The sequence below is a fragment of the Mycobacterium sp. 1274756.6 genome (assembly GCF_001668625.1).
Classification (GTDB): Bacteria; Actinomycetota; Actinomycetes; order Mycobacteriales; family Mycobacteriaceae; genus Mycobacterium.
The window spans coordinates 1-57,671 of the sequence record NZ_LZLJ01000048.1; the positions used below are offsets into that span (position 1 = coordinate 1).

General features: G+C 70.5%; 44 protein-coding genes, 2 tRNA genes, 2 pseudogenes and 1 riboswitch (1 of these 49 running past the window's edge). Of the genes and pseudogenes, 15 read left to right on the forward strand and 33 right to left on the reverse strand.

Annotation, left to right across the window (positions count from 1 at the left end; genetic code table 11):
* A pseudogene (locus A5643_RS18060) lies at positions 1 to 84 on the forward strand (TetR/AcrR family transcriptional regulator); the annotation flags it as partial.
* A gap of 444 nt (positions 85 to 528) precedes the next feature.
* Here A5643_RS18060 and A5643_RS18640 read toward each other — a convergent pair.
* A pseudogene (locus tag A5643_RS18640) lies at positions 529 to 702 on the reverse strand (TetR/AcrR family transcriptional regulator); the annotation flags it as partial.
* On the opposite strand from A5643_RS18640, the gene A5643_RS05915 reads away from it, so the two are divergent.
* Positions 632 to 994, forward strand: a complete 363-nt coding sequence (locus A5643_RS05915; protein WP_231995471.1) for an MmpS family transport accessory protein — start codon at positions 632 to 634, stop codon at positions 992 to 994. The pseudogene A5643_RS18640 and the gene A5643_RS05915 overlap by 71 nt on opposite strands.
* Here the strand turns inward: A5643_RS05915 and A5643_RS05920 are convergent.
* Positions 969 to 2,327, reverse strand: a complete 1,359-nt coding sequence (locus A5643_RS05920; protein ID WP_502686210.1) for an MFS transporter — start codon at positions 2,325 to 2,327, stop codon at positions 969 to 971. The genes A5643_RS05915 and A5643_RS05920 overlap by 26 nt on opposite strands.
* 34 nt (positions 2,328 to 2,361) lie before the next feature.
* On the opposite strand from A5643_RS05920, the gene cmrA reads away from it, so the two are divergent.
* Positions 2,362 to 3,168, forward strand: a complete 807-nt coding sequence (gene cmrA, locus A5643_RS05925) for a mycolate reductase (protein ID WP_066852937.1) — start codon at positions 2,362 to 2,364, stop codon at positions 3,166 to 3,168.
* Between the two features lies 1 nt (position 3,169).
* Here the strand turns inward: cmrA and A5643_RS05930 are convergent, their stop codons facing one another.
* A complete protein-coding gene (locus tag A5643_RS05930; protein ID WP_066852939.1) occupies positions 3,170 to 4,720 on the reverse strand; it encodes a helicase HerA-like domain-containing protein in 1,551 nt (516 codons plus the stop codon).
* A gap of 150 nt (positions 4,721 to 4,870) precedes the next feature.
* Between A5643_RS05930 and orn the strand changes: the two genes are divergently transcribed.
* From orn to A5643_RS05950, 4 genes are all read left to right on the forward strand, one after another.
* A complete protein-coding gene (gene orn / locus A5643_RS05935; protein ID WP_066852941.1) occupies positions 4,871 to 5,506 on the forward strand; it encodes an oligoribonuclease in 636 nt (211 codons plus the stop codon).
* A gap of 36 nt (positions 5,507 to 5,542) precedes the next feature.
* Positions 5,543 to 5,618: transfer RNA gene (locus A5643_RS05940), tRNA-His, on the forward strand.
* A gap of 280 nt (positions 5,619 to 5,898) precedes the next feature.
* Positions 5,899 to 6,663, forward strand: a complete 765-nt coding sequence (locus A5643_RS05945) for a hypothetical protein (RefSeq protein WP_156628569.1) — start codon at positions 5,899 to 5,901, stop codon at positions 6,661 to 6,663.
* Between the two features lie 36 nt (positions 6,664 to 6,699).
* Positions 6,700 to 7,617, forward strand: coding sequence for a coiled-coil domain-containing protein (locus A5643_RS05950; RefSeq protein ID WP_197497663.1), 918 nt, complete (start codon positions 6,700 to 6,702; stop codon positions 7,615 to 7,617).
* A 103-nt stretch (positions 7,618 to 7,720) separates the two neighbouring features.
* Here the strand turns inward: A5643_RS05950 and A5643_RS05955 are convergent, their stop codons facing one another.
* Positions 7,721 to 8,941 carry a L,D-transpeptidase gene (locus A5643_RS05955; protein WP_066852947.1) on the reverse strand — a complete coding sequence of 407 codons (1,221 nt, stop codon included), beginning with the start codon at positions 8,939 to 8,941 and terminating at the stop codon, positions 7,721 to 7,723.
* Positions 8,942 to 9,109: 168 nt separating this feature from the next.
* On the opposite strand from A5643_RS05955, the gene A5643_RS05960 reads away from it, so the two are divergent.
* Positions 9,110 to 9,182: transfer RNA gene (locus A5643_RS05960), tRNA-Lys, on the forward strand.
* 99 nt (positions 9,183 to 9,281) lie between these two features.
* Here the strand turns inward: A5643_RS05960 and A5643_RS05965 are convergent.
* Together A5643_RS05965 and A5643_RS05970 are read right to left on the reverse strand one after the other, a co-directional pair.
* Entirely contained in the window at positions 9,282 to 10,133 is an 852-nt protein-coding gene (locus tag A5643_RS05965; RefSeq protein WP_197497664.1) for a glycoside hydrolase family 16 protein, read from the reverse strand.
* A gap of 82 nt (positions 10,134 to 10,215) precedes the next feature.
* Positions 10,216 to 10,443 (reverse strand): DUF3618 domain-containing protein, encoded by a 228-nt coding sequence (locus A5643_RS05970; RefSeq protein WP_066853020.1) that lies wholly within the window; start codon positions 10,441 to 10,443, stop codon positions 10,216 to 10,218.
* A 105-nt stretch (positions 10,444 to 10,548) separates the two neighbouring features.
* Between A5643_RS05970 and bcp the strand changes: the two genes are divergently transcribed.
* Positions 10,549 to 11,022: a thioredoxin-dependent thiol peroxidase gene (bcp, locus tag A5643_RS05975; protein WP_066852949.1), complete on the forward strand. Its 474-nt coding sequence runs from the start codon at positions 10,549 to 10,551 to the stop codon at positions 11,020 to 11,022.
* Here bcp and A5643_RS05980 read toward each other — a convergent pair whose 3' ends face one another.
* From A5643_RS05980 to A5643_RS06000, 5 genes are all read right to left on the reverse strand, one after another.
* Positions 11,023 to 12,354 (reverse strand): dipeptidase, encoded by a 1,332-nt coding sequence (locus A5643_RS05980; protein WP_066852951.1) that lies wholly within the window; start codon positions 12,352 to 12,354, stop codon positions 11,023 to 11,025. It lies immediately after the preceding gene.
* 33 nt (positions 12,355 to 12,387) lie between these two features.
* Entirely contained in the window at positions 12,388 to 12,780 is a 393-nt protein-coding gene (gene acpS, locus A5643_RS05985) for a holo-ACP synthase AcpS (protein ID WP_066852952.1), read from the reverse strand.
* Between the two features lie 52 nt (positions 12,781 to 12,832).
* Entirely contained in the window at positions 12,833 to 22,063 is a 9,231-nt protein-coding gene (locus A5643_RS05990; RefSeq protein ID WP_066852954.1) for a type I polyketide synthase, read from the reverse strand.
* Between the two features lie 402 nt (positions 22,064 to 22,465).
* Positions 22,466 to 24,517: a hypothetical protein gene (locus A5643_RS05995; RefSeq protein WP_231995472.1), complete on the reverse strand. Its 2,052-nt coding sequence runs from the start codon at positions 24,515 to 24,517 to the stop codon at positions 22,466 to 22,468.
* 3 nt (positions 24,518 to 24,520) lie between these two features.
* Positions 24,521 to 25,561, reverse strand: a complete 1,041-nt coding sequence (locus tag A5643_RS06000; RefSeq protein ID WP_231995474.1) for an ATP-grasp domain-containing protein — start codon at positions 25,559 to 25,561, stop codon at positions 24,521 to 24,523.
* A gap of 386 nt (positions 25,562 to 25,947) precedes the next feature.
* Here A5643_RS06000 and A5643_RS06005 point away from each other — a divergent pair, with 386 nt between their 5' ends.
* Entirely contained in the window at positions 25,948 to 27,216 is a 1,269-nt protein-coding gene (locus A5643_RS06005) for an MFS transporter (protein WP_066852958.1), read from the forward strand.
* Between the two features lie 32 nt (positions 27,217 to 27,248).
* A complete protein-coding gene (locus tag A5643_RS06010; RefSeq protein ID WP_066852960.1) occupies positions 27,249 to 28,121 on the forward strand; it encodes a metal-dependent hydrolase in 873 nt (290 codons plus the stop codon).
* Between the two features lie 25 nt (positions 28,122 to 28,146).
* Here the strand turns inward: A5643_RS06010 and A5643_RS06015 are convergent, their stop codons facing one another.
* From A5643_RS06015 to fabG, 4 genes are read right to left on the reverse strand one after another with little or no spacing between them, the layout of a single operon-like run.
* Positions 28,147 to 28,830 (reverse strand): GntR family transcriptional regulator, encoded by a 684-nt coding sequence (locus tag A5643_RS06015; protein WP_066852962.1) that lies wholly within the window; start codon positions 28,828 to 28,830, stop codon positions 28,147 to 28,149.
* 2 nt (positions 28,831 to 28,832) lie between these two features.
* Positions 28,833 to 30,026, reverse strand: a complete 1,194-nt coding sequence (locus A5643_RS06020) for an acyl-CoA dehydrogenase family protein (RefSeq protein WP_066852964.1) — start codon at positions 30,024 to 30,026, stop codon at positions 28,833 to 28,835.
* Positions 30,027 to 30,061: 35 nt separating this feature from the next.
* Positions 30,062 to 31,288 carry an acetyl-CoA C-acetyltransferase gene (locus A5643_RS06025; RefSeq protein ID WP_066852966.1) on the reverse strand — a complete coding sequence of 409 codons (1,227 nt, stop codon included), beginning with the start codon at positions 31,286 to 31,288 and terminating at the stop codon, positions 30,062 to 30,064.
* On the reverse strand, positions 31,285 to 32,022 hold the full coding sequence (gene fabG, locus A5643_RS06030) for a 3-oxoacyl-ACP reductase FabG (RefSeq protein ID WP_066852968.1): 738 nt from the start codon (positions 32,020 to 32,022) through the stop codon (positions 31,285 to 31,287). Before fabG ends, A5643_RS06025 begins: the two co-directional genes overlap by 4 nt.
* Before the next feature lie 135 nt (positions 32,023 to 32,157).
* On the opposite strand from fabG, the gene A5643_RS06035 reads away from it, so the two are divergent.
* Complete coding sequence (locus tag A5643_RS06035) at positions 32,158 to 33,333, forward strand: acyl-CoA dehydrogenase family protein (RefSeq protein WP_066852970.1); 1,176 nt, start codon at positions 32,158 to 32,160, stop codon at positions 33,331 to 33,333.
* A 12-nt stretch (positions 33,334 to 33,345) separates the two neighbouring features.
* Here the strand turns inward: A5643_RS06035 and A5643_RS06040 are convergent, their stop codons facing one another.
* A complete protein-coding gene (locus A5643_RS06040) occupies positions 33,346 to 33,918 on the reverse strand; it encodes a class I SAM-dependent methyltransferase (RefSeq protein ID WP_066852972.1) in 573 nt (190 codons plus the stop codon).
* A gap of 54 nt (positions 33,919 to 33,972) precedes the next feature.
* On the opposite strand from A5643_RS06040, the gene A5643_RS06045 reads away from it, so the two are divergent.
* From A5643_RS06045 to A5643_RS06055, 3 genes are all read left to right on the forward strand, one after another.
* The gene (locus A5643_RS06045; protein WP_066852974.1) at positions 33,973 to 34,713 is read left to right on the forward strand and encodes an AraC family transcriptional regulator; all 741 of its coding nucleotides are present in this window, start codon (positions 33,973 to 33,975) and stop codon (positions 34,711 to 34,713) included.
* Positions 34,713 to 35,111 (forward strand): lipocalin-like domain-containing protein, encoded by a 399-nt coding sequence (locus A5643_RS06050; protein WP_066852976.1) that lies wholly within the window; start codon positions 34,713 to 34,715, stop codon positions 35,109 to 35,111. The genes A5643_RS06045 and A5643_RS06050 overlap by 1 nt, the downstream gene beginning before the upstream one ends.
* A 99-nt stretch (positions 35,112 to 35,210) precedes the next feature.
* Entirely contained in the window at positions 35,211 to 36,884 is a 1,674-nt protein-coding gene (locus A5643_RS06055; protein ID WP_066852978.1) for an acyl-CoA synthetase, read from the forward strand.
* A 25-nt stretch (positions 36,885 to 36,909) separates the two neighbouring features.
* On the opposite strand, the gene A5643_RS06060 is transcribed toward A5643_RS06055, so the two are convergent.
* From A5643_RS06060 to A5643_RS06140, 17 genes are all read right to left on the reverse strand, one after another.
* A complete protein-coding gene (locus tag A5643_RS06060; RefSeq protein ID WP_066852980.1) occupies positions 36,910 to 37,194 on the reverse strand; it encodes a WXG100 family type VII secretion target in 285 nt (94 codons plus the stop codon).
* 31 nt (positions 37,195 to 37,225) lie between these two features.
* The gene (locus tag A5643_RS06065; protein ID WP_066852983.1) at positions 37,226 to 37,522 is read right to left on the reverse strand and encodes a WXG100 family type VII secretion target; all 297 of its coding nucleotides are present in this window, start codon (positions 37,520 to 37,522) and stop codon (positions 37,226 to 37,228) included.
* A 33-nt stretch (positions 37,523 to 37,555) separates the two neighbouring features.
* The gene (locus tag A5643_RS06070) at positions 37,556 to 38,761 is read right to left on the reverse strand and encodes a PPE family protein (protein ID WP_066852985.1); all 1,206 of its coding nucleotides are present in this window, start codon (positions 38,759 to 38,761) and stop codon (positions 37,556 to 37,558) included.
* Between the two features lie 17 nt (positions 38,762 to 38,778).
* Positions 38,779 to 39,078 carry a PE family protein gene (locus A5643_RS06075; protein WP_066853026.1) on the reverse strand — a complete coding sequence of 100 codons (300 nt, stop codon included), beginning with the start codon at positions 39,076 to 39,078 and terminating at the stop codon, positions 38,779 to 38,781.
* Positions 39,079 to 39,373: 295 nt separating this feature from the next.
* Positions 39,374 to 39,544: riboswitch (M-box (ykoK) riboswitch) on the reverse strand.
* Between the two features lie 130 nt (positions 39,545 to 39,674).
* Positions 39,675 to 41,501: a type VII secretion AAA-ATPase EccA gene (eccA, locus tag A5643_RS06080; protein WP_066852987.1), complete on the reverse strand. Its 1,827-nt coding sequence runs from the start codon at positions 41,499 to 41,501 to the stop codon at positions 39,675 to 39,677.
* Positions 41,498 to 42,754, reverse strand: a complete 1,257-nt coding sequence (gene eccE, locus A5643_RS06085) for a type VII secretion protein EccE (RefSeq protein WP_156628570.1) — start codon at positions 42,752 to 42,754, stop codon at positions 41,498 to 41,500. Before eccE ends, eccA begins: the two co-directional genes overlap by 4 nt.
* Entirely contained in the window at positions 42,751 to 44,526 is a 1,776-nt protein-coding gene (locus A5643_RS06090; RefSeq protein WP_066852991.1) for a S8 family serine peptidase, read from the reverse strand. Before A5643_RS06090 ends, eccE begins: the two co-directional genes overlap by 4 nt.
* Positions 44,504 to 46,018, reverse strand: a complete 1,515-nt coding sequence (gene eccD / locus A5643_RS06095) for a type VII secretion integral membrane protein EccD (RefSeq protein WP_066852993.1) — start codon at positions 46,016 to 46,018, stop codon at positions 44,504 to 44,506. Before eccD ends, A5643_RS06090 begins: the two co-directional genes overlap by 23 nt.
* 99 nt (positions 46,019 to 46,117) lie before the next feature.
* Positions 46,118 to 47,080: an ESX secretion-associated protein EspG gene (locus tag A5643_RS06100; protein WP_066852995.1), complete on the reverse strand. Its 963-nt coding sequence runs from the start codon at positions 47,078 to 47,080 to the stop codon at positions 46,118 to 46,120.
* An 80-nt stretch (positions 47,081 to 47,160) separates the two neighbouring features.
* Entirely contained in the window at positions 47,161 to 47,445 is a 285-nt protein-coding gene (locus A5643_RS06105) for a WXG100 family type VII secretion target (protein ID WP_066852980.1), read from the reverse strand.
* A gap of 31 nt (positions 47,446 to 47,476) precedes the next feature.
* A complete protein-coding gene (locus A5643_RS06110) occupies positions 47,477 to 47,773 on the reverse strand; it encodes a WXG100 family type VII secretion target (RefSeq protein ID WP_082948763.1) in 297 nt (98 codons plus the stop codon).
* 104 nt (positions 47,774 to 47,877) lie between these two features.
* Positions 47,878 to 49,059 (reverse strand): PPE family protein, encoded by a 1,182-nt coding sequence (locus tag A5643_RS06115; protein WP_066852999.1) that lies wholly within the window; start codon positions 49,057 to 49,059, stop codon positions 47,878 to 47,880.
* Positions 49,060 to 49,077: 18 nt separating this feature from the next.
* Complete coding sequence (locus tag A5643_RS06120) at positions 49,078 to 49,377, reverse strand: PE family protein (RefSeq protein ID WP_066853001.1); 300 nt, start codon at positions 49,375 to 49,377, stop codon at positions 49,078 to 49,080.
* 491 nt (positions 49,378 to 49,868) lie between these two features.
* A complete protein-coding gene (locus A5643_RS06125) occupies positions 49,869 to 51,035 on the reverse strand; it encodes a PPE family protein (protein ID WP_082948764.1) in 1,167 nt (388 codons plus the stop codon).
* A gap of 413 nt (positions 51,036 to 51,448) precedes the next feature.
* A complete protein-coding gene (eccCa, locus tag A5643_RS06130) occupies positions 51,449 to 55,648 on the reverse strand; it encodes a type VII secretion protein EccCa (RefSeq protein WP_066853004.1) in 4,200 nt (1,399 codons plus the stop codon).
* Positions 55,645 to 57,162 (reverse strand): type VII secretion protein EccB, encoded by a 1,518-nt coding sequence (gene eccB, locus A5643_RS06135; protein WP_066853005.1) that lies wholly within the window; start codon positions 57,160 to 57,162, stop codon positions 55,645 to 55,647. Before eccB ends, eccCa begins: the two co-directional genes overlap by 4 nt.
* A gap of 133 nt (positions 57,163 to 57,295) precedes the next feature.
* Positions 57,296 to 57,671: the 3' end of an MFS transporter gene (locus A5643_RS06140; protein ID WP_066853007.1), read on the reverse strand. The gene runs 854 nt beyond the window's last position; the window shows 376 of its 1,230 coding nt (coding positions 855-1,230); its start codon lies beyond the right edge, outside the window — the gene reads right to left on this strand; its stop codon occupies positions 57,296 to 57,298.

The window sequence follows — 57,671 nt, forward strand, 5'->3', positions numbered from 1 at the left end:
ATCTACCGGCATTTCCCGAACAAGGAAGCGCTGCTGGTGGAGTTGCTGGTCGGGATCAGCACCCGGCTGCTCGACGGCGTGCGGGGCCGCTGGGGCGGCGGGGGCGCGGGCAGGCGCGGCGACGGGGTCAGTGTCGGGGCGGCCGTCGGCGGTCCCGACCGGTCGGAGCGGGAGTCGTTGCTGATCAGCACCGCGATCACCAACGCCACCACCAGCAGGATCGCGGCCCCGGCCAGCAGCCACAGGCCGCGGGAGGACCGAGGCGGCTCGGGCGGCGGCGGCCCGGACGAAGCCGGCTGTTCGGGCTCGTGGCGGGGCAGCTGGCGGGTCGGGTCGGGCCCCGGCGGCGGATACCCGCCGCCGTAGGGGTAGTGCTGGCCGGCGTACGCCGGGTCCGGGTAGAGCGGGTAGTCGGCGGGGGTCGGTTCGGACCCGTACGGCGAGCGCCGGGCCCAGGCGTCGTCGTCGCCCCAACGTGGATCGGTCATGCCCACCTCATGGGGGGCAGAGTACCCGCGCGGTCGGGGATCAGCCTCGGAGAGCGTCGGTGCTGCGCAGCGCGGCCAGAGTCATCGCCCGCATCAGCGACCGGGCGGACTGGTCGCCGCAGGCCCGGCCGCCGGGGGCCTTCATGCTATGCGGCGTGGAGTTGAGCAACCCGAACGCGGCGTGGGCCATCAACCGGGCCTCGGCCTCACCGACCGCCCCGCCGACCACCGCTCCGGGAGCCACCTCGACCGTGGGCTACCAGGTCAGCGGTGAGGGCCGGGCGATCAGCATCGCCTACGTCGGCGCCGGCGGAGTGCTGCGCACCGAGTTCAGCGTGACGCTGCCGTGGAGCACCGAGGTCGACCTCGACTCCGCGACCGCCGAGACCGCCATGGTGACCATCATCACCGCGGGCAACGAGGCGACCTGCACCCTCACCGTCGACGGCGCCCAGGTGCAGCAGCGCAGCGGAGCGTTCGTCACGATCTGCGCGAACACCGGCTGATCCGACCCGACGGGGCCCGCACCCCGACGAGCCCGGCCAGGCCCGCCCCGAGCACCAGACACAACCCGGCCAGGCCGGCGCGATCGGCGTGGAAGACGTCGACGAACACCGAGAACAGCCACGGCGCCAGGAAGGTCACGGCCCGCCCGGTCATCGTGTAGAGGCCGAACGCGACGCCCTCCATGCCGTCGGGCGCCATGCGCAACAGCAGTGTGCGCGAGGCTGATTGGGCCGGCCCGATGAACAGGCACAGCACCAGCCCGCACGCCCAGAACGCCACCGGACCGGAGAGTGCCAGCAGCGCGATCCCCACCGCGATCAGCACCGCCAGCGACCCGACGATGATGGGTTTGGAGCCCAGCCGGTCGTCGAGCAGACCGCCGAGCACCGCGCCGATGGCCGCCACCACCGCCGCAGCCCCGCCGAAGAGCAGGACGTCGGCCGAGGACAGGCCGTAGACGTTGACGCCGAGCACCGCGCCGAAGGCGAACACCCCGACCAGCCCGTCCCGGTAGATCGCGCTGGCCACCAGGAAATAGACCAGGTTGCGGTCGCGTCGCCACTCCCCGCGCAGATCCGACCACAGTTTGCGGTAGCCGCCCAACAGCCCGTAGCGGCGGGTCGGCACCGCTGGGCCATCCGACCAGTGCCGGCCCGCCAGCAACGGCAGCGCGAACACCACCAGCCAGCCGGCCGCCAACAGCATCGCCAACCGCACGTTGTGCCCGTCGTGCGGCGACAGCCGGAGTAGCCCGCGGGTGTCCCCGCTACCGGCGAAGAACCCCAGGTAGACCACCAGCATCAGCACCACCGCACCGGCGTAGCCGGCGGCCCACCCGAACCCGGAGACCCGGCCGGCGGTACGCGGTGTGGAGACCTGCCGCAGCATCGCGTTGTAGGGCACCCCGGCCAGGTCCACGCACGCCGCGGTCATGGCCAGCAGCGCCAGCCCCGGCACCAGATACCCCGGATCGTCGCGGATCAGGCTCATCGCGCAGGTCAGCGCGGCGGCCAGGCCGGTGAGCACCGCCAGCGCGGGCCGGCGCCGTTGCGGGGCCTCGACCCACACCCCGATCAGTGGCGCCAGCAGCGCGACCGACACCCCGCCGATGGCCATGGCGCGGCCCAGCCAACTGGCCGACGCGGTGGATCCGGGGCTGACCGCCCCCACGGTGCCGGTCAGGTACACGGAGAAGACGAAGGTGACCACGATCGCGTTGAGCCCGGCGGCACCGCAGTCCCAGACCATCCAGGCCAGTACCCGCGAGCGCAGCACGCCGCCCAACGTCCGAGACCCGCCCGGGCGGTCTGGCCGTGATCCCGGGCTGCCCACGCTGGGGACTTTAAACGCTGTCTACGATTGGCGCATGCCCGTTCCCGTTCCCAGCCCCGACGCCCGCGCCGTGGTCACCGGCGCCTCCCAAGGCATCGGCGAAGCGCTGGCCACCGAATTGGCCGCCCGCGGTCACCATCTGATCGTCACCGCCCGGCGCGGTGAGGTGCTGGCCGCGCTGGCCGCCCGCCTGACCGAACGATACGGCGTGCAGGTCGAGGTGCGCCCGGTCGATCTGGCCGACCCCGCCGCCCGCGCGCCCTTCGTCGAGGAACTCGCCGGCCGCAACATCTCGATCCTGTGCGCCAATGCCGGCACCGCGACCTTCGGTCCGGTGGCCAAGCAGGATCCGGTCGAGGAGCGCGACCAGGTCCAGCTCAACGCGGTCGCGGTGCACGACCTGGTGCTGGCGGTGCTGCCCGGGATGATCGAGCGCAGCGCCGGTGGGATCCTGATCTCCGGTTCGGCGGCGGGCAACTCGCCGATCCCCAACAACGCCACCTACGCGGCGACCAAGGCGTTCGCCAACACGTTCAGCGAATCGCTGCGCGGTGAGCTGCGCCGATCCGGGGTGCACGTCACCTTGCTGGCGCCCGGCCCGGTGCGCGCCGAGGCCCCGGACCCCACCGAGGCGTCCCTGGTGGACAAGCTGGTCCCGGACTTCCTGTGGATCTCGGTGGAGCACACCGCGAAACTGTCCCTGGATGCCTTGGAGCGCAACAAGATGCGCGTCGTACCCGGGGTGACGTCCAAGGCGATGTCGGTGGCCAGCCAGTACGCCCCGCGCGCGATCGTCGCGCCGATCGTGGGCAGCTTCTATAAGAAGTTGGGCGGCGACTGAGCTAACGCCTGCGCTTGCCGGTGCCCATCATGCCGCGGGTGATCTCCCGTCCGGCCGCGGTGCCGGCCGAGCGGGCGAAACTCTTCGCGGCGGGGCTGCTGAGCAGCTCTTTCCACCACTGCAGGAAGCGTTTCCACCAGCCGAGCTTCTTCGGTTCCCCGGGCGTCCGCTCGTCGCCGACCGACTCGTCTTGGCCCAGTTTGCCTTTCAAGATCTCGTAGGCCGATTCCCGGTCGATGCTCTCACCGTATTTGGCGTACAGGGAGCTGCCCCGGGCGGCGGTGCGGATCGCTTCGGCGCCGATGGCGTCCATCAGCGAGCGCGGGGCCCGCAGCCGCGTCCAGGCCACCGGGGTGGGCGCGCCGCGCTCGGAGAGCACCGTGATCACCGCCTCGCCGATACCCAGTGAGGTCAGCGCCGATTCCAGGTCGTAGACCTTGGTCTTCGGGTAGGTGCGCACCGTTTTGGTGAGCGCCTTCTGGTCGTCGGGGGTGAAGGCGCGCAGCGCGTGCTGCACCCGCGCGCCGAGCTGGGACAGCACCGCATTGGGCACATCGGTGGGCAGCTGAGTGCAGAAGAACACGCCCACTCCCTTGGAGCGGATCAGTTTGACGGTCTGCTCCACCTGGTCGAGGAAGGCCTTGGAGGCGTCGCTGAACAACAGGTGCGCTTCGTCGAAGAAGAAGACCAGCTTGGGCTTGTCGATGTCGCCGACCTCGGGCAGCAAGGTGAATAGGTCGGCGAGCACCCACATCAGGAAGGTGGAGAACAGCACCGGGCGGGCGGCCTGGTCGCCGAGTTCGAGCAGGGTGATCACCCCGCGGCCCTGTTCGTCGACGCGCAGCAGGTCTTCGGGGTCGAGCTCGGGTTCCCCGAAGAACGTGTCGGCGCCTTCGGCTTCGAGGTTGATCAGCGCCCGCAGGATCACTCCGGCGGTGGCTGTGGATACCGCGCCGAGTGCCTTGAGGTCGGCTTTGCCCTCGTCGCTGGTGAGGTGGGTGATCACCGCGCGCAGGTCCTTCAGGTCCAGCAGCGCCAGGCCCTGCTGGTCGGCCCAGTGGAAGATCAGCCCGAGCGTCGACTCCTGGGTGGCGTTGAGTCCCAGCACCTTCGACAGCAGGATCGGCCCGAAGCTGGAGATCGTCGCGCGCACCGGCACGCCGATCCCGTCGGTGCCCAGCGACAAGAACTCCACCGGGTAGGCGGTGGGCTCCCAGGAGTCGCCGGTGTCGTCGTTGCGTTCGGTGATCTTGTCGTTGCGCGTCCCGGGGCGCGCCAGCCCGGACAGGTCGCCTTTGACGTCGGCCATCAGCACCGGCACCCCGGCGGCGGAGAGCTGCTCGGCGAGGACCTGCAGAGTCTTGGTCTTGCCGGTGCCGGTGGCGCCGGCGATCAGGCCGTGCCGGTTGACCGTCGCCAGCGGGATGCGGACCGGCGCCTGCGGGTCGACAGTGCCGTCGACGACGACGGTGCCCAACTCCAGTGCCTGCCCGCCCACCTGGTAGCCGGCAGCGATCTGCTGGGCAGGGTTCTCTGCCGATTTCGTGCTCATAGAACCGCGTGTCCTTAGCTGTCGCTCGAATGACGGAGGTGGGGTTGTCGCGCGTCGGCGCCGACGGCGCCCCACGTTCAGCTGCTCAGATTACTTGGCCGCTGACCGGGCGCGGCAGCCAGCGGCTAACGTGGGCCTACTGTGAGTGCTGTGCGCGATGAGCTGGTGTGGATCGACTGCGAGATGACCGGGCTCGATCTCAGCTCGGACAAGCTGATCGAGATCGCGGTCGTGGTCACCGACGGGGACCTGACCCCGGTGGACGACGGTATCGACATCGTGATCCACGCCGACGACGCTGCCCTGGATTCGATGATCGACGTGGTCACCGAGATGCACACCCGGTCCGGGCTGATCGAGGAGGTGCGGGCCGCCACCGTCGACGTGCCGGCCGCCGAGACGATGGTGCTCGACTACCTGCGCCGGCACGTCAAGCAGGCCAAGACCGCGCCGCTGGCCGGTAACTCGATCGCCACCGACCGCGGGTTCATCGCCCGCGACATGCCCGCCCTGGACGCCTTCCTGCACTACCGGATGATCGATGTGAGCTCGATCAAGGAGCTCTGCCGGCGCTGGTACCCGCGGATTTATTTCGGTCAGCCAGCCAAGGGGCTGGCGCATCGGGCGCTGGCCGACATCCACGAGTCGATTCGCGAGCTGCAGTATTACCGGCGCACCGCGTTCGTCGCGCCGCCGGGCCCGTCGACCAGCGAGATCGCCGCGGTGGCGACCGAGTTGGGTGCCGCCGACCACACCGATTCGGCCTCCGAGAACCTCAGCGGCTAGTATCGGGGGGCTGCCACCAGCCGGTCGGCAGCGATGGTGGCTGTAGTTCAGTTGGTAGAGCACCAGGTTGTGATCCTGGGTGTCGCGGGTTCGAGTCCCGTCAGCCACCCCAAATTTCGCCGTCGGCGGTTGCGGCGGCCGCGGGTCGGGCCCCTACCGGGTGGGCTCCGGTGGCGCCCCGCACTTACGGTAGGGTCGCCCTGCATGGCGTCGAGTGAAATCTTTGCGGCATGACCCTTCCCGCCGACGACAGCGTCGACCCCGAATGCGACGTAATCCCCGAAGCCGGCCCGGCGAGATCCGAGGACGACCGTGCCGCGAGCCGGCCGAGTGACGGTGAGACGGCGACCGAATCCGACGAACACCACGCCGCCATCGAGCCGGTCGGCGCTATGCGGCCGCCCAGTTCGTCCGCGAGCTGGCGGCTCGATGCCCTCGGCGAGCAGCTGAGCCGGTCGCATGCGGAGTTGAAGTCGACGACAGCGCGCTACGGCGAGGTGGCCGGCCGGATTCCGTCCGACATCAACGACATGAAAGACCGCCTGTCCACCATCCTGCGGGCGGCAACCGAGGAAGCCGAGGCGATCGTCGCCGATGCCCGCCAGACGGCGACCAAACTTCGTGAGGACGCCACCGCCCTCGCCGAGGAGACGGCGCGCGCACACCGGTCGGCCGAAAAGGACCGCGACGAAGCGGCCAAACTCGCCGCCGAAGCCAAACGGGAACACCAATCGGTGACCGAGATGCGGGCCACGTTGGAAGCGAAGACCAAACAGTTCGAAGCCGAAACGACCCGGACTCGAGACGAGGTCGCCCGGGAGTCCGCCGAACTGATGCGCAACGCGGAGGCTCGCGCCGAAAAGACGCTGAAAGACGTTCAACGCGACATCGACAGCCATATCGCGGAAGCCGAGGCCAAGCTGGCCGAACTCAACCGGATCCGGGAGGATATCGTCACCCAGATTCGGGCGTTCTACGACCGCTTCAGCATGCTGGAGTTCGCCGGCGGCGGATCCGGCGGAGCCGGCACGGTTTCTCCGGTGGTCAACGTCGCCTCCTTCGCCCGCTCCCAGCGCCGGGGCGACGCAAAGTCTGCCCGACCCGCCGCACCAAGCCATCCGCCCGGCGGTGATCGCCGGTTACCCGGCGGCGCTTGATATCCCGATCACGTCAACTAAACCAGGAGAACGCCCGTGCCAGCACGAATCCCGGAGTTTCAGGTCCAGATGCGTGGCTTCGACCGCGCCGAAGTGACCGACTACATCCAGCGGCTGCACAACGAAATCGATTCGCTGCGTGACCAGATGAACCAGGCCCATCAGTCCGCCCTCACCGGCGACGCGGAGCGCGACCGCCTCGCGGGCGAGGTCACGCAATTGCGTGAGGAGGTCGAGCGCCTCTCGGGTCCGATCGAATCGGTCGAGAACATGTCGGACCGGATCGCGCGGATGATGCGGGTCGCCTCCGACGAAGCACACCGCACCAAGGAGATGGCGCGCGAGGAAGCCGCCATGTTGACCACGAAGCTCAACGAGGAGATCGAGGCCGCCCGCAAAGAGGTCGAGGGGGCCCGCCAGGACCGCGCCACCGCCAACGCCGCTCTCGCCGAGTTCCAGGCTGTCACCGCCGCCCGCCGTGAGGAGATCCTGACCGAGGCCCGCACCGAGGCCGAGGAGGTGCTGCAGGCCGCCTACGCCGAAAGTGCCCGGTTGATCGAGGAGGCCGAGAACGCGGCGCGGGTCCGCCGCGAGACCGACGAGAAATGGCGCCGCGACGCCCAGAAGCGGCTGGATCAGCAGATCAAGGCGGCCTGGGAGCAGGCCGAGAAGCACGCCGCGAACCTGGAGAAAGACGCGCGACTCAAGGCCACCGACCTGGTGACCGCGGCCGAGAGCGAGGCCCGGCTGATCACCGAACGCACTCAATCCGACATCAAACTGCTCCACGAGGAGCGCGCCGGACTGCTTACGGCGCTGGCGGAGATCCAGGGCCGCGTCGAAGACACGCTGCGCCGCTCCCGGATCAGTGTGGTCAAGGATGCCCCGGACAGCGAGCAGTTCGGTGACGTCGACGAAGTCGAGGTCGAGGAGGCCCGGGCCGAGCAGGCCTAGCCGGCCCCGGCCCGCCGGGTACTCCCTGAGATCGACATCCAAAGCGGGCTAAGACCGCTTTTTCGGCGCTATCTCGCCGCTGGCGCGTCGATTTCAGGGGGACTCAGGCGTTGGCGTTGCCGGCCGACCACTGCGACCAGGGGATGTTCCAGTCCCCGAGCCCGTCGGTGCCCGACAGGGTGCCGCCGACGGTGTTGACCACCTTGACGATGTCGCCGCGCTTGAAGTGGTCGTAGAACCACCGCGCGTCGGTCGGGCTGACGTTGAGGCAGCCGTGGCTGGTGTTGGTGTTGCCCTGGGCGCCGACCGACCACGGCGCGGAGTGCACGTAGATGCCGCTGTAGGACATCTGGGTGGCCCAGTTGACGTCGGTGCGGTAGCCGTCCGGGGAGTTGACCGGCACGCCGTAGGTCGAGGAGTCCATCACGAGGTGCTGGAACCGGTCACCGATGATGTAGGTGCCGTTGTCGGTGGGCGTACTGTCCTTGCCCATCGAGGTCGGCATCACCTTGGCCACCTCACCGTTGATGCGCACGGTGATCATCTTGGTCTTGTCGTCGGCGGTGGCGACGACCTCGTCGCCGACGGTGAACTGGGTGCTGGCCGAGTCCTGCCCGAACACCCCGTCACCGAGGTCCACGCCGTAGGTCTTGGCCTCCACCGTCACCTTGGTGCCCGGCTTCCAGAAGTTCTCCGGACGCCAACGCAGTTCCCGGTTGTTCAGCCAGTAGAAAGCGCCCTCGACCGGCGGCTCGGTGGTGACCGTCACCGCCTTCTCCGCGGCCACCCGGTCGCCGATGTTCTCGTCGAAGCGGATGATCACCGGCTGGCCGACACCGACGACCTCGCCGCGGTTGGGCATCGCGTAGGGCATCGCCAGGTTCGCCGGCGAGTGGGTCCGGAAGCTCAGGTTCTTGCTCGACTCCCCCGCCAGCCCGAGCGCGGTCGCCTTCACCGTGTAGCGCTTGTTGTAGCCCAGCGGCTCGGTGGTCGACCAGGCCAGCCCGTCGTCGCTGAGCTTGCCGTCGACCTGCTTGCCGTACTCGTTGACCATGCTGACCGAATCCAGCACGCCGTCCTCGGCCTTGACGGTCACCGGCGCGTCCACCGCGACCCCGACCGCGCCGTCATTCACCGAGGCGGTCAGCTTCGGGATCAGCAGGTCGTCATAGGGGGTGCCCTTGTCGGCGATGATCTCCAACGGTGCCGGGCCGGAGTCGGCCCCGCAGGCACTCAGACCGAACACCACGGCCGGAACCATCAACAAGGTGACCAAACAGGACCGAACGCGGCGCGAACGCACCACCGAAACGACCTGCCCCATGACGTGCTTTCCCTTCACGCTCGCGGTGAGCGACACCGATCGGAATTCCCCCGGGCTCTAGTCTAGAGGGGTGAGCGCCTCTTCAGCGACACCGTCGTCGCGAGGCCGGGGCGCCGTGCGCAGCGGATTTCGCGGCGTGGCGGAATGCCTGTTATTCTCGCACAGCCTGCGCCGTTAGCTCAGTTGGTAGAGCAGCTGACTCTTAATCAGCGGGTCGAAGGTTCGAGCCCTTCACGGCGTACAAGCGAAATCCCCTGCCGCGGCAGGGGATTTTTGCTGTTCGGGCCTCGCGCCGCCGGGGCCGACAGTGACAACAATCACTGTCGGCCCCGGCGTGCCGTCAGAAGACCCGCACCCAGTCGACGAGCATCTCGGCCGGGTAGTCACCACCGGCGGGGTCCCCGCCCCCGGACCCGGCCACCGCCAGGTTCAGCACCGGGAACATCGTGTAGCCGGGGTTGTTGAACGGCCACTCCTCGATCGAGAACGCCGGCACCTCGAAGTAGGGCTTCTTGCCCGGGGCGTAGTCCTGCCAGAAGTACAGCCCCTGCTCGTTCCAGGTGACCCGCCAGGTGTGCCAGTCACTGTCGACCGGGTACGGGTGGGTCGCGAACGAGGTGCCCCACGGGTTGGCGTGCACGGTGGTCCCCGACGGCCATTCCCCGTTGCCGTACCACTCCATCAGGTCGATCTCACCGCCGACCTTGGGGTCGTCGCTGTTGGACAGCCACCAGGCCGGCCAGCAACCGGCGGTCAGGCAGTTGAGCTTGATGCGGGCTTCCCAGGTGGTGCCGATGCCGCCGCGCCAGGGGCTCTGCACCTTGCCGCTGACGTATTTGCCGTCGTCGTTGCGGGTGGCGCGGATGACCAGGTTGGAGTTGCCGTCGACGAAGACGTGGTTGCGGTCGTCGCGGTACTGGCCCATGTTCTCCGGGCGGTCCCAGAACACCGGGTTCTTGATGGTCTCCCGGGCGGTGGCCACCGACCACTTCGCCGGGTCAGGGGCCGAACCCGCCTCCCCGTCGAACTCGTCGAAGAACAGCAGGGCAGGGGCCGCGCCGGCCGGTTCCGCGGGCAGCGGCGCGCGGGGGGCCTGCGGCCGCGCGGGGCTGGCCTGCGCGGCGGGGGCGGCCAGGGCGCCGGCGGACAGCAGCCCGAGACCGGACATCAGCATCATGTTGCGACGGTTCATCTCTTGCACAGCTAGACCATAAAGCCTGTCGAGCCGGATCGCTGAATTCGGGTGGCTTTCCGGGGGTGCGTCGCCGCGCCGGTCAGCGGTTGCGGATCTTGCGGATGACCAGCACCACCGTCAGCGCCCCCACCCCGACCAGCGAGATCGTCACCGCCGGGGTTTTGACGATCTGCACCGCCTTGGCCTTCGCATCGTCGGCGAGGCGGCGCGGGTTGGCCCGTTCCGCCAGCAGGTCGACGGTGGCCGCCAGCTGATCGCGAGCCCGGTCGATGTCCTGTTTGATGGTGTCGGGGTCACGCTCCGCCACGGTCACCTCCGCTTGCTCCGCTTGATGGGACGGTCCGACCTACCCTAGAACAGCCGGCGCCGTTTCCGGCGCTGTGGGCAAACCCGCGAGCAGAAAGGGCCCGACTTGACCGACACCGTGCGGTTGCAACCCGGCGACACCGCGCCCGACTTCAGCCTTCCCGACGCCGACGGCAACGCGGTGTCGCTGAGCGACTACCGGGGCCGGAAGGTCATCGTGTACTTCTATCCGGCGGCCTCGACGCCCGGCTGCACCAAGCAGGCCTGCGATTTCCGCGACAACCTCGGTGAGCTCAACGAGGCCGGTCTCGACGTCGTCGGGATCTCACCGGACAAGCCGGCGAAGCTGGCCAAGTTCCGCGACGCCGAGCAGTTGACGTTTCCGCTGCTGTCCGACCCGGACCGTGCGGTGCTGGCCGCCTGGGGCGCGTTCGGCGAGAAGAAGATGTACGGCAAGACCGTGCAGGGCGTGATCCGCTCGACGTTCCTGGTCGACGAGGCCGGCAAGATCGCCGTCGCGCAGTACAACGTGCGGGCCACCGGCCACGTCGCCAAGCTGCGTCGGGATCTGGCGGTGTAGCTAACGAGCGCCCAGGCGCTCCAGCAGCAACGCCTCGGCGGTCGCGGCGCGTTCCAACACCCCGAGGTGCAGGCTCTCGTTGACGCTGTGCGCCTGGGTCGCCGGGTCCTCCACCCCGGTCACCAGGATCGTGGCGTCGGGGAACGCCGCGGCGAACTCGGCGATGAACGGGATCGATCCACCCATCCCCATGTCGACCGGTTCGGCGCCCCAGGCCTGCCGGAACGCGGCGCGGGCGGCGTCGTAGACCGGCCCGGTCGGGTCGACCGCGAACGGCTGACCGATCTCTCCGGGCACCACCCGCACCCGCGCGCCCCACGGCGCCCGCTCTTCCAGATGGGTCCGCAGCGCCGCCAGGTGCGCGGCGGCGTCCCCGCCGGGGGCCACCCGCAGGCTGATCTTGGCCCGCGCCGACGGGATCAGGGTGTTCGACGCCGCCGCCACCGAGGTGGTGTCGATGCCGATCACGGTGATCGCCGGTTTGGCCCAGAGTCGTTGCGGCACCGAGCCGGAGCCGATCTCCTGCACCCCGTCCAGCAGCCCGGCGGCGGCCCGGACCCGATCGGGCGGGTAGTCGACCGCCGGTGCGCTGCTCTCGTGCAGCCCGGCGACGGCGACGTTGCCGTCGTCGTCGTGCAGGCCGGCCAGCAGCCGCACCAGCACACTGAGCGCGTCGGGCACCACCCCACCCCACAGCCCGGAGTGCAGGCCGTGGTCGAGGGTGGCCACCTCGACCACGCAGTCGACCAGGCCGCGCAGCGAGACGGTCAGCGCGGGCACGTCGACGCTCCAGTTGTCGGAGTCGGCGAGCACGATGACGTCGGCGGCCAGCGCGTCGCGGTGCGCGGCCAGCAGCGCCGGCAGCGACGGCGAGCCGGACTCCTCCTCACCCTCGACGAAGACGGTGACCCCGACCGGGGGTGCGCCGCCGTGGGCGCGGAACGCGGCCAGGTGCACGGCGATGCCGGCCTTGTCGTCGGCGGTGCCGCGGCCGTAGAGGCGGCCGTCGCGTTCGGTGGGCTCGAACGGCGGGGACTGCCACGCCGCGGGGTCGCCTTCGGGTTGCACGTCATGGTGGGCGTAGAGCAGCACCGTGGGCGCGCCGGGCGGCGCCGGATGCCGGGCGATCACCGCGGGTGCTCCCCCTTCGGCGACCACCTGCACGTCGGGAAAACCGGCGTCGCTCAACAGGTCTGCGACCGCAGCGGCACTGCGGTGCACCTCGGGGCGGCGCTCCGGGTCGGCCCAGACCGACTCGATGCGCACCAGTGCCTCCAGATCGCGGCGCACCGAGGGCAGGACGGCGTGGACCGCGGTGACCAGATCGCTCACGCGTTCAGGCTAAACGTCGCACCCGCGCGGCGGTCAGGACGTCTCCAGGATCGCCACGGCCGCGGCGGTGTCGTCCTCGTGGGTCAGCGAGACGTGGATGGTGACGTCGGCCAGGTGCCGGGCGATCTCACCGGAGAGCCGCACCCGCGGGCGGCCCCACATGTCAGTGACCACCTCGATGTCGCGGTGGATGCCCTCGGGCAGCACCGGCCGCTGCGCGAACCGCGACCCCGACCACGCCTTGATGACGGCCTCCTTGGCCGCCCAGCGGGCCGCCAGGTGCCGCGCCGCGGAGGAACTCTTGTCCGAGGCGTCGCGGCGCTCCCCGGGGGTGAACGTCTCGGCGAACACCGTCCCGGGCCGGTCGACCTGGTCGGCGAAGTCCGGGATGTTGACCAGGTCGATACCGACTCCGACGATGCTCATGGCGCGGCTCTTCCTGCCGGGCGGTCAGTTTCGGCGCTCATAGCCGGTAACGCTAGCGGATGTAGACGTCGCCATCGCCGAGCCGGGCGGCCGCGTTGATCAGCATCGCGGCCTCCTGCGGCTTCTCCGAGACCTCCTTGTCGAACCGCCGGTTGGGGGGGCGTTCGTAGAGCGCCGGCCCGCCGGCGATCGCCGACGCCAGCCGCCGCTGCCCGGCCACCACCCGCGCCTCGGCCCGCTCGAGGTAGTCGCGGCGCTGCGCGGGATCCAGGGCGGCCACGAACGCCTGCGGATGCACCAGCGCCACCAGGCCCGACACGTGCCCGAAGCCCAGGCTGGTGACCAGCCCCGCCTTCAGCGGGAGCTTGTCGCCCAGCCGCAGGGTGTCGCGCACCCACACGAAGTGGTCGGAGCTGGCCAGCTCGTCGTCCACACAGTCCAGGCTGCGGTTGGGGGGGATCACCCCGTCGCGCAGGATCTGGCACAGGCCCATGATCTGGAAGACCGCCGCGCCGCCCTTGGCGTGCCCGGTGAGGGTCTTCTGGCTGATCACGAACATCGGCGCGCCCTCGGAGCGGCCCAACGCGTCGGCGAGCCGCTCGTGCAACTCGGTCTCGTTGGGATCGTTGGCCAGCGTCGAGGTGTCGTGCTTGGAGACCACCGCGATGTCGTCGGCGCCCACCTTCAGCTTGGCCAGCGACCGGGCCAGCAGCGAGTCGCGTCCGCCGCGGCCGGCGGCCAGCGCCCCCAGCCCCGGCGCCGGGATCGAGGTGTGCACCCCGTCGCCGAAGCTCTGCGCGTAGGCGACCACGGCCAACACCGGCAGACCCATCTTGGCGGCCAGGTCGCCGCGGGCCAGCAGGATGGTCCCGCCGCCCTGCGCTTCGACGAAGCCCAGCCGGCGCCGGTCGTTGGCGCGGGAGAACTTCGCGTCGGAGATGCCCTTGGCGCGCATCATCTCGGTGTCGGCGGTGGCCGCCATGTCACCGAAGCCGATGATCGCCTCCAGCGTCAGGTCGTCGAACCCACCGGTGACCACCAGCTCGGCCTTGCCCAGCCGGATCTTGTCCACCCCCTCCTCGACCGAGACCGCCGCCGTCGCGCAGGCCGCGACCGGGTGGATCATGGCGCCGTAGGAGCCGATGTAGGACTGCACGACGTGGGCGGCCACCACGTTGGGCAGCACCTCCTGCAGGATGTCGTTGGGCTTGTTCCGGCCCAGCAGGTTGCCGTGGTACATGGTCTGCATCGAGGTCATGCCGCCCATGCCGGTGCCCTGCGTGCTGGCCACCAGCGACGGGTGCACCCAGCGCATCAGCTCGGTGGGGGTGAACCCGGCCGACAGGAACGCATCGACGGTGGCGACGATGTTCCACAGCGCCACCCGGTCGATCGAGGTCGCCATGTCGGCGCTGATGCCCCACACCGTGGGGTCGAAGCCGGTCGGGATCTGGGCGCCGACGGTGCGGGACAGCTTGGTCTTGCGCGGGACCCGGATCTCGGTGCCGGCCTTGCGGGTGACCTGCCAGTCCGACGAGTCGGGCACCGGGCGCACCACGGTGTGCTCGGGGTCGAACTCGACGAACGCGCGCGCGTCGGCCTCGCTGGACACCACGAACGTGAAGTCCTTGTCGAGGAAGACGCTGACCAGCAGCGGCGAGGCGTGGTCGGGGTCGATCGCGCCGTCGTCGACGAACTCGCGGATGCCGACCTTCTCCACCACCGCGTCGTGGTAGCGCTCGACCAGCTCCGATTCGTCGACCAGTTCCCCGGTTTCGCTGTCATACCAGCCCGGAGTCGGGTCGTCCTCCCAGTGGATCAGCCCCGTCGTCCAGGCCAACTCCAGCACGCCGGCCGCCGACAGTTCGTCGTCGACCTCCATCTCGAAACGGGTGCGCGAGGAGCCCAGCGGGCCCAGCTCCGCGCCGCCGACGATGACCACCAGGTCGGCCGGGTCGACGTCGAGGTCGTCCCAGGCCGGTGGCGGCGCCGGGGTGTGGCCGCGCGGCGGACTCGGCAGTGCGGCGATGGTGCCCTCGGCGGGCTCGTCGTCGGCTGCAGCCTCGGCCGCCATCTCCTCGCGGGCCTTGGCGGCCAGCTCGGCCATGTCCAGGTCGACCTCGGCCAGCCCGCCGGTGAGGTCGGCCTTGATCGGCGCGCTGGCGGCGGCCACCTTCGACTCGACGTCGCAGAGACCGACCAGCATCGCGGCCATCTCGTCGGTGGAGTAGGTGGTCACCCCGGCTTCCTCGACGGCGGTGACGATGGCGTCGTTGTGGCCCATCAGCCCGGTGCCGCGCGTCCAGCCGATGAGTGCGTGCGCCAGGCTGACCCGCTCGGCCCACGACGACTCGGCGTTCCAGCGGGACACCACCGCGTCGAGGGCCGATTTGGCCTCGCCGTAGGCGCCGTCGCCGCCGAACATGCCGCGGTTGGGCGAGCCGGGCAGCACCACGTGCAGCCGGGAGGCGATGTCGCGCTCGGCGCCGATCTTCGACAGGCCGCCGATGAGCCGCTGCACGGCCCACAGCAGCACCTTCATCTCCATCTCCGAGCGTGACCCGGCCTCCGACAGATCACCGGCCACCCGCGGCGCGGCGAACGGGAACAGCAGCGTCGGGGTCTGCGCGTCCTTGAGGTGGATCGACGCCGGCCCCAGGTTCTCCACCTGCTCGCTGCCGACCCAGTCGATCAGCCCGTCGATGTCGCTGTAGGAGGCCATGTTCGCCGGCACCACCCACAGCGTCGCCCCGAACCGGGCGTGGTCGCGGTAGAGGTTGCGGTAGAACGCCAGCCGCTCGTCGTCGAGGCGGGAGGTGGTGGCGATGACGGTGGCCCCGCCGTCGAGCAGCCGACCGGCCACCGACGCGGCGATCGAGCCCTTCGAGGCGCCGGTCACCACCGCCACCTCGTCGCTGTGCACCCCGCGGCCCGGGTTCTCCGCGCCGGCGGCGATGCGGCCGTACAGCGCGGCGTGCGCCTGCCGCCCGGCGGCCAGCGCCTTGCCCTGCCACCAGGTGGCCTGGGTGGCCACGGTGTGGCCCGCGCCCTCGAAGCGCTCGGCGAGGCGGGCCCAATCGGCGTCGATCTCCCCGTCGTCGGCCAGCCACAGCTTGACCAGGTCCTCGCGGGCGCTGGCCCAGCGGTCGTCGAAGACGACGGCCTTGCGCCCGTCGAACACCGGCGCCACCAGCCGCGGCCAGTCCGCGCCCAGTTCGGCGGTGACCAGGTCGATCAGCTCGGCGTCGGTGGCCGCCGGCGGCGCGCCGGCCGGCTCGTCGAGCCCGAGCTGGCCGAGCACGAGGCGGGCCGCGGAGGCCAGCACGCCGTCGCGGCCGGTGATCTGCTCGGTGAACTCGCCGAGTGCCGCGGCGTCCACGGTGGCGCCGCCGCCACCGCCGGCCGACGGCAGCGACACGGCCACCCCGTTGCGGGCGGCGACGGCCGCCACCGCGCTGTCGATGACCTTGTCCACCGCGGCCGCGTCGGCCAGCGCCCCGTCGTGCAGGCCGCCGAGGTCACCGCCGCGGACACTGCTGCCCTCCCGGGTGCCGAGCGCCACCTCGACGGTGACGTGCTTGACCCAGCCGTCGCCGAGTTCCCAGGTCTTCTTGACCCGCTCGGCGATCGCGGCCGGCCGCTTGCCGGACGGCCCGAGCACGGTGCGCAGCTGGTCGTTGATGGCGTCGGAGAGCACCGGCCCGAACGGCTTGTAGGTGCGGGCCAGCTTGGTGACCTGGCTGCGCAGCCCGGCCAGGTCGGCCTCGGCGGCGCCGTCGATGGCGCCCAGGTTCAGCTCCGAGCCGAGGTCGACCAGCAGCTGGTTGCGTCGCGAGGACGCCCCGTCGGTGATCGACTCGATGGAGTCCAGCGGCTCGATCTGGTCCAGCCGCATCTTCGCCGACAGCGCGATCAACGCCAGGGTGGCGTCGGCCGCGTCGAAGCCCAGATCGTCCGGGCGCGGGCCACCCGACGGGGCGGCCGGCTCCGCCGGGGCGGCAGGCGCGGCCGCCGCCGGCGCCGCCTCGGCAGCGGGTTCGGCGGGGGTGTCGAGTTCGAGGTCGTCCTCGGGTTCGGGGTCGGTGTCGGTGGCGAAGAGCACCCCCGCGTCCCGCTCGCAGTTGAGCACCTCCACGGTGCTGTGGGCGTATTCGGGGAGCTTGAGGGTGTTGGTGGCCAGCCCGGCGACCGTCGGGGCGGACTTCACCCCGATCTCGACGAAGCGTTCCACCCCGAGACCGCCGGCGGCCTCCTCGATGAACAGCAGGTCCTGGGTTTCGATCCAGCGCACCGGGCTGGCGAACTGCCAGGCCAGCAACTCGATGACCACCTTGCGGCACAGCTCGCGCGGTTTCTCGTTCCGCCAGGTGTCGTAGTCGGCCAGGATCTCGTCCAGCGGCTCGGCGGGCACCAGGTCGCGGATCTCCTGGATGAACTCGCGGTCCAGCGAGAACGGTTTGGGCACCAGGTTGGGGATGTAGCGCCCGATGATCAGGTCGGGGTCCTTGTCGCGGGGCATGACCCGTTCCAGCGAACGCCGGAAGTCATCGACGCCGACGCGCAGCACCTTGGAGTGGAACGGCACGTCGATGCCGGGCACCATGATGAACGACCGGCGTCCCCCGGTGCGCTCGCGGCGCCGCTCGACCTCGGCCTCCAGCTCCTCCAGACCGCGCACCGTGCCGGCGATCGCGTACTGCGAGCCGCGCAAGTTGAAGTTCACGATCTGCAGGAATTCGCCGGTGCGCTCGGCGATCTCGGCGACGAAGTCGGTGACGTCGGCGTCGTCGAGGTCGATCTGCGACGGCCGGATCGCGGCGAGCCGGTAGTTGGACCGGCCCAGCGCGTCGCGCGGCACGATGTCGTGCATCTTCGACCCGCGGTGGAACACCACCTCCAGCAGCGCTTCCAGCTCGTAGACACCGGACACGCAGGCCAGCGCGGTGTACTCGCCCACGGAGTGCCCGCAGGCGATCGCGTCCTCGACGAAGGCGCCCTGCTCGCGCATCTCGGCGACCTGGGCGGCGGCCACGGTCGCCATCGCGACCTGGGTGAACTGGGTCAGGTACAGCACGCCCTCGGGGTGCTGGTAGTGCACGCCGGATGCGATCAGCGACGTCGGGTTGTCGCGCACCACGTGCAGCACCGAGAAGCCCAGGGTCTCGCGGGTGAACTTGTCCGCGGAGTCCCACACCTTGCGGGCGGCCTTGGAGCGGGCGCGGACCTCCATGCCCATCCCCTTGTGCTGGATGCCCTGCCCGGGGAAGGCGTAGACGGTCTTGGGGGCGGCCAGCCGGGCGGTCGCGGCCATCACCAGCTCCGAGCCGATGCGCGCGGCCACCTCGATGACTTCGGCGCCCTGGTCGATGCCGACCCGCTCGACGCGGAAGTCGACCTCGTCGCCGGGTTTGACCATGCCCAGGAATCGCGCGGTCCAGCCGACCAGCCGGGCCGGCGGGCGGGCCTGCCCGTCGGTGGCGGTCACCGCGTGCTGCGCGGCGGCTGACAGCCACATGCCGTGCACGATCGGCGAGTCCAGGCCGGCCAGCAGCGCGGCGGCGCGGTCGGTGTGGATCGGGTTGTGGTCTCCGGAGACCACCGCGAACGGCCGCATGTCCACGGGTGCGGTGACCGCAACGTCGCGGCGGCGCCGCCGCGGGGTGTCGGTGGCGTTGTCGGAGACCGCGCCGCCGGCCCGGACCGGGTCGGTGAGCTCGGCCGGTCCGGTGCGCCCGCGGATGGCGAACCGCTCGGCGAGGGTGGCCACCACGGTGCCGTCGGCGGCGGTGACGGTGACCTCGACCGGCACGACCCGGCCCACCTCGGTGTCGGTGGCCGCGCCTGCGGTGGCGCGCACGGTCAGCTCGGTGGGCTCCGCGGGCAGCGCGGTGTCCAGCCGGGCGGCGTGGTCGAGGTGCACCAGCGACAGCAGGCCCTCGACCACCGGGAAGCCGGTGTCGGTGGCGGCGGCGCCGATCGCCGCGAACACCGCGGGCCAGCAGCGGCCCACCAGCGCGTCGGGCACCGGGGTCAGGCCCGCGGCCAGCGGGGCGCCGAACACCGCGGTGACCCCGGTGTGGTCGGCGACCCGTTCGGGGTCCCAGTCGACGGTGACGGTGGCGGCGCCGTCGGCGACCGCGGGCAGCGCGTCGGGCCCGTCCACGCCGGCGGCGATCGCCAGCACGGCGCGCATGGCGGTGGCGGCGTCCTCGGTGGCCACCACCGGGGTGCCGCCCTCGACGGTGACCGGCGGCAGGCTCAGCGGGATCTCGATCCAGGTGCCCGACAGCGGCACGCTCAACACGACCCGGTCCGTTCCGCCGTCGGCGGTCTGCACCTCCAGCCGCGCCCCGGTCGAGGGGTGGGTGGCCGACCGGTTGTCGCTGCCCTCGCGGATCTGCCATTCGTCGGGGGCGCCGAGGCGGTGCACCGGGTTGGCGACGGTGCGCCCGGCCCACAGCACGTCGGGGGCGTCCAGGGCGACCGCCAGCGGACCGGCCACGTCGGTGCGGCCGGCGCGGCGGGAGTGCACCGGCCGCGGTTCGCCGTCGGTGGCCAACAGTTCGTCGACCGCGGCCTGCTCGAAGCGGTCGAGCAGTTCCCCGACCGGCTCGTCGACGCGGGTGATGCCCGCGACCGCGGCGGTGCCCGGGATGATGCACACCTGGTCGGCGGTGTAGCGGGCGTCGTGGGCCTGCCACAGCGAGTCGCTGCGCCACCAGCGCCGCACGTCCTTGTCCATGACCGGCACGAAGTTCACCGGCTTGCCGGGGGTCTTGCACAGCTGGGTGAAGAACGGCACGTCGGCGGGGTGCAGCACGACGGTCTCGGCGTCGGGGTAGCGGGCCAGCAGGGTCGCGATCGCCTCGTCGGGGCGTTCCAGCAGCTGCGGGTCGGCGAAGAGGGTGTCGATCGGGCCGTGGTCGGCCGGGTTGAGCCGGGCCTCGGCGCGCTGCAGCATCGAACCGAACCGCTCCCGCCAGGTGTCGGCCAGCCAGGGGCTGTCCGGGGAGGCGGTGTCGGCGGTGGAGTCGCCGGCGCCGATCGCCAGCTCCACGTAGCGGCGCAGCCACTGCGCGTAGGTCATCTCCCCGACGTCGCCGAAGTAGGGCTTGGCGGTGGGGGCCATCGCCGCGATCAGCTCGTCGCGGCGGGCCGCGACGGCGTCGGCGTCGCCGGCCACCTCGTCGAGGAGGCGACCGCAGCGGGAGGCGGCGTTGTCGATCTCATGGATGTCGGCGCCGAGCTGGCTGCGGCTGGAGGCCATGCCGCCCTGGGCGGTGCCCGCGCTGATCCAGCGGTCGGTGCCGGCGGTCTCGACCAGCATCTGCTTGACCGACGGGGAGGTGGTGGCCTCCTTGGTGGCCATCGCCGCGGTGCCGACCAGGATGCCGTCGACCGGCATCGACGGGAACCCGTAGCTCTGCGACCAGCGGCCGGTCAGGTACTCCGCGGCCCGCTCGGGGGTGCCGATGCCGCCGCCCACGCAGACGGTGATGTTGGGTTGCGAGCGCAGCTCGGAGTAGGTGGTCAGCAGCAGGTCGTCGAGGTCCTCCCAGGAGTGGTGGCCGCCGGCGCGGCCGCCCTCGACGTGCATGATCACCGGCTTGGTGGGGACTTCGGCGGCGATGCGGATCACCGAGCGGATCTGCTCGACGGTGCCCGGCTTGAACACCACGTGGCTCAGGCCGACCTCGTTGAGTTCGTCGATGAGCTCGACGGCCTCCTCCAGGTCGGGGATGCCCGCGCTGACCACGACGCCGTCGATCGGGGCGCCGGACTGCCGCGCCTTCTGCACCAGCCGTTTCCCGCCGACCTGCAGCTTCCACAGGTAGGGGTCGAGGAACAGGGTGTTGAACTGCACGGTGCGGCCGGGCTCGAGCAGCCCGGTGAGCTCCTCGATGCGGTCGGCGAAGATCTCCTCGGTGACCTGGCCGCCGCCGGCCAGCTCCGACCAGTGCCCGGCGTTGGCCGCGGCGGCGACGATCTTGGCGTCGACGGTGGTCGGGGTCATGCCGGCGAGCAGGATCGGCGACCGGCCGGTGAGCCGGGTGAACTTGGTGTCGAGTTTGATGCGGCCGTCGGGCAGGCGCACCGTCGACGGGGCGTAGCTCGACCACGGCGGCGCGACCTCGGGCACCGCGCCGACGGTGAACAGGTTGCGCTGGCCGCCGCGGGTGGCGACCGGCACCACCCCGATGCCCAGGCCGCGGATCACCGGCGCGGTCAGCCGGGTCAGGATGTCGCCGGGCCCCAGGTCGAGGATCCAGCGGGCGCCGGCGCGGTGCAGCTCGTCGATCTCGTCGACCCAGTCGACCTGGCGGACCAGGATCGCCTCGGTCATCTCCCGCGCCAGCTCCACGTCCAGACCGACCTGCTCGGCCCAGCGGCCGACCAGCTCGATGCCGTCGGCCAGGCGCGGCGAGTGGAACCCGACCTCGACCTGGACCGGCTCGAAGACCGGCGCGAACACCGCGCCGCCCCGGATCTTGTTCTTCCGCTCGGCGGCTTCCTTCTCGGCGATCTGCTCGCAGTACAGCTCGAAGCGGGACAGCTGTTCGGGGGTGCCGGTGATGACCACGGCGCGCCGGCCGTTGCGGATCGACAGCACCGGCGGCAGCACGGTGCGCACGTCCTGCGCGAACTCCTCGAGCAGCTGGAAGATCCGTTCCGGGTCGACGTTGGCCACCGACACCATCGGCGGGCGCTCACCGGAGACGGTGATGCCGCGCCGGCGGGCCACCAGCGTGCCCGCGGCGCCGATGAGCTGCGCCAGCGCCAGCAGCTGTACGTCGGCGGCGCCGCCGGCTTTCAGCGACGCCACCCCCAGCACGCCCTGGGAGTGCCCGGCCACCGCGACCGGCGGGGTGGCGGTCATGTCCAGCCCCTGGCGGGCCAGCGCCCGGGTCGCCGCGATCTGGGTGAGCAGCACGCCGGGCACCGACACCGCCGCGGAGGTCAGGTGGTTCGCCGCGGGCGCCGGGTCGTCGGCGGCCAGGGCGCGCACCCAGCTCAGCGGCTCGAACCCGACCGGGCGGACCACGACCAGTTCGCGGGCGACGGGCTCGAGCAGCAGTTCGGCCTCGCCGGCCAAGGTGGCGAGTTCGGTTTCGATCCCCGCCGAGGAGACCAGCTCCTCCAGCGTCTCCAGCCAGGCGCTGCCCTGCCCGCCGAACGCCACCGCGTACGGCTCGCCGGCGGTGAGTCGATCAACCAGAGCATGAGTACTGACGGAGGCCCCGTCCCGGTCGGCGGACATCCGGTCATGCTCGTAGATCGTCACGTTGCGTCTCTCCCTGCTGCGAAATTCGTGCTGTGTCGGTTCGTCGGTTCTCGGCGGCGGTTCTCGGCGCGGCCGCGTCGGTTGGGGCGCCCGCCGCGGCCACGAGGATTCCTCGTCGAATCCCCCGCCCGCGCGGCTTCGCTGCGCCCCGGGAGGCGGCGGATACCGCGCGGCATCTCATTAAGGGTGGCATAAGAATCCGGTCCGTTCGGCACCCCGATTGGTTACTCGCGAGTTCTACGCATCGGTAACCCGTGCCCTGGGTAACAGCGCCTCTGACCACGGTAGATACCCCGTCGGTCAAACGTCCTGCATGATCGTGGTTACGCTGGAGTAAGGTTCGCGCGCCGGTCAATTCAGCATCGTTATCAAATCGTTATAATCTATTTCGGGCGGTCGAGGTCAACCCGCCGTCTCCACGGTAGCCATCCGGTCGGCGCCCCAGCTGCGTTGGATGTACCCCACCACCCGATCGAGCTCGTCCTGGGTGACCGCGGCCGGAGTGCCCGGCTCGAGCGGATCGAAGTGGAAGATGTAGAGCCGCGAGGCGAACTGCTCGAACGGCAGCGACGCCTCCCCGAAGCGTTCCCCGTGGCCGGCGGTGCTGACCACCACCCCGTCGCCCCAGTCCTGGCCGCTGTCGTTGTTGGGGTTGTAGAAGTAGACCCGCATGGTCTCGTTGGGGTCGAGGCTGACCCGCAGCACCGCGATCGCGTGCCACCCGATGAACCGGGCGGCGCTGTCGGTGACCGCCACCCCGGCGGGCTGGGGGTGGATCAGCGGCTGGTTGCCGTTGTAGAACGGGTGGTAGGCGCCGTAGAAGTGGCGCAGGAACCCGTCGAGGTCGACCAGGTCACCGGTCTCGACGTCGACGTTGATCCGGAATCCGCGGCCGGCCCACCAGCCGTGGAACTCCGGGTTCACCCAGCGGTGTGGATCGCCCTCCCGGCCGGCGCAGCGCCGGCCCATCTCGGCGTAGATGCGGTCCAGGTGCGGCACCACCAGCAGCGACACCGGGTCGAGGTCGACCGGAAGCTTGGTCGCCACCCCCGCCACCGAGTCCCGCGAGGACAGCGGCTGGCCCTCGAAGTGCATGACGATCTCGTCGTCGCGGGCGGCCCACACGATGGTCTGCAGCAGGTAGTCGGGATCGTTGTACGACCACATCGACAGCGCGCGGGCGGACTGGCAGGTGGGGTTGTCGCCCTGCCCCACTCCCAGCGGCAGCCCGAGCATCGACAGGGTGCCGGCCAACAGCCAGGTGAGCGGCTCCTGCTCGGTGCCGAAGGCCAGCGCCAGCCGTTCGCGGGAGTACGCCGAGAGCGGCAGCGCCAACTGGCGCCACAGCGAGGGCGCCACCGCCGGCTGATAGAGGATGCCGCGTTCGAGCAGCAGCGCCAGCCCGTAGATGCACTGCGCGGTCTCGGTGTGCACGGCGGCGGTGATCAGCGCGTGCACCAGGTCGTGGTAGCACAGCAGGCAGTCCCGGCCGGTGCTCGACAGGCCCAGCGCCTCGGCGAGCAGATAGTCGCCCTTTTCCAGCAGGAACCGCAGCAACACCGCGTGGTACGGGGAGACCAGCCCGGTGTCGTGCATGGAACGGGCGAACCCGGCCGCCTCGTATTGCAGGGTGGGCTCGTCCATCGACTCCAGGCGGCTGCGGTAGACGTCGACGCCGGGGTCCTCCCGGCACGCGTCGGTGGTGCCGAACAGGCTGGTGATCAACCGGTCGACCCCGCGGCCGCCGGTGCCCAGGTCGATGTCGGGGTCGTGGATGGCCACCGCGATCTGGGTGATCATCTGCTTGATCTGGTCGACCTGGATGGGGCGCTGACGCAGGATCCGCCAGATCTCGTCGACCAACCGGTCGAGCACCCCGTCGTAGCCGATCTCCTCGACGAGGTAGGCGAACAGGTCGCGGGTCACCTGCGCCATCCGGCCCTGCTGTTCGCGTTCGGCCTCGGTGGGCGGGGTGAACAGCAGTGACAGGTTCAGCGCCAGGACCTGCGAGAGGTGGTGGCGGGCCTGTTCGGCGGAGACCAGCGGATGGATGTAGTCGCCGTTGGCCACCGCCAGCAGCCGCAGCTCGTTGACCGCCTCGAGCACCACGGTGTCGGCGTTGTCGCTGTGCAGCGCCCCGCCGCTCAACGCGGGCAGCAGGGTCTGCGGCGCCCCCCAGTCGGTGCCCAGGAACAACCCGGCGTTCTCCAGCGCCTGGGTGCGGGCGCGCACCGCGGCGCACCCACCGGGTTGCAGCAGCACCAGCCTCAGCCCGTCGATCACCCGCCGGATGCGGGTGACCTTGCCGACCTCGCCCGCCTCGTCGAGCACCCGGATGCCGTCGTCCAGCGACGCCAACCGTTTCTCCAGCGCCGCGCCGTCGGAGCTCACGCCGCCATCCAAACCGGGTTCCTCACCACGATCGACGTACACATCGGTCACATCGGTGTACATGAATCAAACGTAGAAGTCGAGTTCTTCCTGTCGCTTGAGCAGGCGCCGCATCTCGTAGGGGTCGTCACCGAAGAAGTACACCAGGCCCCAGTGCGTCCCGAACGCCGTCCGCTTGGTCACCGTCTCCTCCAGCGGGGCGGTGAGCTCGTGGGACTCGAAGTACTCGTGGTCCTCGGTCTCCTCGGGCATCGCCAGCCGGTTGACCACCCGGCGCCGCGGATACACCCCGAAGCAGCCGGCGTGCCCCTTGGCGTCGACGACCTCCTTCGGGAAGAACGCCTCAAGCTCCTCGTCGGTGGCCTTCGGGTCGAAGGCGAGCACCAGCGCTTGGTAGGCGTTGAACCCGTAGACGCGCTCGATCAGTTCGAAGACCTTGAAGCCCGGCGGCCGGTAGGCGACCTCACCGAAGTACATCTCGCCGTCGCTGGTGACGAAGTACTCCGGGTGCACGAAGCCGAAGTCGATGTCGAAGGCCTTGATCAGCTTCTCGACCTGGCGGGTGATCTCCGGGCGGTGCTTCTCCAGCTCCGGGGAGGCCGGCACGAACACCGAATAGCCCAGCGTCACGTATTCGGAGATGTTGAGGAACCGGATCTTGCCGTTGTGCACCCAGGCCTCGACGGCGAACTCCCAGCCGTCGAGGTGGGACTCCATCAGCGCCGGGAACTCCTCGTCGGGGATCGCGTCGACGTCGTCGGGGGTGCGGATCACCCGGTGGCCGAGGCAGCCCGCCTTGTCGAACGCCTTGATGTGGATCGGGTCGTTGGGGTCGCCGTCGAGTTTCAGCAGGGTCTGGTTGACCCGCTTGAGAAACCGGATGACGTCGTCGCGGTCGAGGGCCTCCTCGAAGATGCCGACCCGGATGCCGCCGAGTTGGGCGCGGCGCTTCATCAGCGACTTGTCCCGCAGCAGCATCGACTGGCCCAGCAGCCGGGGGTTGTCCAGCAGCACCGAGTTGATCGCGCCCGCCCACTCCACGGTCTCCTCGAACAGCGGGATCGCGACGTCGACGCCGCGGTCCTGGAGGGTCTCGGCGATCTCCATGGAGCGTTCGTTGAGCCGCTCGAAGTTCCAGGGGATGTAGGGGATGTTGTGTTGCTGGCAGTATTCCTCTGCCCAATCCGGGGCGACCACCACATAACGCCGGTCGAAGCGTTCCAACGCGTCGACGGCGTTGAGGCTCCACCCCAGCAACGCCACATACCCCTTGGTGGGATCGCGGTGGCGCTCCGGGCGCGCGGCGGTCGACTGGTCGGTCGGGTTCGGCAAGAGGCCTCCTCGTTTTCGACGTTTTCCGTGCCTGTCCGGCGAGCGGCAGTGCCCACGGTTCTCCCGTTCCCGGGCCACTCCCCCGGTGGCGACCACCGACTTCGACGGTAGCGCGGAAAGTCGGTTATGCCCACCGGTGCCCGGGCAGGCACAATCGACGGGTGCGCGCCTGGATTGTGTGGTCGACCGGGCTGATCGCCTACATCGTGGCCGTGCTCAACCGCACCACGTTCGGGGTGTCGGGTCTGGACGCCGCCGACCGGTTCGCCGTCAGCCCCGGGGTGTTGTCGTGGTTCGTGGTGCTGCAGGTGATCGTCTACGCCGCCATGCAGATCCCCGCCGGGGTGCTGCTGGACCACTTCGGACCGCGGCGGATGATCGCCTCCGGCGCCGCGGTGATGGCCGTCGGCCAGCTGGTGATGGGCGTCACCGGATCACTGCCGGTGGCTATCAGCGCCTATGCGTTGGTCGGGTTCGGCGATGCGTTGACCTTCATCGCCGTCATCCGGCTGATCCCCAACTGGTTCCGCTCGTCCCGGGCGCCGCTGATCACCCAGCTGACCGCGTTGTGCGGCCAGACCGGACAGATCCTGTCCGCGGTGCCCTTCCTGGCGCTGCTGCTGCACTCCGGCTGGACCGTCGCCTACGTCTCGGTGGCGGCGCTGAGCGTCGTGGCCTTGGCGCTGACGTTGGCCCTGGTCCGCGACACCCCGCACGGACACGAGACGCACGCCGAGGCACCGCGGCTGCGCGAGCGGCTGGCCGCGGTGCCCACGGTGCTGGCTCGCCCGGGCACCCGGTTGGGGTTCTTCACCCACATGGGCACCCAGTTCCCGTTGACCGTCTTCGTCCTGATGTGGGGTGTGCCGTATCTGACGAAGGCGCAAGGCCTCTCGCGCAGCAACGCCAGTGCGCTGCTCACCTTGTCGGTGCTGGTGTTCATCGTCACCGGGGTGCTGGTCGGGTTGTTCAGCGGACGCCACCCGTCGGCCCGGCCGCGGCTGGTTATGGGCACCGTCGCCGGATGTGCGCTGATGTGGGCGACGGTGCTGGCACTGCCGGCCCGCTCACCCGGCTGGCTGCTGGTGGCGCTGGTGGTGGTGATCTCGGCGGCGCAACCGGTGTCGTTGCTCGCCTTCGATTTCGCCCGCGACTTCAACCCGCCGGCCTCGCTGGGCACCGCGCAGGGCACGGTCAACATGGGCGGCTTCCTGGCGTCCCTGCTGGTGATGCAACTGATGGGGCTGATCATCGGGGCCGGGGACGCCTGGTCCTTCGAGGCGTTCCGGGCGGCCTGGCTCACCCAGTACCTCATCTGGGCGATCGCCGCGGTGGGGGTCGCGCTCAACGCCCGCAAGGTCCGCAGGGACGGACCGGACCGGGCGGCGCCGGGTCTCGGGCTACCCGTCACGCCCCAGAAAACCCGGTAAAAATATCCGGTACCAGGGGTACCGTGGGAGCTATGTCCGCACTCGTGCCCCCGGCCAACGGCCGACGGCCGGCTGGGCCGATCAAGGTGCGCCGAATCCACTTCCGCTACGACGCTCCGCCGTTGGACCGCCATTACGTCCAGGGGGACCTGGTGCTGAGCCACGTGGTGGCGGTGTTGTCGGCCCTGTTTCCCGAGGGCGAGGACTTCTTCGTGCGGTCGGTGCGCTATTTCGCGGACCGGATCAGCGATCCCGAGTTGAGCACGGCGATCGCCGGCTTCACCGGACAAGAGGTCACCCACGGCCGCCAGCACCGGGAGCTCAACGACCGGCTGCAGCAGCTGGGTTATCCCACCCGTCGGGTCGACCGGCGCACCAAGAACGGGTTGGCCCGCCTCGAACGGTGGACCGGCCCGCGCTACCGGCTGGCGGTGACCGCCGCCCTGGAGCACTACACGGCCACGCTCGCCGAAACCCTGCTCTCCGATCCCGTCGCCCGTGAGGCGCTCGGCGACAGCGAGGTCCGGTCGGTGCTGCTGTGGCATGCGCTGGAGGAGTCCGAGCACAAGGCGGTCGCGTTCGACACCTACCGCGCCGTCGGCGGGACCGAACGCATGCGAATCCTCGCGATGGTGATCACCAGCTGCACGTTCCTCGGGGTGGTGGTCCTGAACACCACCCTGTCGGTGCTCGCCGACCGGGCCGCCTATCATCCGGTCCGGCTGCTCAGAAGCATTGCTGCGCTGCGTCATTCACCGTTCATCACCCGCTCGGTGCTGCGTCGGCTGCGCGACTACCTGCGGGTCGGGTTTCATCCCGACGACAACGACAACTCCGCGTTGCTCGCCGAATGGGTGCGCCGGCTGTTCGGCGAGCATGGGTCATTGACCGACCGGCTCGCCTGAGCGGCACGGAGGAACCGCTCGGCGGTCAACCGCCGGCGCCGGGATGCAGCACGCCGTGGGCGCGCAGGTGGGCGATCATCGGTTCCGCGCCGGCGGCGAGATGTTCGGCCATCGCCGTGCGGGCGCCCTCGCGGTCGCGCCGGCCCAGTGCCGCCAGGATCTGCCGGTGGTGGTGCTTCGATGTCGTCGGCCAGCCCGCGACCAGGGGGAACACCGACTCGGGGGCGTAGCGGGTGATCTGCGACATCAGCTGGGCCAGTTTGGGGGAACCGGCGGCCACGTTGATGAGGCGGTGGAACTCGTGGTTGAGCCGGACCGCGGCCGGGTCGTCGCCGCGGCGGTAGGCCTGCTCCAGCTGGGCCTGCACCCGGTGGAGCTCGTCGAGTCGGTCCTCGTCGATGCCGTCGGCCGCGCGGGCGGCCAGTTCGCCGCCGATGTGGGCCTGCACCGCCGAGACGTCACTGATGTCGCGGTCGGTGAGCGGCAAGACCACGAAGCCGCGATGCGGCTGCTGGTCGAGCAGGCCCTCGGCGCGCAGGCCCACCAACGCTTCGCGCACCGGGGTCACGCTGATCCCCAGATCGGCGGCCAGCTGATCCAGTCGCACAAACGATCCCGCGGGGTAGCTGCCGTCGAAGATGCGGCTGCGCACGTAGTGGGCCACCTGCTCGGAGAGCTGGGAGCGGGGTGGAAACTCCGCGCTGGTCACCGTCAGACCCGGTAGTCGGCGAGCAGCCGCTTGCTGATGATCTGCTTCTGGATCTCGCTGGTGCCCTCGCCGATCAGCAGGAACGGCGCGTCGCGCATCAATCGTTCGATCTCGTACTCCTTGGAGTAGCCGTAGCCGCCGTGGATGCGGAAGCTCTGCTGGGTGACTTCCGCGCAGTACTCGCTGGCCAGGTATTTGGCCATGCCCGCGGCGACATCGTTGCGCTCGCCGGAGTCCTTGAGCCGGGCGGCGTTGACCATCATCAGGTGGGCGGCTTCGACTTTGGTGGCCATCTCGGCGAGCCGGAAGGCGATGGCCTGATGTTCGGCGATCGGTTTGCCGAAGGTCTCGCGCTGCTGGGCGTAGCGCACCGCGAGTTCGAAGGCGCGAACCCCGAGGCCGCAGGCGCGGGCCGCGACGTTGACCCGGCCGACCTCGATGCCGTCCATCATCTGGAAGAACCCGCGCCCCGGCTGGCCGCCCAGCACGTCGTCGGCGGCGGCGCGATAGCCGTCGAAGATCAGCTCGGTGGTGTCGATGCCCTTGTAGCCCAGCTTGTCGATCGTGCCGGGGATGACCACGCCGGGCAGGACTTCCCCGAAGCCGGTGGGCTTTTCGACCAGGAAGGCGGTGAGGTTGCGGTGCGGTTTCTCCGCGCCCTCGTCGGTGCGCACCAGCACGGCCACCAGCGTGGAACTGCCGCCGTTGGTCAGCCACATCTTCTGGCCGTTGATGGTGTAGTCGCCGTCGTCGCCGCGGGTGGCGTGGGTGCGGATGGCGGCGACGTCGGAGCCCAGTTCGGGTTCGGACATCGAGAAGGCGCCGCGGGTCTCGCCGGTGGCCATCCGCGGCAGGAACCGCTGCTTCTGGCTGTCGGTGCCGTGCTGGCGCAGCATGTAGGCGACGATGAAGTGGGTGTTGAGCACCCCGGAGATGCTCATCCAGCCGCGGGCCAGCTCCTCCACGCACAGCGCGTAGGTCAGCAGCGACTCCCCCAGCCCGCCATAGGATTCCGGGATCATCAACCCGAACAGCCCCATCTGCCGCATGGTGTCGACGAGGGGTTGCGGATAGGTGTCGGTGCGCTCGAACTCCGGCGCGTTGGGGATGACCTCCTTGTCGACGAAACGGCGCACCGTGGCGATGATGTCGCTCTGCTCGTCGGTGAGCCCGAGGGTCTGCGCGAGCCTGGTCATGGTCGTCCCTTCGTTGTGTGGTCCACCCGGGCCGGTCAGCCGGCCCGCTCGAACACCGCCGCCAAGCCCTGCCCGCCGCCGATGCACATGGTCACCAGGCCGTAGCGGGCGTCGCGGCGCCCGAGTTCGCGGGCCAGGGTGCCCACCATCCGCGCGCCGGTCGCACCGACCGGGTGACCCAGTGAGATCCCGGAGCCGTGCACGTTGGTGCGCTGCCGGTCGCCGTCGTCGAAGCCCCACTCGGCCATCACGGCGAGGGCTTGGGCCGCGAAAGCCTCGTTGAGTTCGATCAGGTCGAGGTCAGCCAGCCGCAGGCCGGCCCGGCGCAGCGCGACCTCGGTGGCCGGGACCGGGCCGATGCCCATGATCTCGGGAGCGACCCCGGCCACACCCCAGGACACCGGCGCCACCAGCGGGCGCAGCCCCAGTTCGTCGGCGCGGGCGCGGGTGGTCACCACGCACAGCGCCGCGGCGTCGTTCTGGCCGCTGGCATTGCCCGCGGTGACGGTGGCGTCGGGGTCCTGCCGGCCCAGCACCGGGCGCAGCCGCCCCAGGGTGTCCATCGTGGTGTCGGCGCGGGGGTGCTCGTCGGTGTCGACCACGCGGTCGCCGTCGCGCGCGCTCACCGGGGCCGGGATGATCTCCTCGGCGAAGACCCCGGTGCGCTGGGCGGTGGTCGCCCGCTGGTGGGAGGTCACCGCGAGTTCGTCCTGCGCTGCCCGGGAGAGGGAGTAGCGGCGGCGCAGGTTCTCCGCGGTCTCGAGCATTCCGCCGGGGACCGGGTGGTTCCGGCCGCCGGCCGTCAGTCGGCCGCGCACCAGCCCGTCGTGGACGGTGACGCCGGTTCGGCCCGCGCCCCACCGCATGTCGGTGGAGTAGAACGGCACGTTGCTCATGCTCTCGGTGCCGCCGGCGACGACGAGGTCGGCGTCGCCGGCACCGACCTGCAGGCAGGCCTGGATGATCGCCTGCAGCCCCGAGCCGCAGCGCCGGTCGACCTGCATTCCCGGCACGGTCACCGGCAGTCCCGCATCCAGCGCCACCACCCGCCCGATAGCCGGGGCGTCGCTGCTGGGATAGCAGTGCCCGAGGACCACGTCGTCGATCGCGTCGGCCGGGATCGCGGTGCGCTCGAGCAGCCCGCGCAGCGCCGTGACCGCCAGGTCGACCGCGGTCAGCGCGGCGAACACCCCGCCGTAGCGGCCGATCGGGGTCCGTACCGGCGAGCAGATGACGACCTCGCGCCGCGCCGGGTGGTTCACATGAACCGCCCGCCGGTGACGTCGAGCACCGTGCCGGTCATGTAGGAGGACAGGTCGGAGGCCAAAAACAGCGCCACACCGGCCACCTCGTCGGGTTCGCCGGCACGCCCCATCGGAACCTCCGCGAGCTTGGCGTCCCAGATGCGTTGCGGCATCGCCTCGGTCATCGCCGAGCGGATCAGCCCCGGCGCGATGGCGTTGACCCGCACCCCGTGGTGGGCGAGCTCCTTGGCCGCGGCTTTGGTCATGCCCACGATGCCGGCCTTGGCGGCCGAATAGTTGGTCTGCCCCACCAGGCCGACCTTGCCCGACAGCGAGGACATGTTGACGATGGCGCCGCGCTTGGCCTCGCGCATGACCGCCGCTGCGGCGCGAAGTCCATGCCAGGTGCCCTTGAGGTGAACCGCGATGACATCGTCGAACTGCTCTTCGGTCATCGTGCGCAAGGTGGCGTCACGGGTGATCCCGGCGTTGTTGACCATGATGTCGAGGGCGCCGAAGCGTTCGACGGTGGTGCTGACCAGATGCTCGACATCGGTTGCGCGGGTGACGTCGCAGGCGAGTGCGGCGGCGACCTCGGTCCCGAGTTCGCGGGCGGCCTGCTCGGCCTGCGCGAGGTCGAGGTCGGCGAGGACGACCCGGGCGCCCTCGCTGACGAACCGCTGGGCGATCGCCAGTCCGAGGCCTTGCGCACCGCCGGTGATCACCGCGGTCCGATCGGTCAGCAACGCCATCTTGCACCGCCTCTCTCGCGTCCTCCCTCCGCATCCTATTTCATATACGATCTGCGTCGGCGAGGCCGGGCTCGTCTCCGGCCGGTCGCTCCGAACGCACCGAGGATGGTCCGCCACGAAAGAGGGTGTCAGCCGATGAGTCCGCCCGCCGAAGACGTCAGCCCCGAGGATTTCGCCGAGATCCTGGCCCAGGTGCGCCGTTTCGTGCGGTCGGTGGTGGTGCCGCGGGAGGCCGAGATCGCCGACGCCGACCGGGTGCCCGACGAGTTGCGTGCGCAGGCCGCCGCGATGGGGCTGTTCGGTTACGCGATCCCGCAGCAGTGGGGCGGCCTGGGACTGGACCTGGCCCAGGACGTCGAGTTGGCGATGGAGTTGGGCTACACCTCGCTGGCGCTGCGGTCGATGTTCGGCACCAACAACGGCATCGCCGGGCAGGTGCTGGTCGGCTTCGGCACCGAGGAGCAGAAGCAGCGCTGGCTGGCGCCGATCGCCGCCGGGGAGGTGGTCGCGTCGTTCGCGCTGACCGAACCCGGTGCGGGCTCCAACCCGGCCGGGTTGCGCACCACCGCGGTGCGCGACGGCGGCGACTGGCTGATCTCCGGGCAGAAGCGGTTCATCACCAACGCCCCGGTTGCCGACCTGTTCGTGGTGTTCGCCCGCACCCGGCCCGCCGACGCCGCGGGCGCCGGCATCGCGGTGTTCCTGGTGCCCGCGGACGCGGCCGGGGTCGAGGTCGGCGCCAAGGACGCCAAGATGGGTCAGGAGGGCGCCTGGACCGCCGACGTCGGCTTCACCGACGTGCGGGTGCCGGCGGCCGCGCTGGTCGGCGGCGACGAGGATGTCGGTTACCGGGCGGCGATGACCTCGCTGGCCCGTGGCCGGGTGCACATCGCCGCGCTGGCGGTCGGCACCGCCCAGCGCGCCCTGGACGAGTCGGTCGGCTACGCCGCGACGGCCACCCAGGGCGGCACCCCGATCGGTGATTTCCAGTTGGTGCAGGCGATGCTGGCCGACCAGCAGACCGACGTGCTGGCCGGGCGGGCGCTGGTGCGCGACACCGCCCGGCGGTGGGTCACCGGCGAGGATCGCCGGATCGCGCCGTCGGCGGCCAAGCTGTTCTGCACCGAGATGGCCGGGCGGGTGGCCGATCTGGCGGTGCAGGTGCACGGCGGCAGCGGGTACATGCGCGGGGTCGCGGTGGAGCGGATCTACCGCGATGTCCGGCTGCTGCGGCTCTACGAGGGCACCAGCGAGATCCAGCGCCTGATCATCGGCGGCGGGCTGGTGCGGGCCGCGCGCCGGGAGCGGTAAACAACCCCCGCGCTACGCGGCGGCCTTCCTGGCCCGCCAGCGTTGCCGCGTCCCGGACACCGCGACGTCGATCTGCTCGAAGCCGGCCCCGGACAGCTTGGCGCGCAAGGCCTCCGGTTCCAGGGGGTTGCAGATGTCGCCGAGGTGGATCAACCGGAACGGCAGCGAGGACAGGCTGTCGCTGCCGGCGAACACCCCGCCGGGCTGCAGCACCCGGTACGCCTCGGCGAGCAGGCGGTCCTGCATCGCCGCGGTCGGGATGTGATGCAGCATCGTGAAACACACCACCGAGCTGAAGTGGTCGTCGGGCAGACCGGTGGCGGTGCCGTCGGCGTGGCGGATGTCGGCACGGCCGGCGAACCGCTCCCGCAGCCGCTCGGCCATCGTCTTATCCACTTCGACCGCGGTGAGATCGTCGGCCTGCTCGACCAGCACCCGGGTGGTCGCCCCGTAGCCCGGACCGATCTCCAAGGTGCGGGGACCCAGTTCGACGCCGGCCAGCGCCCAGGGCAGCAGCGTGTCGCGCACGCCGTCGGCCCAGAATCGGGAGTTGCACAGCCAGCGGTGCAGCAAATTCATCGCCATGACCCCAGGTTAAGACGGCGGGACGGTTGCGTACTTCCGGTATTCTGCCGACTTATGTCGGAAATCAGCCAACGGGCGGCGACCGCGTCGGTGGCGGTGGCGGCCGGGGCGCACATCGATCGGCACCGGCACAGCCTGCACCAGTTGGTCTATCCGTCGCGGGGTGCGGTGTCGGTGACCACGCCGGCCGGCACCTGGATCACCCCCACCAACCGGGCCATCTGGATTCCGGCCGGTCAGTGGCATCAGCACCGCTTCCACGGCGACACCCAGTTCCACGGCGTCGCCCTGGATCCGCGCCGCTACCCGGGCGGGCCGGCCGCACCGGCGGTGCTCACCGTCGGGCCGCTGCTGCGCGAGCTCATCATCGCCTGCTCGCAGAGCAACGACGTCGATTCCGTCGCACACCACCGCATGCTGGCGGTGCTGGTCGACCAACTGCACCGCGCCGAGGCCGGGCGGCAACTGTGGTTGCCGACCCCGGTCGACGACCGGCTGCGCCGAGCATGCGACCTGGTCGAAGAGAATCTCAGCACCCCGCTGACGCTCCGGCGGCTCGCGCAGCGGGTCGGGGTGGCCGAACGGACGCTGAGCCGGCTGTTCCGCGACGAGTTCGCGTTGACCTATCCGCAATGGCGCACCCAGTTGCGGCTGCACCACGCGCTGCTGCTGCTCGCCGAGCGCCGGGACGTCACCACGGTGGCCGCCCGGTGCGGATGGGCCACGCCGAGCGCGTTCATCGACAGCTACCGTCGCATCATGGGACACACCCCGGGGAAGGCGGTGACGGGCTGATGGCTCTGGCCGAGGCGGTGCTGGGCGGCTGGCACCTGGAATCGTTCTCGTCGACCGATGCCGAGACCGGCGCGGTGTCGACACCGCTGGGCGAGGACCCGCAGGGCCTGATCCTCTACACCGCCGACGGGCACATGTCGGCGCAGCTGGCCCGCGACGACGGCAGCGGCTATCTGGCCTACGGCGGCCGGTTCTCCGTCGACGAGGACACCGCGACGCTGCGCCACGACGTGCAGATGTCCAGCACGCCGGAGCTGTTGGCGGCCCCGCAGTTCCGCCAAGCGCGCCTCGACGGTGACCGCCTCACGCTGTCGGCGACCATGACCGGCCGGCGCGGGAAGACCAGCCACGCCACGCTGGTGTGGCGCCGGGTCGCCCGGGGCGGCCCTCGGCGTTAGCAGCCCGGTGACCCGCATCGCGCACCGACCTGCGGCCACCGGCCTGTGACCCGAGGCGGTACCGTGCACTGCGAGTTATCACCCGCACTTGGAGGCACGATGTCCGAGACCGCCGACTCGACGGTGACGTCCCCGACACAATTCACGGTTCCCGCCGTCGTCGACGCGATCGCCGCGGCGATCCCCGACCGCGAACTGATCGTCCAGGGCGACCGGCGGTTCACCTACGGTCAGGTGGTCGAGCGGGCCAACCGGCTGGCCTCCTATCTGCACTCCCAGGGGCTGGGTTGCCACACCGAGCGGGACGGCCTCGGCGGTCACGAATGCGGCCAGGACCTGCTGGGCATCTACGCCTACAACGGCAACGAGTTCGTCGAGACGCTGCTGGGCAGCTTCCGGGCCCGGGTGGCGCCGTTCAACGTCAACTACCGCTACGTGAAGGCGGAGCTGGCCTATCTGCTCGCCGACTCCGGGGCCAGCGCGCTGGTCTATCACGCGGCGTTCGCCCCGACCCTGGCCGAGGTGCTCCCGGAGCTGCCCGGCCTGCGCGTGCTGATCCAGATCGCCGACGACTCGGGTAACCCGCTTCTCGACGGGGCGGTGGACTACGAGACCGTCGTCGCCGGGGCCGAGCCCGCGCCGCCGGTGACCCCCTCCCCCGACGACCTGTACGTGCTCTACACCGGCGGCACGACCGGGATGCCCAAGGGGGTGCTGTGGCGCCAGCACGACATCTTCATGGCGTCCTTCGGCGGGCGCAACATCATGACCGGGGAGCCGGTCACCTCGATCGACGACATCATCGCGCGGGTGACCGAGAACCCGGGGATCAAGCTGATGATCCTGCCGCCGCTGATCCACGGGGCGGCGCAGTGGGCGGTGATGACCGCCATCACCGGTGGTCAGACCCTGGTGTTCCCGTCGGTGGTCGACCATTTCGACGCCGAGGACGTGGTGCGCACCATCGAGCGCGAGAAGGTGATGTCGATATCGGTGGTCGGCGACGCCATGGTGCGCCCGCTGGTGGCGGCCATCACCACCGGTGACGCCGACGTGTCGTCGCTGATGGTGCTGGCCAACGGCGGGGCGATGCTGACTCCGTCGGTCAAGCAGCAGGTCATCGAGGTGCTGCCCAACGCGATGGTGATCGATGCGGTGGGCTCCTCGGAGACCGGCGCGCAGATGCATCACATGTCGACCTCCGGCGCGGTCTCGACCGGGACGTTCGCCGCCGGCCCGGACACCTGCGTGGTGGCCGAGGATCTCAGCGCGATCCTGGAGGCCGAGCACGAGGGGCTGGGCTGGCTGGCCCAGCGCGGCTATGTCCCGCTGGGGTACAAGGGCGACGCCACCAAGACCGCCGCGACCTTCCCGGTCATCGGCGGCGTGCGCCACGCGGTGCCCGGCGACCGGGCCCGCCACCTGGCCGGCGGCACGATCGAGTTGCTCGGCCGCGATTCGGTGACGATCAACTCCGGCGGGGAGAAGATCTTCGCCGAGGAGGTGGAGTCGGCGATCGCCTCGCACCCCGACGTCGTCGACGTGGTGGTCGCCAGCCGCCCGAGTGAGCGGTGGGGCCAGGAGGTGGTCGCGGTGGTCGCGCTGGCCGAGAACGCCGCGGCGGACGCCGATGCGCTCATCGCCCACGCGGCCCAGTCGATCGCGCGGTACAAACTGCCCAAGGCGATCGTGTTCCGGTCCACCATTGTGCGCAGCCCGGCCGGTAAGGCCGACTACCGGTGGGCCCGCGAGCAGGCCACCGCCGGCGAGTAGCTCCCGCCGGCGGTGCCCGGTCCGCCTACAGCCAGCTGGAGCCGACCGCGCTGTCGGTGGACGCCATGTTGTTGCCGGCGTTCTGCACCTTGGCGCCGTGGCTGGCGGCCTGCTGGTAGATCACCTGGAAGTTGCGGCCCAACTGCGCGATGAACTCCTGGCACGCCGCCGAACCCGCGCCACCCCAAAAGTCCCCGGCCATCAACACATCCCGAATGATCGCCTGGTGCTCGGCCTCCAACGCCGCGGCCTGGGCCTTGATCATCGCCCCGTGGGCGTTGACATCCCCGAACTGGTAATTGATCGTCATCGTTCTCGTCCTCTCAAAACCCTGCTGGTGGTCAGCTGCTCAGGCTCGACTGCGCCGCAGCCTCTTGCTGCTCATAGACGTTCGCGTCGCGGATCAACCCGTCGCGCACCCCGTGCAACATGTTCACGATGTTGCGGAATGCGGCCTGCATCTGCCCCATCGTGTCCAACGACGTCCGCTCCGCGATACCGCTCCAGCCGGCACCGGAGATGTTCTGCGACGACGCGAACATCCGCCGCGCCTCATCCTCCACCGTCTGAGCGTGCACCTCGAAACGTCCCGCCATATCCCGCATCAGCTGCGGATCGGTCATAAAACGAGCTGCCATTTTCCTGTTCCCCTTTCCGTGAAAACTGTTGTGTTAGACAATGTCCGGCGCGTAGCCGGCGGCAGGCGGCCGGGCCATCACGACCGGGCGGATGCCGTAGCGCGGGCCGGTGACCCCGGCGCCGCGCGACGCCCCCGCCAGCGGGACACCCGGGGCGCCGTGGCCGCCCATCGGTGCAGCGGCGGCCGGGCTGTGGCCCGGCAGCACGTTGGCGGTGGCGGCCGCCGGGCTGGCCGCCGACCAGCTCGCCGGCACCGACAGGGTGCCGACCGGGACCGCCCGACCGAGCCCGGCGGTCACCGCCGACGAACTCGCCCCGGCGCTCCCGGCCAGTCCGGCCGGACTCGTGGCGCTGACCAGGCTGGTCGCCCCGATCGCCGAACCCACGCCCGGGCCCATCGGGGTGAAGCTGCCCGGCGACAGCATCCCGGGCGCGAACCGTCCGGGCACGGCCTCGTTGAACTCCTGCACCACCGCCATGTCGGCGATCATCGAGGTCGCCACGGCCGGGTTGATCATGCCGGTGGAGGTGATGGTGTTCCACAGGTTGGCGTTGGGGCCGAGCCCGGCCGCCCCGACGTCACCGAACAGGCCGTCACCTGCGGTGGAGTCGAACAGCTTCGACAACGTCTGCCCGACGAGTCCCTGTCCGCCGGAGTTGGCGACCGCGTTCTCCTTGGCGGCGTCCTGCAGGCTCCGGCCGGCCGGGTCGGGGGTCTGCGTCGGCGCCGAGAACGGGGTGACCTGGCTGGCCGCCGAGGCCGCCGCCGCATAGCCGTACATCGCCGCGGCGCACTGCGCCCACATCTCCATATACAGCGCCTCGGTGGCCATGATCGCCGCGGTGTTCTGCCCCAGCACGTTGGTCGCGACCAGCGCCGCCTGCTGGGCGCGGTTGGCCGCGATCACCGGCGGTGGTGTGGTGGCGGCGAAAGCCGCGTCGAAGGCCGCGGCCGCCGCCTTGGCCTGGATCGCGGTCTGCTCGGCCTGGGTGGCGGTGGCCTCCATCCACAGCGCGTGCGGAGTCACCTTGGCCGCCATCGCCATCGCCGACGGGCCCAGCCACTCTTCGCCCGTCAGGCGGGAGATCACCGCCTTGTACGAGGCGGCGGTGCTCGACAGGTTCATCGCCAACCCGTCCCAGGCCGTGGCCGCGGCCAACATCGTTGCCGCGCCGTCTCCGCCGTAGATCAACGAGGCGTTGACCTCAGGCGGGCGCGCTCCGAAATCAACGAACATGATCGGATCCTCTCCGCTTATGCGGCGCCCGCCGCATTGGCCGCTTCGGCGGTCGCGTAGGCGTCGGCGTTGCTGGCCAGCAGCGTGACGAACTGCTCGTGGATCGCAGCGGCCTGCGCGGCCACCGCCTGATAGGACTGCGCGTGCGCGACGAACCGGGCGGTGGTCAGCGCGGAGACCTCGTCGGCGCCGGCCGGAAAAATCCCGGTCGTCGGGCCGGCCGCGGCCATGTTGCCGGCGTTGATCGCGGTGCCGATGCCGCTGAGCTCGCCGGCGGCGGCGACCAGAAATTCGGGCTGGGTGCTGACAAAAGACATGAAGGACATGGGAACCCCCTGGGCATGCGGGATCCGCGACGGCACGCGACTCCGCTTCAGGCAGGGTGACCGGCGCGTTTCCACCGTGCGGAGACGCGCGTCAAACAGTGCGGTGCAACCTGATTCAGGTAGCGGAAGGGTTGCCGGGGCCGGATCGGAACGGATTGAACATCGACGCCGGATAATGACTATCGCTGGGACTCAATCTCGCCCTCACCTCCTCACAGCCGGGGCACACGGGGGTGCCGTCTTGCGCGCACAGCAGGGGAGGAAGCATCCGACCGGAACGGTCGGATGCGCACCCCTCTCGTCTGAGTTTTGACACTGCACGGCGTATCCGGTGTCACCGGAAGCCACTTGGGCTCAACCCTTAAGCCGGGAGGAGCTGTCCTGACCCGGGGCGTCTCTCGACGTTCAGGGTCAGTGGCCTATGTCCGTGCAGACGCCTCACCTAGCGAGGTGCATGCATCAGCAATAGTGGCACCGTCGGGGCAACACGTCAACTCGGCGCGCCCGTCCGGATGTTTGCTCGCGACGCCGGTCACACTGCGGGCCACGAGGCGGACTCCCGACGGTTTCGGGCCGGCGCCACCGGCTCAGCCGGTCCGGTTCTCCGCGACCGCCGCGCTGAGCCCGGCCGCGAGATCCTCGCCGGTCAGCTCCTTGAACCGGCGCAGCTGACTTTCGTCGAAGTCGGTGGCGTCACTGGAGAGAATCGCATCCAGATCGTCGTCGTCGAGGCGGGCGTTGCGGTGGTCGCGGGCCTTCTCGACGACGTTGCGCACGAATCCGGCGTTGCCCAGAACGTCGATGCCGCGGATGAGATCGCCGTCCTCGGAGATCGTCTCGTCGGCGTAGAACTCGGTGTAGGACGGCAACAGCACCGAGACCGCCTCGTCGGTGATGACGTCCTCGTTCTGCTGCCCCATCAACTGGGTCAGGGCGATCAGCTCCGGCGGCGTGTAGCTGTAGAACTCGATGACGGTGGAGAACCGTCGCCGCAACCCGGGGTTGACGTCGAGCATGTGCTCCATGGCCTTGGCGTAGCCCGCGCCGAACACCACCAACTCGTCCCGGTGGTTCTCCATGTACAGCAGCAGCGTGTTGATGATCGCGTTGCCGTAGGGGTCGCCCTGAGAGTAGCCCCGCTCGTGCAGGGTGTGCATCTCGTCGAAGAACACCGCTCCCCCGAGGGCCTCTTCGAGCATCTCCTCGGTGTTCTTCTCCGCATCGGCCATGTGCCGGCCGAGCAGCTTGGTGCGGCTGGTCTCCACCACCAGCGGTTTACGCAGCACGGTCAGCCCGCACAGTTGTTTGGTGAACGCGCGCGCCACCGACGTCTTGCCGGTTCCGGGCGGACCCAACAGCAGGGCGTGCCGGGAGGTGACCGGCACCGGAAGCCCCATCTTGGCGCGGGCCAGGTTCACCTTGGTGGTGGATTTGATCAGCTGGATCTCCCGCTTGGCCTGCTCCATCCCGAGCATCGCGTTGAGTTCGGCGTCGCCTTCCTCGAGGTACTGCGCCGCCTTCTCGGCGTTGCGGGCGGCCTCGGCCTGTTCGCGGGTGGGGGCGCTGTCGGGGTCCCACGGGTCGGTGCGGGCCTCGATCGTCTCCGGGTCGGTCAGGACGAGCCGGTAGTCGCGGTTGTCCAGTGCCTCCCGGGCCGGGGTGAAGGCCGCGTCGCGGGAATAGACCCGGCGCAACAGTTCTGCGGCCTCGTCCTCGCGGTCCAGGTGGCGCAGGCACATGCCTTGGGTGTAGAGCGCGACGTTGGCGGCGGCGGGCACCCGGTCGCCTTCGATGGCCTCCTCGGCGCGCCGGGACGCTTCCTCGAACACCCCCAGGGATGCCAGCGCGGTGGTCGCCATCGCGGCGGCGGCGGCCTTGAGTTCGGGGCTGCGCCACGGTGTCGCCGCCGGGAACTGGGACAGCACGTCGGGCCAGCGGCCGGTGCGGAAGTACAGCAGCCCGCGCACGTAGCTGAGCACCTCGCCGTCCATCGGCTGGCGCGGCACGGTGTCATCGAGCCGCTGCGCGGCCTCGGCATAGCGTTTGGCGTTGACCAGCGTGGCCGCATACCCGGCTGCCAGGGTTTCGACGCTGGTCACCGCCAGCTTCAGGAACAGGCCGTCGGAGATCTCGGGGCGGAACTGAAGCTCGCTGAGCCCCAGTCGGCGGGTCTCCCACCCGAAGGTCCGCACCGCCGCCCAGGCCCCGGCGACCACCTCGAGGCTGTCGTCGCCGGCCAGGATCCGCGCCAGCCACGCGTCGCACATGCCCGGGTCGATCGAGGTGGCGGTGGTGAACATCTGCGCCGCGACCTTGGGGTTGTGGCTGGGCTGCAGCCCGTTGACCGACACACCGGAGGCCAACAGTCCCGCGACCATGGCGTTGCGGGCGTCGGCGGCCTGGGGTCCGGTCACGCCGACACCTCTTCGCGATGGCGCAGCGGCAGGGTGAGCGCATCGTCATCGGTGAGCGCGCGGGCCGGCACGCTCAGCGGCGACCGCAGGGTCGGAACCGGCAGCGCCGCGGCCACCGCCCGCACCTGGCGACCGATCAGGTGGTTCAACCCGCGCCGCTGCTCCTTGGTCAACCGGTCGGCGGTGTGGTAGCGCACCCATGCCGACACCTCGACCTGGTAGTGACGCGGGACGAGCCGCACCGTCAGCACGGTCGCGTCGGCGTCGACTTCCCATACCTGCTCGAGGGTTTCGGTGTCGAGGTCCTTCGGCGACACCCACAACGATGTCGCATAGCCGTCGGGGTGCTTCCGGTCACGCACGGCCGGCTCCGCCCGCCGCGACCTCGAGCGCCGGGCGCCCGCGTGCTTGCCATCGGCATGCCTGCCATCGGCGTGCTTGCGATCGGCCCGCTTGGCACCGCTGTGTTTTCCGTCGGCATGCCCGGCCGCGGCGGACGACCCGTCGTAGCGCTTGAGGAACCGCAGCCGCGGCACCACGCCGGCGGGCTGCACGCCGGCCAGCACGGCGGTGTCGAGGTCGGCCAGTTCGGCGGCGGTCAGCGGGAACGCGTCGAAACGTCGCCGGCCGAGGTCCTCGGCGATCCGTTCGGCCGCGGCCGCGACCATGGCGGCCACCGAATCCCGAACGGTCACCGCGTCGACGTTCTGCTGCGGATCCATGCGAAGCACCAGCCAGGTGCTGGGTCGCTGCTCGGCTCCGTTCACCGGCTCGGGGTTCGCCGCGGAGTTGACCGAGATGATGTCGATGCCGTCGAGGCGAACGTCGAACTGGCGCAGCCCGCCGGCGATGGCCTGCACCGGCAATTCGGTGGCCGCACCTTCGACCGGTGCGCCCACCGCGACGGCGGCCACCAGCATGCCGTCGTGTTCGCGCACCCCGACGGTGGCATGACCGAACCGGTGTCGGTGGTCGATCGCCGCGGCGCGCCCCGCGGTGAGCGCGGATTCCTTGTCGCGGAAGAAGTTGCCGAACCAGCGGCCGATGAGCGTGGCCAACGGCACGCCGCGGAAGGTGACCAGGGCGAGAACGGCGACCACGGCGGCCACCCCGATCCCACTCCACCACGCGATGTCCGGGCGCCACGCATGCGGCCAGTTACTGACCACCGCCAGCACGCCGACGGCGATCAGGAACACCGTCAGCAACCGCACCCACGCCAGGGCCAGCCCCACCGGGCTCTGCGCCTTCATCGGCGCCACCCGGTGCGCCGCACCATCGCGGTGCCGCCGAGGACGGCGGCGGCCAACACCAGCGCCGCGCCCAGGCCCGCTGCGGCCACCCACACCGGAGTCATGTCGCGCGGGGTCTCCGGCGGCGGCAGGTCCAGCGGTGCGGACAACCGCTCCGGCGGGCGAGCCGGGCCGTCGGGCACGTCCCAGGTGAGCGCGGCCACCGGGTCGACGACCCCGTACCCGACCTGGTTGTCGACCCCGCCGGCCGGCGGTCGGGCCGTACTGGTCAGCCGCTTGATGACTTGATGCGCGGTCAGCTGCGGGAATTTCGCCCGCACCAGTGCCGCGACACCGGAGACGATCGCCGTCGAGTAGGCCGGGCCGGCCGGTACCAACTGCGTGTTGTCCGGGCCGTCGATCGCGTTGATCAGGCCGTCGTCGCGGTTGGACAGCCCGACGATGTCGGTGCCGGGCGCGGCGATCGAGACCCAGGGTCCGGCCACGCTCAGCTCTTTGAGCGGCACCCCGTCGGAGTTCACCGCCCCCACCGTCAACACCAGGTCATCGAACCACGCCGGGGTAACCACCGTGTTCACATTGTTCCAATCGCGAGGGTCGTTGGGCTGCAGGGGATTATGCGGCGGATTCTGCTTGCAGTCGCGCAGTGTCGTGTCCCCCGCGGAGACGACGATGACCGCGTCCTTGTCGATCGCCGCGTGGTGCACCGCCGCCCCCAGCTCGGGCAGGTTGAGCATGTTGCGGGTGTCCATGCAGGTGACCATCGACACGTTGATCACCCGCGCGCCCAGGTCCGCGGCGTGCACGATGGCCCGCGCCATCGTCCTGATGTTGTCGACCTTCTGGCGCACCTGCGGGTCTTCGTCGCCGAACGCGTCCTTGGGCGCGAACGCCCCGCTGGACTGACGGATCGAGATCAACTCGACGTCGGGGGCCACCCCGTTGAAGGCGTCGGCATCGCCGGGGGGAGCCAACGGGGGCGCCTCGGCGCGGTCGACCGCCACGATGCGGGCACCGCCGGTGTAGGCGCCCGGGGTGAGGGCGCCGAGCCGGGCGCCGGCGGCCGCCGGTCCGGGTGCCGGCCCGGGGTTGCCCGGCGGTGCCGGCGGTCCGGGCGGTCCGGGCTGCGGCGGGCCGCCGGGTTGCTGGTCTTGCTCCGACGGGGCTTCCTCCTGCGGAACCGGCACCGGCGTGGGGATCTCCAGGGTGATCGTCTGCGGTGGTGGCGGTGGAGGCGGGGGCGGTGGGGCCTCGGTAGTGGGCACGCTGGGCGGCCGGCGGGTTTCCCGCGGCGGCGGCAGCGGCGCCAGCGCGCCGGCCGGGGCCGCCGCGATCAGCGACGCGACCATCGTGCCGTGCGCGTCGCAGTCGGCCAGGCCGTCACCGCCGGCCATCACGTAGTCGCCACCGCCGACGAGATTGGGCAGCCGCGGGTGCGGCGTCACCCCGGTGTCGATGACGGCGACCTTGACTCCGCCGCCGCGGCCGAACTTCCACGCCTCGGGCAGGTTGAGCATGTTCATGAACTTCGGCTGCACCCGGAAATCGGTGCCCGGCGACACACTGCCCTCGACGCAGTAGGCGGTCTGTCGCATCTCCTGCTCGGGCCCGGGTGGCCCGTCGGCCGGTGCCGCGTTGGGGTCGATCGCCGGTCGGTCGATGGCGTGCGCGGCCGGTGAGCCCGCCAGCGGGTAGGCGGCGACCAGCAGCACCGAACCGGTTGCCGCCGCGATCCGGCGGACCCTGCGGCTACCGGTACCGGATCGCTTCATAGACATTCATCAACCACAGACCCAGCGGGAAGATCGGCATCAGGCAGAGGTATTCGATCCATTCCACGAACTTGCGGAACAGCGGGCTGTAGACGGTGTTGGGCACCACGGCGGCGGCGATCAATCCGGCGGCGGGCACCACCAGCAGGATCGCGACACCGGCGGAGAGCATCGCCGGTGTCTGCAGGCCGACGATGTAGCGCACCACCACGCCGACCACGACGAACACGGCGGTCATCGCGACGGTGATCGCCTGCCACCGGTCGCGGAACGAGCGGCCGCGCAGCACCAGGAACCCGGCAACCAGGCTGGCGATCAGCACCGGCAGCCAGCGGCGCTCACCGTGCGGATCGCACAACGCGACCGTGGTGACCACCACCAGCACACCGAGCCCGAACAGCAGGCCCGATAGCAGGCCGCGGGCCCGCTCGGCGTGCAACAGCACCTGGCGGATCGATTCCGGACCCTCCAGCACCGGGGTCTCGTCGTGACCGGTGACCACGGTGGTCGGCAGGTCCGGTCGGGTCTCGAACACCCAGTGGCTGGTGGCCGACGGGAACACCGGAAGCCGGATGCCGGCCAGCCAGCGGCAGAGCGAAGCGCCGGTGTGATAGAAGAAGACCGCAGCCAGCAGCACGGAGGTCAGCAGGGTGACCGCGTCGGCGAGCAGGGCCATTCGCAGCACCGCGCTCACCGTGACCGCGAGCGCCACGACGATGACGCTGCTGTAGATCGTCAGTCGCCGGCCGGTGAACCGCAGCATCAGCATCGCGGCGATTCCGGCGACACCGAAACCGAGCGCGGCGTGCGCCGCGGCGAGCGGCCCCGGCACGGCGGCGGCCGCGGCCACCGCCAGCGGCGGTAGTGAACTGACCAGCATGGTGTCGGCCAGGCGGAAATCGCGGCTGGTTCTGGCCTGGATGAGCATCAGGGTGGCGGCCGCGAGCACCACGACCGTCACCACGCCGGCGTAGATCGCCGACAGCGCGGTGTCGTGGCCGTAGCGCCACCAGCCGAGCACGGCGGTGACCAGCAGCAGTGCCCCGGCGACCAGCGAGATCCCGACCTGCACCGCGAGCTTGGGGTTGATCGAACCGAACCGCTTCGCCAACGTGACCGCGACGGCGGTGGAGATGTGCTCGATGACCGGCGTGCGGTGCTCGGGGTCTTCGACGTAGCGCAGCCAGAGCCGGTCGCCGTCGTAGATCTGCTGTTCGGTCAGCGACTGGGAAGAGCGCAGCGCGGTGCCGTCGACGCGGCAGAGCACCCAGCGGCCGCGGCCTTCGGCGGTCAGTTCGTTGAGTTCCAGCTCGAGCAACCGGTTGTTCACCACCGTGAGCAACGGGTCGATCATCACCGACACCGGCGCCTCGGCATCCAGCAGCATGCCGATCTGGACGCCGTCGCCGGCCATGATCGCCACCACCGCCGAGCGCGGGGTGTCGCCGGCCTCGCCGTCGGACCGGGCCGGGTCGGTCAGTACGGAAGTCACCAGGGCACCGCCTGAAAGTCCGAATTCATCTCGTTTACCTCACGGTTCGTTATGTGTGAATCATCCTAGGGCCGGTAGCCGCGACGCGCGTCGGCGCGGTCATACCCGCCGATGGGTCCGCCAGGCACCGAAGGGCACGGTGTCCAGCACGGTTTGCACGCCGACCTGCACCAGTTGTGGGGTGGCCGGGCAGATCGCCAGCCATTTCTGGCCGGAGCCGACGGTGCGGGCCTGCTGATACATCGCGATACGCCCGGCGCTGCTGTCCTTGAGGGACAGCACCGACGCGCTGGACTCGCGGGCGTCGTCGCGGTACTGCCGGGCGTAGACCGCCGCCTCGGCGGCGGGTTCGGACAGCGCCTGGCCCAGCGCCGCGATGGTCGCCGCGGTCAGGCCCATCCGGCGCAGATCGCCGCTGGAGAAGACGTTGAACCCGGAGGTCTGCCAGGTTTTGGTGGCCGACAGCATCTCTTCCAGCGGCACGTTCACCGCGGTGATCGCGGCCGGGTCGGCGTGGTTGATCGACTCCAACGCGGCGGTGACCAGGGCGGCGATCGAGGCGGCGTCGGTCACCGAGACGTCGTCGATGGTGATGTCGGTGCCGACCCGCACCGCCGAGACCCAGTGTTCGTCGCGACGGGCCAGCACGACCCGGAATTCGTTGTCGGGGATGTCGCGCGAGCCGACCGATTCGCCTTCGACGGGCTGCTGGGCCTGCTCGCCGTCGCGTTCACTCGCCTCGTACTGTTCGATGGCTTCCTGGCTGACCCCGTAGCGCAGTTTGCCGTGCGACAGCAGGGCCACCACCTCGATGTCGGGGACGGCGAGCACCTTGAGCCGGTCGGCGACCTCCTCGTTGACGGTGTCGTCGACGACGATGCCCTGTTCGCGCATGATCGCCAGGCCCGGGTGCTCCTTGAGCCAGTCGTTGTTCTCCGTGATCGACACGAACGGCCGGCAGCGCAGTTCGGGGGCGACGTGGCGGATGTCCAGCAGCGCCTGCAACAGCCAGAGGCCTTCGACGTTGACGGTGATGTCGGTGCGGGCACTGTTCTGGTCCATCGTCACTCCGGGGTCGTCGGGTCAAGACACCGCAACGCGGCAGCACGCCGGGGGAAGCGTGCTGCCGCGTCAGGTCAGGGTTACAGCCAGCTGGAGCCGACCGCGCTGTCGGTGGACGCCATGTTATTGCCGGCGTTCTGCACCTTGGCGCCGTGGCTGGCGGCCTGCTGGTAGATCACCTGGAAGTTGCGGCCCAACTGCGCGATGAACTCCTGGCACGCCGCCGAACCCGCGCCACCCCAAAAGTCCCCGGCCATCAACACATCCCGAATGATCGCCTGATGCTCAGCCTCCAACGCCGCCGCCTGGGCCTTGATCATCGCCCCGTGGGCGTTGACATCCCCGAACTGGTAATTGATCGTCATCTACTTCGTCCTCTCAAAACCCTGCTGGTGGTCAGCTGCTCAGGCTCGACTGCGCCGCAGCCTCTTGCTGCTCATAGACGTTGGCGTCGCGGATCAACCCGTCGCGCACCCCGTGCAACATGTTCACGATGTTGCGGAACGCGGCCTGCATCTGCCCCATCGTGTCCAACGACGTCCGCTCCGCGATACCGCTCCAGCCGGCCCCGGAGATGTTCTGCGACGACGCGAACATCCGCCGCGCCTCATCCTCCACCGTCTGCGCGTGCACCTCGAAACGTCCCGCCATATCCCGCATCATCTGCGGATCGGTCATAAAACGAGCTGCCATGATGGCTCCTTATCTCACGTTCTCTGTTTGCTTGTGCTGCTGGCTGTTCCTGCCGTGTTAGCGACCAACGATAAACGGCTATCCGCTGGTTTTGCCCCCTTTCGTCACCCGGCAGAGAGTGGTCGTGGCATGACGAAGGGGCGGGGGCCGACCCGTAGGACACCGTCGCCGATGCCGCGGCCCGCGTTGGCGGCCCCGGCCAGCGGCATGGCGCCGGCCATGTTCCCGGGTGCGGCGGCGCCGCCGAGCCCGGAGGTGAGGTTGCCTGCCGCGGGCAGCGCGCTGGTCGCCGCCGGGGCGGCGCCGCTCCAGGTGGAGGGCACCGAGAGGCCGCCGAGGCGGGTGGCGCTGGTCAAGCTGGCCGTCACCGGCGGGCTGGGGATCGAGCCCAGCGCCCCGGCGCCGGAGTTCATCCCGGCGAACAGCCCGGGAACCACCCCCGGGGCGCCGAGCATGCCCTGGGTGGCCCCGCTCAGTCCGCCCACCGACGTCAGCGCTTTGAGGCCGCTGAGCATGCCGATGCCGTAGTAGGTCAGCCCGCCCACCCGGAACGCCGGCTCGAGGGTGTCGTTCACCAGGTCGGAGGCGGTCATGCCCTTGACACTGCCGGTTACCGAGTCGCCGGCCTGGGTGAGCACGCTCCCCAGCGTGCCGGTGCCGCCGGAACCGGTGGTGTTGGCGGCGACCGCGGTCGCGTCGCGCGTCGCGGCGGCGCTGCCGGCCTGCAGTGCGGCCATCCCCTGCTGCGCCTGGCCGGCGGGGTTGGTGTTCTGCTTCGGCTGGCTGAATGCGGGCAGCGCGGTGGCCTGCTGGGTGGCGGCGGCGTAGCCGTACATGGCTGCGGCGCACTGCGCCCACATCTCCAGGTAGAGCGCCTCGGTGGTCATAATCGCCGGGGTGTTCTGGCCCAGGACGTTGGTGGCGACCAGCGCCGCCTGCTGGGCGCGGTTGGCGTAGATCGCCGGCGGTGGCACGGTCGCGGCGTGGGCGGTCTCGTAGGCGCCGGCTTCCGTACCGGCTTGGGTGGCGACCTGCTCCGCCTGGGCGGCGGTGGTGCTCAACCACTGGATGTAGGGCGTGGCCGCCACCGCCATCCGCTGAGCGGACGGTCCGCGCCAGGTGGCGACCAGCCCGCTGACGGCGCCCTGGTAGGCGGATGCGGTGGAGTTCAGCTCGGCGGCGAGGCCCTGCCAGGCGGCTGCGGCGGCCAGCATCGGAGCAGCGCCCGGACCGGCATAGATCCGGGTCGCGTTGATCTCCGGCGGTAACGCCCCGAAGTCGAACATCGCTGAACTCGCGCTCCGCTAACCGATCGAGGCCTGGTTGGCGGCCTCGGTGATCGCGTAGGTGCCCGCGCTGGCGCGCAGCGTGGCCACGAACTGCTCGTGGATCGCGGCGGCTTGGGCGGCGACGCTCTGGTAGAGCTGGCCGTGGGCGGCGAAGCGGGCGGCGGCCAACGCGGACACATCGTCGGCGGCGGCGGGGACGACGCCGGTGATCGGCGCCGCGGCCGCGGCGTTGCCGGCGTGGAGTGCCGCACCGATGCCCTGCAGCTCCACGGCGGAGGCGGTCAGCAGTTCCGGTTCGACGGTTACCAGCGACATGTGCGGTTCCCTTCTCGATGTCGTTCAGCGTCATTCAGCAATCGCTTCGACTCCGAGATTAAGGGGCAAATCGGCCCGAATCAGCTGTGGTTGCCAACTGTTCACCTGCTGTCGACAACTGTTCACCCGCAGTAACGGTCCCGTAACTCCACGGACGTTTGCGGGCCGCTTTCACCGCGGTTTACCTGGACAAATACCCACGGCGACGGCCGTTCACCCGGACCGTGCGAAACCGCCCGGACGGGTGCGACACGGCGGTGGGCCCGCGGGATTCCGAGTAAAAATCAGGTCGCGGATAACCCCGCGGGAGCCCCTCGGCCAACCCGCCCAGCAACCTTTTCCGTGACGTGTCGCACAACGTCGCGTCGATTGTGACCGAGCCTAACGGGCAGCGCGCAGCAGGCGCGCGGGACACGCCCGGGGAGCCACGGTGGCAGGGGGCGCGGTCGACCGGTCGCGACTCGAGCGGGGGCCGCGCAGTGCGGTGTCGGTCAGCCGGCCGACGGTGGGCGCGGCATGGTGAATGCGCGCGACCCGACGCGCAGCACCCCGTCACCGATGCCGCGGCCGGCGCCGGCGGCATTGGCCAGCGGCATCGCGCCGGCCATGTGGCTGGGAGCGGCGCCGGAGGTGCCGACGGCCGATCCCAGGTTCGCTGCGGCCAGCGGGCTGGCGGCGGCGTTGATCGGCGGCACCGCACCCGACCAGGTCGAGGGCACCGACAGCCCGCCCAGCCGGGTGGCGCTGGCCAGGTTGGCGGCGATCGGGGCGCTGGCGGGCGCCGAACTCAGCGCGCCCGCCTGGCCGAGCCCGCCGAGCAGGCCCGGCACGACCGCGGGCGCGGTCAGCGCCTCGGTCCCGCTGGACACGGCCTTCGACGAGCCGCCGCTGACACCCTTGGCGATCGACATGAACGAGTTGGAGAAGCCGGCGATGCGGTAGATCGGCTCTAAGGTGTCGTTGAGCGCGTCGGTGGGCTTGTAGTCGCCGTACATGTCGGTGACGTAGTCCAGCGGGTTCTTGATCGCCGGATCGTCGATCGCCTTGCCCACCACCGCACCGGCGTTGTTCCCGGCGGTGTCACCGACCGCCTTGGCGTTGGCGCCCGCCTGCGACAGTTGCCCGCCCGGGTTGGTGTTCTGCTTGGGCTCCTCGAACGCCGGCAGCACGCTGGACTGCTCGGTGGCGGCGGCGTAGCCGTACATCGCCGCGGCGCACTGCGCCCACATCTCCATGTACAGCGCCTCGGTGGCGGTGATCGCCGGGGTGTTCTGGCCCAAGAAGTTGGTGGCGATCAGCGACATCTGCAGGCTGCGGTTGGCGGCGATGACCGGCGGCGGCACGGTCGCGGCGAACGCAGCCTCATACGCGGCGGCCTGCGCGGCGGCCTGCGCGGCGGCCTGGGCCGCCTGCGCCGAGGTGAGGTTCAGCCATTGGATGTGCGGTGCCGCGGCCGCGGCCATCCGTCGCCCGGCCTGTCCCTGCCAGCCGGCGGCCAGCCCGGAGATCTGGCTTTGGTAGCCGGTGGCGGCCATGCTCAGTTCGGTGGCCAGCCCCTGCCAGGCGGTCGACGCGGCCAGCAGCGGCGCCGGGCCGGGGCCGGTGTAGATGCGGATCGAGTTGATCTCCGGGGGCAGTGCGCCGAAGTTCATGAACATCCCCGGCTCCTAACCGGCCAGCGCCGGAACGGCGGTGTGGTTGGTGGCAGAACTGCTGGCTGACCACGACATGGACGTGCTCTTCCTCCCGAAAACCCACAGAACATTCCTTGATCGCACACAGCAGATACTCTGCAACGGAGGTTATGGAATGTGGCCGCACAGGTAAACAACAGGCAACATCCAGGGAATGGTTGGGCATTGCCGGTGCCGACCGCGCCGCAAACCGGGCCGGGTCGTGGCGCAGCTCACATAAACCGGTCCTGAGCTGCGGTTCTCCGGTGCGGGGTGGGCGCCGGACCACCCCGCCCGCCAACGCGACGGCGAGTCGCCTCGAGGTTGCGATCACGGTGCGCGCAACCGCACCGACCGCCTCGCGAGGGGATCCGCCGGGGGCGCTGCGGCCCGGTCGGCTAGGCCTGCGCGGTGGCCTGCTCCCCTGTCGCCGGCGCCGGTCGCCGCAGTTCAGTGGCCGCGACCTGGACGAACACCCCGGTGTCTTCGGCCATCAGCAGCCCACGGCCACGCGGCAGCGGACCGCCCTTCATCTTGCCGCGGATGAACCCTTCGTCGGGGTCGGCGTCCATCACCAGCAGCGGGGTGTTGGCCTGGTGCAGCGCCCGCAGAACCGGGTCACTGCCGGCCGACGCCCAGCCGCCGAACGTGCGGGTTGCGATCACGTGCAGCCCCACGTCGGAGGCGCGGTTGACCCACGCCGCCGCCTTGTGCAGCGGCGAGTCGAACCCGGCGGGCAGTTGCTGGATGTCGTCGATGATCAAGAAGATCTCCGGACCGCTCCACCACGACTGCGACATCAGTTCCTCGGCGGACAGCCCCGGCGGCGGCTCGCGGCCGGCCAGCGTCACGGCCAGCTCGTCGACCAGCGCGTTCACCCCGTCGAGGTTGTAGGCGAAGCGCTCCATGTACTCCGGGCCCAGCGTGGTCAACAGCTGCCGGCGGGGGTCGATCAGCCAGACCTGCGCCGAGGGCCTCGTGGTCGGCGGAGCGACGCTGCCGCCGGGCGCGTAGACCCGGCTGATCTCGTTCATGATCGTGGCCAGCGTGGTGGTGCGGCCGCTTTCCCGGCGACCGGTGACCATCAGGTGCGAGGCCTCGGCGAAATTGAGGTACACCGGCAGCAGGTCCAGCTCCGAGATCGCCCAGGCGATTCCGCCGGCGCCGACGCCTTCGCGGTGATCCGCCGCCGCGAGCTCACGCAACTGCTCGAGGCTGAACCAGGCCGGCAGCCGGCGGATCGGCCGCGCCCGTCCGGTGGCCACCTGCGCCACCGCCGCCGCGATGCTGTCGGACTCGAACACGTTCTCCGCGGTGTCGGCCCGCGCCGGGCGCGCGACCAGGGTGTGCAGGCCGGCTTGCGGGTCGGCGTCGAGTCGCACGTAGTTGACCGGCACCATGCCCCGGCCCGGTTTGGCCGGCACGTCCTTGGCGAACCGGGAGCGCACCAGCTTGGCGTCCTCGACCGCGGCCAGCCGCAGCTCGACGCGCGACCCGAACCCGCTGCGCACCGGGGGCCGCAGCTCGGATTCCCGGTCGGCGGTGACCACCACGTGCACCCCGAAGGACGGGCCCTGGTTGATGATCTGGTTGACCTGTTCGATGAGGACTTCGTTCTCTTCGGCCAGCGCCCGGTAGTTGTCGATGACCAGGAAGACGTCGGCGAAGCCGTCGTCAGGCACCGCGCCGGGGTCGCCGCCGAACTTGCGCGCCCGGAACACCTCCATCGACGGCACGTCGTACTCCAGGAAGCTGCGCTTGCGGTCGCGCACCAAACCGAGCATCTCCGCCACCGTGCGCCGCACCCCGTCGGGGTCGGTGGGGCCGGCGACGCCGCCGACGTGCGGCAGGCCCGCCACCGTGTTCAGCGCGGTCCCGCTGTAGGCCAGGCAGTAGAACTGCACCTGGGCCGGGGTGTGGGTGAGCGCCGCCGAGCAGATCAGCGTCTGCAGGGCGGTGGTCTTGCCCGAGCCGCCGGCGCCCAGGATCAGCAGGTTGGCGCCCGGTCCGGAGGTGTCGATCGTCCACGGCGGCTGGTCGTGCTTGTAGGGCCGGTCGATGACGCCGATCGGGAAGATCAGATCGCCGTTCCGGCCGTAGTTCTGCTGCCACGGGTGGCCGAGGAAGCGGTTGACCAGCTCGTCGACCGGCACCGGCGTGTCCAGTGGGGGCTGCCAGAGCCGGTAGGGCTCGAAGTCGATCTGGCGCAGTTGGTCGATGATCACCGTGCCCACCCGCGGGGTGCGGATGTGCTCTTCCTCTTCCGCCTCCATCTCGACGGGCAGCGCTTCGGCGGGCTCGGGTTCGAGGACGACGGTCTCGACGTCCTGCCCGCCGACGGCGACCTCCACCGGGGCGAAGCCGGTGGTGAACAGCTGCGGCCGGATGTAGTCGACGCTGTGGGTCAGGGGCCGGTGCTCGTCTTCGAAGGAGCGGCCGCGCCGGTAGTCACGCCACAGGAACTCGGCCTGGAACCGGATGATCTCGTCACCGCTCTTGCGGAAGTAGCCCAGCCCGGCCTGCGCGGGCAGGTTGACCGCGTTGGGCACCCCGGCGGCCTGGGCGGCGCCGGCGGTGCGGGCCTTGAGCACCAGGCGGTAACCCATGTTCTCCATGAGTTTCTCCGCCCGGCTCTCGATGGTCTGCGAGGCCATCATCAGGTGGATCCAGTAGGCGCGGCCCTGCCGGCCGATGGAGTCGAGCACTTCGACCGCGGTCGGCATGATGCGGAACCACTCGTAGAACTCGTCGATCACCACGACGAGCATCGGCAGCGGTTCCATGTCCTGGCCGCGGGCCCGCATCCGGGTCCGGATCTCGTTGTACTCGCGGGCGTCGTCGGCGCCGGCGCTGTCGCAGACCGCCTTGCGTCGGGCGATCTCGCCCCACATCGCTTCCAGAAACCGTTCCATCAGCGCCTGGTCTTCTTCCAGGTCGGTGATGATGCGGGAGACGTGCGGCACCCCGGCGAACGGCTTGACCGCCGACCCACCCTTGAGGTCGGCCAGCACGAACTGCAGTTCGTCGGGCGGGTGGGCCAGCAGCAGCGACTCGATCACCGTACGCACCAGGGTCGACTTACCCGACCCGGTCGTCCCCGACATCACCCCGTGCGGTCCGTCGCCGCCCTCGTCGAGCGATTTCATGTCCAAGAACAGCAGTTCGCCGTTGTCCGAGCGGTTCCCGAACGGGATCCGCAGCCGGTCCCGGGAGAGCAGTTCGCGGCGGCCCGCCCACAGGGCGTCGAAGTCGATGGCCGCGGCATCGTCGATGCCGTAGTAGGACAGGATGTCTCGCGCGCTGATGTGCGCGACCCGTTGGCCGATCTCCTCGTAGGCCTCGGCCAGCCGCCAGCGCGCCAGCCGCTGCGCGAACCGTTCGGCCTCCATCTCGCTGAGTTTGTCGGCCAGCGCGAAGAACCAGGCGTTGTCGTCGATGACGATCCAGGTGTCGCGGTCGCGGGGCAGCGCCTCGATCACCCCGAGTTCGTTGACGAACCGCAGGGTGCGCTCCGGGGTGGCGCAGGCCGGAACCGAGGACCCGGTCAGGTCGAAGAACGTGATCCCGTCGATGCCGTCGGTGCTGATCGCGTAGCCCCACTCCTCGCTGGCGACATCGGCGATCACCACGTAATGCGGTGTCGGCAGCTGTGATTGGGCATTGGCGAAGCGCGGCATGAACGAACCGCGGCCGGCGAACAGGTCGCCCTGCTCGGCGCCGAACTCCTGCACCGAGGGATAGACCATCCGGGCCTCACCGGCGGCGTCGCGACGGCGCGGGTCGCCGAAGTGGGGCAGCCACTTCACCCAGTCCCACTCGTCGACATCGGAGGTCACCACGATCATGCGCAGGTGGTCGGGGCCGTGCGAGAAGGCGAGTTGGCAGATCATCGCCCGCATCGCCCCCAGGACCTGCTCGCGCTTCCCGACCAGGCTGTAGCCCGGCTCGACGAGCAGCGAGACCATCTTCGGCAGGTTGTAGACGACGCTCTGGAAGTGCCCGAACTCCTGCAGGGCCTTACCGGTCACCGGCTCCAGTTCGATGTCGGTGGGCATGTCGTTGGGCTCGCCCCAGGTCACCTCGGGGCGGGTCATGCCGACGCCGATGCGGACGACACCGAAGTTGAGGTCGGTGCCGTCGGGACGGCGCTCCCACATGCGCCCGGAGCCGACCGCCGCGGTGAGGGTCTTCGGCGCCGGATGGAACCACCGGTAGTTGGCGTCCATGCTGTCGGCGGACTCGCCGGCGGTCTGGCGCAGCCGGTCCAGCATCACCATGAACTGGCCGCGCATCGCGTCCAGCTTCGGGCGGCTCATCTGCTGCTGGCCGCCGAACCGGCCGGAGAACATCATCATGCCGACGCCGAGCACCAGGAACAGCGGGAAGATCATCCCCGCGCCGAGGAACATCCGCGACCCGCTGGCCACGGTCATCGCGACCATGCCGCCGACCAAGCCGACGACGACGACCCCGATCACCACCAGCCACCAGGGCTTCTCCTCCGGCGGGGGGACGCTCAGCGGCGTCGGCAGGCCCAGGTTCTCCGGCTTGACCGTCGGCGCAGGCGCCGGTGTCGGCCGGGCAAATCCACGCTTCACCTTGGTACCGCCAATTCTTTCGGTTTCATGTCTGTGGGCAGGACGTCATGTTGGACCAGGGCGTCCGCGCGCGACAGGGTCGGCCCCATCGCCAGCAGCCGCGCCGCCACCCACGGCGCCCGGGTGGGAGCGTCGGTCAGCCCCAACGCTTTCCGCACCTCCTCGCTGCTCTCCACGCCGTACCGCACCCCGGTGCGCCCGATCCACCACAGCGATTCGGTGGTCGCCGCTTCCGGGTCGTTGCCGGTGACGACGATGAAGTTCGCGTAGTCGGTGCCGAAGTAGACCTTGTCGGCCATGATCGCGGTGTCGTCGGCCTTGACCAGCGACACCACCTTGGCCGGGTCGGAGACCGGCACGGTCGGCCCGGACACCACCTGCACCCGCGCCATCTGCTCGCCGTCGCCGCGGTCCCACCACCAGCACGTCGCCGGGTTCGCGCGGGTGTCGACGACCTGCAGCGGGCTGGTCGGGTAGGCGGACAGGTCCAGTCCGTCGACCACCGGCATCGTCGCCAACTTGGGCGGCGACACCACCGCGGGCTCACCGCCGGGCGTGGTGCCGGCGTTCTGCAGGATCTGCGCGACGACGGGCGAAACCGTCTGAACCCCGTCGGTCAGCACCACCGAGTACTGCTGCGGACCGCTGACCTGGGGCGTGACGATCACCGTGCCCACCGGTCCGGGCGCATTCGGGAAGGCCGCCGGCTCGCCGACGTCGGGCACCTGCGGAACCGAGAGGTCGGGGCCGACCGGGATGGCGTCGTAGAGGGCCCGGCTCATCGGCCGGGCGCGGGCCACCTGCTCGGGGGTGAGCCCCAGCGGCAGCAGCACCGCGCGGTCGGCGGCGTCGATGTGGGAGCGGCGCCCGTGCCGGATCACCCACGCGTCGTCGTCGTAGCGCAACACCACGGCGTCCTGGTCACCGAGCACCCGGCGGCGCTCGGAGAGGTCGGGCTGGCCGTCGATCACGGTCACCGTCACCGGTTCGGTGATGCCGGTGCCCAGCGTCGTGGTCACCTCGTCGCACACCAACCACGACGACGCAGCCGGGCTGACCGGGGAGAATTCCGACGGCGCGCCGGGGATGCCCACCAGCGGCCCGTGGGGTTGCTCGGCGATCTGGCTGGAGCGCACCTTGTGCGGGTTGTCGGCCCTGCCGGTGATCAGCCGCGCCGAGGCCAGGTTGAGCGCGGGGTGCAGCGTGTCACCGACCCGCACGTAGAGCGCCCCGGAGTCACGGTCCTGGATGATCGGCGAATCCCCGAGACTGCCCGCCGGGCTGAGAAACGACCACAGCAGCGCACCGAGGCAGATCAACGACGCCGCGGAGATCGACGCCAGCACCGCCAGCGACTGCCGCCGGCCCGGCTCGACCTCCATGCGCACGCGCCACTGCGTCAGCGCGAGGGCGGTGCGCCGGGCCAGGAATTGGTGGCCCGTCATCTGGGTCCGGGTGGACAGCCCCAGACCGGCCCCCTGCGGGTGCCGCGGGCCGTCTGGCTCAGCAGCCATGACGACCCCCGACCCGCACCGGGGCCCACTCAGCGGAAACGCTCGAATACGGCGTCGACCTGCACGTCACACCCAATACCGTAGGCCACGGCCGCCACGGCGCGCACACCGCGGGCGGGCGGTTCCGCCGGCGTCATCTCCCGTTTACCCGACCGTTGTCCAGCCGTCGATTTCGACGATCCCCGGCTGCGGCTCGCGGACCCGCCAACACCCCGGCCAACGCGACGACGACCAGACCGGCCGCCGGGGCCACCAGCAGGCCGGTGCGCAGGCCGCTGGCATCGGCGATCAGTCCCACCAGTGGCGGGGAGAGCAGGTAACCGATCCGCATCAGCCAATTGACCGCCGTCAGCCCGGTGCCCGGCCGCAGACCCGCCAGCTCGTCGGCTCCGTGCATGGCGGCCGGCACGACGGTGGCCACCCCGAGCCCCGCGGCGGCGAACCCGGCGATGGCGACGCCGACCGCCGGCCAGCCCAGCGCCGCCCCCATCCCGACCGTGATGAGCACG

Bases quoted from the DNA above. Each gene is read 5' to 3' on its own strand.
- A5643_RS06020 (WP_066852964.1), bottom strand. From the start codon at position 30,026: ATGACCAGGCTCGCGCAGACCCTCGGGCTCACCGACGAGCAGAGCGAC.
- A5643_RS06090 (WP_066852991.1), bottom strand. From the start codon at position 44,526: ATGAAGCGATCCGGTACCGGTAGCCGCAGGGTCCGCCGGATCGCGGCG.
- A5643_RS05945 (WP_156628569.1), top strand. From the start codon at position 5,899: ATGCGGCCGCCCAGTTCGTCCGCGAGCTGGCGGCTCGATGCCCTCGGC.
- A5643_RS06105 (WP_066852980.1), bottom strand. From the start codon at position 47,445: ATGACGATCAATTACCAGTTCGGGGATGTCAACGCCCACGGGGCGATG.
- A5643_RS06000 (WP_231995474.1), bottom strand. From the start codon at position 25,561: ATGGAGATCGCCGAGACCCTCCAGGACCGCGGCGTCGACGTCGCGATC.
- A5643_RS05930 (WP_066852939.1), bottom strand. From the start codon at position 4,720: ATGAGCACGAAATCGGCAGAGAACCCTGCCCAGCAGATCGCTGCCGGC.
- A5643_RS06045 (WP_066852974.1), top strand. From the start codon at position 33,973: ATGTCGGAAATCAGCCAACGGGCGGCGACCGCGTCGGTGGCGGTGGCG.
- A5643_RS06065 (WP_066852983.1), bottom strand. From the start codon at position 37,522: ATGGCAGCTCGTTTTATGACCGATCCGCAGCTGATGCGGGATATGGCG.
- A5643_RS05995 (WP_231995472.1), bottom strand. From the start codon at position 24,517: ATGTACACCGATGTGACCGATGTGTACGTCGATCGTGGTGAGGAACCC.
- A5643_RS05915 (WP_231995471.1), top strand. From the start codon at position 632: ATGCTATGCGGCGTGGAGTTGAGCAACCCGAACGCGGCGTGGGCCATC.
- eccE (WP_156628570.1), bottom strand. From the start codon at position 42,754: ATGAAGGCGCAGAGCCCGGTGGGGCTGGCCCTGGCGTGGGTGCGGTTG.
- A5643_RS06035 (WP_066852970.1), top strand. From the start codon at position 32,158: ATGAGTCCGCCCGCCGAAGACGTCAGCCCCGAGGATTTCGCCGAGATC.
- A5643_RS06115 (WP_066852999.1), bottom strand. From the start codon at position 49,059: ATGTTCGACTTCGGGGCGTTACCGCCGGAGATCAACGCGACCCGGATC.
- A5643_RS06010 (WP_066852960.1), top strand. From the start codon at position 27,249: ATGTCCGCACTCGTGCCCCCGGCCAACGGCCGACGGCCGGCTGGGCCG.
- A5643_RS06060 (WP_066852980.1), bottom strand. From the start codon at position 37,194: ATGACGATCAATTACCAGTTCGGGGATGTCAACGCCCACGGGGCGATG.
- A5643_RS06075 (WP_066853026.1), bottom strand. From the start codon at position 39,078: ATGTCTTTTGTCAGCACCCAGCCCGAATTTCTGGTCGCCGCCGCCGGC.
- acpS (WP_066852952.1), bottom strand. From the start codon at position 12,780: ATGAGCATCGTCGGAGTCGGTATCGACCTGGTCAACATCCCGGACTTC.
- A5643_RS06125 (WP_082948764.1), bottom strand. From the start codon at position 51,035: ATGTTCATGAACTTCGGCGCACTGCCCCCGGAGATCAACTCGATCCGC.
- A5643_RS05955 (WP_066852947.1), bottom strand. From the start codon at position 8,941: ATGGGGCAGGTCGTTTCGGTGGTGCGTTCGCGCCGCGTTCGGTCCTGT.
- A5643_RS06110 (WP_082948763.1), bottom strand. From the start codon at position 47,773: ATGGCAGCTCGTTTTATGACCGATCCGCAGATGATGCGGGATATGGCG.
- cmrA (WP_066852937.1), top strand. From the start codon at position 2,362: ATGCCCGTTCCCGTTCCCAGCCCCGACGCCCGCGCCGTGGTCACCGGC.
- A5643_RS06100 (WP_066852995.1), bottom strand. From the start codon at position 47,080: ATGGACCAGAACAGTGCCCGCACCGACATCACCGTCAACGTCGAAGGC.
- A5643_RS06120 (WP_066853001.1), bottom strand. From the start codon at position 49,377: ATGTCGCTGGTAACCGTCGAACCGGAACTGCTGACCGCCTCCGCCGTG.
- A5643_RS05965 (WP_197497664.1), bottom strand. From the start codon at position 10,133: ATGAACCGTCGCAACATGATGCTGATGTCCGGTCTCGGGCTGCTGTCC.
- A5643_RS06050 (WP_066852976.1), top strand. From the start codon at position 34,713: ATGGCTCTGGCCGAGGCGGTGCTGGGCGGCTGGCACCTGGAATCGTTC.
- eccB (WP_066853005.1), bottom strand. From the start codon at position 57,162: ATGGCTGCTGAGCCAGACGGCCCGCGGCACCCGCAGGGGGCCGGTCTG.
- A5643_RS06070 (WP_066852985.1), bottom strand. From the start codon at position 38,761: ATGTTCGTTGATTTCGGAGCGCGCCCGCCTGAGGTCAACGCCTCGTTG.
- A5643_RS06040 (WP_066852972.1), bottom strand. From the start codon at position 33,918: ATGGCGATGAATTTGCTGCACCGCTGGCTGTGCAACTCCCGATTCTGG.
- A5643_RS06055 (WP_066852978.1), top strand. From the start codon at position 35,211: ATGTCCGAGACCGCCGACTCGACGGTGACGTCCCCGACACAATTCACG.
- fabG (WP_066852968.1), bottom strand. From the start codon at position 32,022: ATGGCGTTGCTGACCGATCGGACCGCGGTGATCACCGGCGGTGCGCAA.